The organism is Mycobacterium sp. E2327 (assembly GCF_001672675.1).
Taxonomy (GTDB): domain Bacteria; phylum Actinomycetota; class Actinomycetes; order Mycobacteriales; family Mycobacteriaceae; genus Mycobacterium.
This window is the reverse complement of sequence record NZ_LZKE01000124.1, coordinates 1-56325: the sequence shown is the minus strand read 5'-3', so window position 1 is coordinate 56325 and position 56325 is coordinate 1. Positions and strand designations below refer to the sequence as shown.

Sequence of the window (56325 nt, the reverse complement as noted above, 5' to 3'; positions counted from 1 at the left end):
TCCTCGCGGTGTGCCATGAGCCAGTCGTAGAGCAGCCAGTCCAGCGCACACGCCACCGCGAACGGGTCCGCCTCGTCCGACGCCGCGCCCGCGACGCAGGCCTCGATGGCCTCACGGTGTTCCCGCCTGGCGGCGTCCTTGTTGACTCCCGAGCTGTCGAACAACATCGTCGACAGCGTCAGCGGATAGCGTTGGCCGGTCTCGGATTTCAGGACCCACCGACCGCCCCTCCAGGGTTCCTGCGGGTTGACAAGAACCATCTCGCCGAAGCCGCTGATGACCCCCGGCGACGGCTCATCGAGCTCGCCGTCGAACGGGGCTGGGCCCAGCAGGCCCACCGGAAAACGGGCGCGAAGCGAAAACAGGGTGGCGGTACCGACGATCTTGCCCGCGCGCACGTCCGGGACGAGGCCGGTGATCTCCGCCGCCAGCGCGTAATCCCGCACCAACAGGTCCAGGCAGCGGTGCAGGACAACCAGGTCGGCGCGCTCGTCCGGATCGGGGCGCTTGCCCCCGCCGAGCAGTTCCCCGAACCGCGCCGCGGCGATGATCAACGCGTCGTCAAGAGCCTCGAGGTGCGTCGCAATCAAGCGGTCGGCCTCACCATCCCCGATGACCAGGTCGGGCAGCGTCGTGGCGGCGCCTTCCGGTGTGCACCAGTAGAAGCCGATCTGGCCCTCCGCCTGGGTGATTCGCGGTCTCATGGCGCCTGCGCCCGCAGCCTGCGGTTGGTGGCCGCCAGTTGCCGGTGCGTGCTGTCCTTGAGCCTCGCCATCTGTTCGGGGAGGAGGCGGTCGCACACCCAGCCCCAGTGCATCGCGACGAGATCGCCCCGCCGGACCGCGATCGGCGTTGCCTCGCCGGTGCGGACCCCGACCCGGCGCGTCCGCGGCCCGGACAGCGACAGCGAGGATCCCGTGAAGCACAGCTGCTGGGACACGACCAGCGCGGTATCTCCGTCCGTCGACAGGACGGTGCCCCAGGAGATCCGGCAGTTGTCCAGGACGGACAGGGGATGCTCGTCGACGCCCCTGCCGAGCAACCGCGACCAGGGGTAGACGCCGAACACGTGGAAGCCGTGATTCGCCGCAGCCTCCTCGGCGAGGTCCTCGGTCAGGTGCGCCCAGTAGTGCCCGGCCTGCGGGGCGATGATCGCCATCAGCTCGGCGGTGAAGGCGTGCGAATCCATCGCGGAGCCCGCGCCCCCGCCCAACCAATAGGATTCGACCAGGCGGAGGTCGAGGGGGTCGGGGATTCCGGTCATCCGCGACATCACCCGCAGATACGGCCACGCCCCCGTGAATCGCCTTGCCGCACGCTCGATCTCGGCCCGTCCACCGTTGAGGAGGGCCGATGAGTCGCGGGGCCCGCAGTAGCCGAGCTGGTTGGGTGCGTAGGCGTAACGCGCGAACATCTCCGCACCGCGGGTGTCGGTGATGTCGGCGATGGTCATGCTCGCGCGCCCTGCCCGATCAGCGTCGCGGCGTCGCGGTGCAGCCTGCCGAAGTTGTAGTACGCGGCGCACGCGCCCTCCGGGGAGACCATGCAGGTGCCTATCGGGGTCTCCGGGGTGCACGCCGTTCCGAACACCTTGCACTCCCAGGGCTTGAGCACGCCCTTGAGCACCTCGCCGCACTGGCAGGCCTTGGGGTCTGCCACGCGCACGCCTGGCAGCGCGAATCGGCGTTCGGAATCGAAGTCCGCGAGCTCGTCACGCAGGCGCAAGGCGCTTTGCGAGATGAATCCCAGTCCGCGCCATTCGAAGTGGGGGCGCAGCGCGAAGACGTCGGCCATCAGGGCGAGCGCCGCCGGATTGCCCTCCTCCGAGACGACCCGCGAGTACTGGTTTTCGACTTCGCAACGCCCCTCGCGGATCTGGCGCAGCAGCATGGCGATCGATGCGAGGATGTCCAGCGGTTCGAATCCGGCGACCACCAGCGGCCTGCCGTAGACGGCGGGAACGAACCGGTAGGGCCGGGTGCCGACGACGGTGGACACGTGGCCCGGACCGAGGAAACCGGACAGCCGGAGGTCGGGCGACTCGAGGATCGCCTTGATCGGCGGCACGATCGTGACGTGATTGCAGAATACGGTGAAGTTCTCGATCCCGAGCTCCCGCGCCCGCACCAGCGTGACCGCCGTTGACGGGGCGGTGGTTTCGAAGCCGATCGCGAAAAAAACGATGTGCTTGTCCGGGTTCTCGGTCGCGATCTTCAGCGCGTCCAGTGGCGAGTAGACGAACCGGACGTCGGCGCCGCCGGCCTTGGCATCCAGCAGGCTCCCGTCCGAGCCGGGCACCCGCATCATGTCGCCGAAGCACGTGAAGATTACGTCCGGTTGGCGCGCCAGCCAGATCGCGTCGTCGACGCGGCCCATCGGGATGACGCAAACCGGGCAGCCGGGACCGTGCACGAGTTCGACGTTGTCCGGCAGCAGGTGTTCGACGCCGTGGCGGTAGATCGTGTGGGTGTGGCCGCCGCACACCTCCATGAACTTGAAGTGCTCGTCTCCGGAGCCGGCCCCGGCCAGCGACTCGATGGCCGCCAACAGCTTTCGTGCCGAGGCGGGGTCTCGGAATTCGTCAACAAATCGCATCGCAGCCTCCCCGGTCAGATGATCGACGACGTGTCGAACGCGTCTATTTCGTCGGAATACGTTTGGCCCAGCTTCTGCACGGCGGCAAGGGTGAGCAGCGCCTCGGTTTCGTCGATCTTGGCCATCGCGAAGCCGACGTGGACCAGCACCCACTCGCCCGGCGTGGGCATGTCGTTCTCGAGGAGCCGCACGCTGATGATGCGGCGCACGCCGCTGACATCTACCCTGGCCAGACAGTTTTCGGCGTCGGTGATCTCGATGATCTGTCCGGGGATGCCCAGGCACATATCTCTCAAGTCCTCTCAGCAGATTCGGGGCAGCGGGTCGCCGACGAGCATGTCCACGATGCGGGTGCCGCCGAACGCGGTGCGCACCAGCACGGTGGCCGCCGGTTCGTCGGCGATGCGCCCGATTTCGGCCGCGTCGCGACCCGCGGGGTGCGAGCGCAAAGCTTCCAACGCGCCGTCGGCCTCCGCGGGGTCGACGACGGCCAGAAACTTGCCCTCGTTGGCCACGTAAAGCGGGTCTATGCCGAGCATTTCGCAGGCGCCCGCCACGTCGGATCGCACCGGTAACCGGTCCTCCTCCAGCACGACCGCCAGGCCGCACGCCTGCGCCAGCTCGTTGCACACCGTCCCGACGCCACCCCGGGTGGGGTCGCGCAGCCACCGCGTGGTGGGGGCCGCTCGCAGCAGACGCCCCACGAGGCCGGTGACCGCGGCGGTGTCGGAGTGGATGTCGGCTTCGATCGCCAGGTCACCGCGGGCCAGCATCACCGCCATGCCGTGGTCACCGATGGTCCCGGAGGCCAGCACCCTGTCGCCGGGCCGCACCTTTCGCGGGGACAGGTCCCGTTCCGATGGAACGACTCCCGCTCCGGCGGTCGTGATGAACATGCCGTCGGCCGCGCCCCGGGGGACCACCTTGGTATCGCCGGTGACGATCTGCACACCGGCCGCCCGCGCGGCGGCGGCCATGTCGGCGACGATTCCGCGCAGTTCGTCGATCGCAAAGCCCTCTTCGAGGACGAAGGCCGCCGTCATCCACGACGGCACCGCACCGGCCATGGCGAGGTCGTTCACCGTGCCGTTGACGGCCAGGTCGCCGATCGATCCGCCGGGGAATCGAAGTGGCTGCACGACAAAGGAATCAGTGGACATCGCCAGCCGCGGCCCGCCGGGCATCGCGATGACGGCGCCGTCGCCGAGCGATTCCAGGTGAGGATTGCGAAAAGCCTCCAGGAATACTGCGTCGACCAATGCGGCGGACGCCTTGCCGCCGGCACCGTGAGCGAGCGTCACGACGGTGTCGCGCAGCCGGGGCCGGCGCCTGCGGAACGCCTCGATGCGGTCGATGACCTCGCCCTCGCCGAACGAGGGGCCGGAGGTGAGGTATTCGGCAACATGTTCTCTCATCGGACTCCCATTTGCGCATGCACGGCGGACCACAACCGGTATCCCAACGCCGCCTGCGACTCCTGGATTCGGTGCACGCTCTGGGACCGGACGGCAAAACACACGTCGATGTCGGCGCTGTCGGCGAAGGCGCCTCCGCCGTACCCGGTGAACCCGATCGTGTAGACGCCTCGGCGATGAGCCTCGCGCATCGCATGCAGCAGGTCCGCCGAGTTGCCGCTGGTGGACATCGCGATGGCGATGTCGCCGGCCCGCGCCCGGGCGATCAGCTGCCGGGCGAACACCAAGTCGAAGCCGACGTCGTTGGCCAGGGCGGTCAGCACCGCCTCGTCCGATGTCAGCGACCACGCCGGCAGCGCCGGCGCCGCGGACGGCTGGGCGAACAGCATCGCCAAGGTGGCGGCGTCCGTGGCACTTCCGCCGTTGCCGAAGGCGAACAGCCTCCCGCCAGCCGCGAATCGCCGCGCCATCTCGGCGGCCGCGACGGTGATCGCCGCGTCGCACGATTCCAGCGTGGCCGCGCGCAGCGCGGAGCTTTCGGCGGACTTGGCCAGCGCGGAGCTCGCCAGGTCGGTCAGCAACGGGCCGGGGTCGCGTTCGTCGGCGTCGATGAACGGATAGAGGAAGTTGGTCGCCTCGCCGATGTGATGCTCGCTCATGGGTTTTCAGGCCTCACCCAGCTTGCTGATCGCCAGGCCGGCGTGCACTAGAACGAGGTCGCCGGGGGAGAGCGGGCCGATCAGATCGGTGGCGACCGTCTCGGTGCCCTTCGCTGTGCGCACCAGGGTCGACGAAGTCGCGGTGCCGTGGTTGCCGGACAGAACCTCGGCGGGCCGCCCCTCGTCGGCGCAGGTGATGCACACGTCCTCGGCGCAGTCCTGGGGCCGAGGCACCAGCAGTCCGGGATGCTCGAAGCACACGTGGGTCAACTCCCACAGCAAGTGGTAGAGCAGTACGAACTCGCCGGTCGCGCACAGCCCTGGATCCGGATCATCAAGCCACAGCACGTGATCGGCGGCGCCGGCCGTCGGACGTTCGCCGTTGCCGATCCAGATCGTCGTGACACCCCACGCGGCGCCGCGGCGCATGACCGCGCGCACGTCGGGGTCCGCGGCGCCGGCGACGGCGATCACCACGTCGCCGGCGCGGGCCGATACCCGCACCTGCCCTACCACGTCGTGCCCGGTGAGGGCGACCGCCGGCAGCGCGCGCTTCCCGACGATCACCGGGTGCACGAATTCGACGGCGACGTGCTGGGCGTGCGGGGCAAGGGCCGGGGCGACGCACCACATCGTCGCGCCGGCCGAGAAGCGCTGCGCCAGCGCGAAAGCGGCCTGGGCCAGGTCGGCCGCGAGATCGGGCGTCATCACGGCCGCGCCTCCAGGTCCGCCTCGAGGTCGCCGAACACCCCGTACTCGCGCATCGTCTCGAGGGTTACCCGCGCGGACTCCTCGTCGATGCGGGTGAGCGCGAAACCGGCGTGCACGATCGTGTAGTCGCCGACCGCCAAATCCGGAAGGTACGCCAGGCATGCGGTCTTGATCTCGTCGCCGTAGGCGACCGCGGCGAACCGCCCCCCCTCGGGGGCGTCCCAGACCTCGGTGATCCGGCCGGGAATCCCTAGACACATCGGGCGGTCCTTTCTTCCGACGCCGCGGTCAGTATCGAGATCGCGGCCTGGCCAAGCGCCAGCCCGCCGTCGTTGGGGGGAACGAGGCGGTGGGTGAGGACTGTGAAACCGGCATCCTCGAGCCGCCGGCGGCATTGGGTCAACAGCAACACATTTTGGAACACGCCGCCCGTCAGCCCCACCGTCGATGTACCGCCCGCGACCCGGCCGACCGCAACGGTGACGGCGATCGCGACGGCATGGTGGAACGCCGCCGCCAAATCGCGGGTGTCGGCGCCGCTTGCCAGCGCGTCGACCATCGCGGTGATCATCGGTGCGGGATCCATGATCCCGTCGGCGCTTACCGCCATGCGTAGCTGAATCGACGGCTCGCGGTTGCCGGCGGACGCGGCCAGCGCCTCCAGCTCGATCGCCGCCTGTCCCTCGTAGTCGATGCGCTGGCGCACCCCGAGGATCGATGCGACCGCGTCGAACAACCGGCCGACACTCGTGGTCGGCACGCAGCCGCGCCCCGTCGTGAACTGCGTTCGGAGCAAACGCAATTCGGCGGGGCTGGCTGCCTTGACCGGGGCCAGGTCGGCGTCCCACGGAGTGCGGGCGCTCCAGAGGTGGGCCAGCGCCATCCGCCACGGGTTGCGCACGGCCGCATCACCACCGGCCAGCGGCACGTCCGCGAGGTGCCCGACCCGAGTGAAGCGGTGACTGTCCCGGCCAAGCCGCAGGATCTCGCCACCCCAGGCGGCGCCGTCGAGCCCGTACCCGGTGCCGTCGAAGGCAACGCCGATGATGGGCTCGTTCAGCATTCCGTGCTCGGCGAGCAGCGACACCACGTGCGCGTGATGGTGCTGGACAAGATCCAGCGGCCGGTCACCGGCGTTGCGCTCGGCCCAGTTTCGCGTCAGGTAGCGCGGGTGCAGATCGGCGGCCAGCCGCACCGGCTGCGACCGCATGTCACAGAGCTGCCGCACCGAGTGGGTGAACGCCTTCAGCGTGGCGACGGTGCCCATGTCGCCGATGTGGGCCGAGCAGTACGCCCGCCGGCCGTCGGTCAGACAAAAGGTGTTTTTGAGCTCCCCGCCGAGCGCGAGCACCGGAGGGCTGTTGCGGCCGAGGTCGACGGGGAGCGGTGCGTAGCCACGGGATCGCCGGATAGGCAGCTGGCTGGCTTTCCGGCCGGCGGTGTCTTCCCGGATCACCCGCACCACGGAGTCATCGCACGGCACGTGGATCGGCCGGTCGTGGTCCAGGACGGCGTCCGCGAGCTCGGGCAGCCGCTTGGCGGCGTCTTCGTCGGTGTAGCAGATGGGTTCGTCGGATCGGTTGGCGCTGGTCAGCACCATCGCTTGGGGCGACGGCGTGTTCGAACCCGGGATGGGGGCCAACAACAGGTGATGGACCGGCGAGTACGGCAGCAGCAGCCCGATCAGCGGGTTGTCCGGTGCAACCGCCGCCGCGACGGGCGCGCCTCGCCTACGTCGCAGCAGCACCACCGGACGCGACGGGCTCAGGAGCGCCGCGGCTTCCGACTTGCTGATGTGCGCGTAGCGCCGCGCGATGTCAAGGTCTCGGACCATGACGGCGAAGGCCTTGCCGTGCCGGGCCTTTCGCCGCCTGATCGCCTCGATTGCGGCGGCGTCGTCAGGCGCACACGCGAGGTGATATCCACCGATGCCCTTGATGCCTACGACGCGGCCGTCGGCCAGCGCGCGCTGGGTGGCGGCCAGCGCGGCGTCGACCTGGGTGATGCGCACGCCGTCGTCTCCGGTGAACCACATGGAAGGGCCGCAGACCGGGCATGCGATGGGCTGGGCGTGGAACCGGCGGTCGGCGGGGTCGTGGTATTCGGTGGCGCAGTCGCCGCACATCGCGAATTCCGCCATGGTGGTGGCGGGCCGGTCGTAGGGCAGTGCGCGGATGATCGTGAACCGTGGACCGCAGTTCGTGCATGTGACGAACGGATGCCGGTATCGGCGATCGGACGGGTCGAACAGCTCGGCCACGCAGTCGTCGCAGACGGCGATATCGGCGGGTATCGCGCTCGCCGTGGCACCGGAGTTGCGGCTGGCGACGATGCGAAACCCGCGAGAACCGTTGGCTTCGTGCGGCTCTCCGTTGAGCTCGGCGCAGGCCACGTCGCTGATCAGCGCCAGCGGGGGAGCGTCGGTGATCAGCCGGTCGCCGAATTGCGCGAGCGCTTCGGGTCTGCCCTGGACCTCGATGAACACCGCCGACGCGTCGTTGCCGACAAAGCCGCTCAAGCCCAATTCGGTGGCCACCCGGTGGACGAACGGCCGAAAGCCCACGCCCTGAACCACCCCGGTCACCAGGTACCGTCGGCGCCGCGTGGTTGTGAGCGCCGTCATGTCAACCGCCACAGAATGATCCGGTTGTTACCTGAGTCCGCCACGGCCAGCCGGTCACCGCGCAGCCAGATTCCGTACGGCCAGCAAAGTGAATCGTGGGTCACGGCGCTCCAGCGGTTTTCGCCGTTGGCCTCGAACGTCGGCTGCGCCAGGACGTGATCGGCGCCGCGGCCGTCGTCCGGGACACCGTCCCAGAGCAGGACGCGGTTGTTGGCCGTGTCGGCGACCGCCACCCGGTCGACGGTGCCTTCCGTGCTGTCCAGGCTGACCGCGTAAGGGAAGCGGAACCGATCTGCGCACTGTGGTCCGTACGGCCATTCACGGGCGGTGCGGAAGTCTGGTTGGCCGAGGAGCCGGTCGGCCGGCCGGTCGCCGTCGGGCAGCGGTGTCCACCCGAGCACGCGATGATCACCTGCATCGGCGACCAGAAGCAGGTCGTCACGTCCCGTAATGGCATGCGGCCAACGGAAGCTGGCGGGACCAACCTGCGCCCCGCGGTTCTCTTCACGGCTAGCGGCGTCGGGCTGGCCGAGCACGATGTCGGCAGGCTGGCCGGGCTCGGGCAGGCCGCCCGTCCACCCCAACACCCGGCGGTTGCCGGTGTCGGCGACCCAAAACACCGAGCCGACCACCGCGACGCCGAACGGCCAATAGAACGACGCGGCGGAACACTCGCCGCCGGCGTTCGGCTCGACCGTGCAGCCATCAATCTGGCCAAGCACGAAATCCGGCGGTGTCGAACTTGTTTGGGGCACGGAGTTCCACACCAGAATGCGATGATGCCAGGCGTCGGCGACGATAAGCCGCCCGTCGTGTACCAGCACACCGGCGGGAAGGTTCATACCGTTCCGCGGACCGCGCCCGGCCGCCGCGCGTCCCTCGGTGGTGCCATCCGGCTGCCCGAGCACGACATCGGCGGGCTGTTCGTCGCGGGCGGGCAGGCCGTGCCAGATCAGCACCCGATGGTTGCCGGAATCGGCGACGACTAGATGCTTCTCATCGAAGAATACGCCGCGGGGCGAGTACATCCACGCCAAAGTGGGTGTCGCTGCTGGCAACGCCAGGCCGCCGGGTGCCGGCGCGCCCAGCCACACCTCGGGCACCCAGCCACCGGACAGGTCCGGCGCAGTCGGAGAGTCGGCGCGCGGTGGCCGTGGCAGCAGACTGGTCCGCACCGTCAGCCGTGTCATTGCCCCACCCGAACCCAGATCCGGCCGTTGTCGATGCGCAGCGGCAACTGCTCAAGTTGAGCCGCCGGCGCGGTGAGGCACTCGCCGGACGCGGCGTCGTAACAAAACCCGTGCCACGGGCATGTCAGCGTGCCGTTCTGAGCGTCGAGCACCGCGTTATCCAAAGGCAAAGCCTCGTGGGCGCATTCGTTGACGTAGGCCGCAAGTTGTCCATCGAGATTCACCACCAGCACCGAGACCTGCTGCCCGGAGTGGGGTGCGGTCAACTCGACCGCGACGAAATCGCCCACGGGCACATCGTCGGTCGCACCTGCCGGCGCCCAGCCCTCGTCGACGGGGTGGCGGGCGGCGAACAGGGATTCGGCTGAAATCAGCGTCGGCTCCGGCTCGTTCGGCAGCACCTCTACCGCGTTGATCGATGCGACGCCCTCGACGAGCGCCTTTTCCACCAGGTTGCGCAGCGTCACCGACGACATCGAGCATCCGTTGCATGCCCCCTGCAGGCGGACGAACGCCGTGCGCTCCTCGATGCGCACCAGGGCGACGTCGCCGCCGTGGCCCTGCAGTTGCGGCCGGACGGCGTTGAGGGCCTTGACGGCCTGGGTCATCGGGTCCGGACGCACGATCTCGTGCAGCGACAGCAGCAGATGGACAACGGGATCATCGACGAGGTCGAAAAGGACTGCGCGGGCGTCGTCGTCGGCGCGCATGCGGCGCACGATGGTCACCAATCCCGCTCGGTGAACCGCCTCGATGGCCCCCTTCAACTCCTCGGCCACGGCGCGCGCGGCCGGGTCCAGCCCCTGCAGCGCCGCGATCGCGTCGTCGACGCGTCTCGCCAGTTCCTCGAAGGTCGGCTCCGAGGCGGCACCATGGCCGTTTGACGGCGCCTGGGTGACGGCTGTCGACATCACACCCTCCCGCCTTCTTCGGTGCTGGAAAGTACGCGCTGGCGCGCGATTTCGTCGAGCACCCCGCGCACGGTGCGCACCGAGTCGTCGTCGCCCATCTCCTCGAAGAGGAACCGCGCCTCGTAGAGCTTGGCCTTCGCGTCGTCGAACATCCCCAGGTGCGCCAGGACGTTGCCCTGGTTGGCCAACACCCGGGCCCGGCCGAGGGGATGGGTTGCGCGGTCCCGTGTCTGCAGGACGGCCTCGTATATCTCGACGGCCTCGACCAGGTTTTCCCGGTTGTGGCGCGAGGGCGTATACACGAGCGAGTTGGCGAGGTTCAGCTGCACGCTGGCCCATTCGTCCGGGTGGTCCTCGCGGGTGTACACGGTCAGCGCCGACCGCAACGACTGGGCCGCCACGCCCAGCCGCAGCTGGCTGGACGCCTCGACCATCGGCATGGTCAGGTAGGCCGTGGCCAACCCGGCGTGCGCGGCGGCCCACACCAACGGCGCGTCCTCGCGTTTGATCAGCTGCAGCGCCGAGTGGTAGTGCGGGATGGCGGTCGCCAGCAGCTCCGGCCGCGTCGCCGCGTCCTCGTGCAGCAGGCCGGCCAGGCACAAATGGGTTTCGGCGCGGGCGACGCGCAGCCCGTCGGCGGCACCGAGCGCACCGAGCGCCTTTCGCAGCCGGGTCTCGCAATCCGGGTCGCGAGTGTCCCGGCCGATCGCACCGGCGGCGGCGAGCAGGGTCCCGGCCAGCGGCGCCGACACCGGCGCCGCGGCCTCCGCGGCCCGGTCGAGCAACTCGATGGCGGCGTGCGGATTTCCCTCGGCGAGGGCATGACCTGCCCGGACGGAAAACACGGTGGCGGCCAGCTCACCCTCCGTGATCTCGCAATCCGGCGGGGTGTCGATGCGACCCAGCGTGAACAGCACCACATCGACGAGGACCGCGAACCTGCCCAATTCAGTGCGCAGTTCGTCGGGGTCGGCGCCGTCGGGGTCCAGGACGAAGCGGTTGTAGCGGGCGACCGGGTCCGTGCGGTTGGCCAGCGCGGCTATCGCGGCGTCTCGCTGACCGGCGGCGGCAAGCTCGTGGGGTCGCAGGCTCTGCGGCCAGCTTTCGGGGGGCCGCCCGGCCAGCATCTCCATGCGTGCGGCTTCGGTATCGGCGCCGGCGGGAATCAGCATGTAGCCCAACGGAAGCGGGAAGAGGCCGAGCGGCTGCGGCGGCAGCGCCAGCTGTGTCCTTGCCTTCAGCGATTCAGCCATTGAGCGGCCCCCTGATGTCACGTTCGGCGCCCCGCTTGATCATCCGGGCCGACAATTCGGCGCGGGCCTTGGTCGCGTGCGTGTCGATGCGCTTGCGCACTACGCCGTCGGCGAACACCACCACGATGTCGACGGCCCAGCGTCCGCGCTCCTCCGACACGACGGTGTCGACGCTGAGCGCCTCGTCGGCGGAGCTGTCTTCGCGCCGCCGCGTGCGGCGGTTCGGGTCCGGGTCGACGTCGGGATGCTCGGCCACGAGTATCACTACTGCTGCTCCAGCGGAATCCGAAGCGCACCATGCTCGTCGTCCCAGAACGCACGGCGCACTCCGGCGGGGATCACATCGTCGAGCACCTCGCGGACCAGCACCGCGCGATCGCCGGCGGGGGTGCGCTGCTTGAGCAGCAGCCCGCCATTGCGCGGTCCCCGCAGCGGCAACAGCCAGAGCTGGTCGTCGTGGACGGCTCCGACGGCGACGTGCGCGGGAAAGTGAGCCGCGGACAGTGCAGCGGACAGCCGCAAGTAGCCGTCGGCGGTGAACTGCACCGTGAGGTCCGCCGGATCGCTCGGCTCGGGCGGCCGCAACGGCGAGATATATTCCGCCTCAATCATTTCCATCACCTCGTCCATCGCCGTGGCCACTTCGGGCGACAGTTCGGCACCCAGGGCGACGTTGGCCGCCTCGATGAGGAAGACGGTGACGTCGGAAGGGCACGCGTCGGCCAGCGCCCAGCGGGCGAACGCGATCGCATGGTCCCAGCGGAACGAGTGGGTGTGCAGCCCCTCCAGCGGAGGCAACTCGGCCAGTTCGGCGCCGGGGACGCGGTATATCGTCCCGGGCCGGGCGCCGGTGGCCGAGGCGTCGACGATCACCACTCGTTCCGCGCCGCGCATCTGAAAGGCCACGTCCATCCCGGCGGTGCCGCCGTCGACCAGCCGGAGCCCGTCGGGCATGCCCCGTTCCCACAAGTGGCGCACCAGGATTGGGCCCACTCCGTCGTCGCCGCGCAGCAGGTTGCCGCAGCCGATCACCAGCATGGCACAGCCCGGCGGTTCCAGGTCCAGCTGTGATCCGCCGGGTTGTGCCGTCGCGTCAGGGTTGGTTGCCGTGGGAATCACACCATTCCATTGACGACGAATTTCGAGAGTTCACGTCCGGTCTTGCCGTCGTAGGCGTGCACGGTACAGACCAGGCAGGAGTCGAAGCTGCGGGCCACGTGGCCCAACTCGACGGGGTCCTCGGGGTCGACGATCGGCGAGCCGACCAGCGCCTTCTCGATGGGGCCGAGGGTCTCGGCGCCGTCGCGCGGCCCGATGTTCCATGCCGTTGGGGTCACCACCTGATAGTTCTTGATCTTGTTGTCCTCGATGACGATCCAGTCCGACAACGATCCCCGGGCCGCCTCGGTGGACCCGAAGCCCATGCCCTCGGCGTGCTCGATGGGCTTGGTGTAGAAGCTTTCCTTGAGGTTGAGCTGGTTGAGCCATTCGCGGGTCCACTTGTAATACTTCGGGGCCTCGTGCATGCGGGCCAACTGACGCACGAACACGCTGGGGCCGATCGCGTTGTAGAGATCGACGAACAACGGGTCGTCGTCCTGATGAGCAGCGGCGTTGGGACCGCCCGCGGCCATCCGCCGCGCCAGCGGTCCGGCCTCCAGCGGGACGTGCCCGAGGGTCGGGACGTCGTAGCGCGGGGACTTGGCCCAGCTGTACTTGCCCTGCTTGCGGCCTTCCTCGGGGTCGATCGGGATGGTCTCCCCCTCAAAGGGATGCAGGGCCCCGGTACCCTTGTAGAAGGAGTGCGTGACGTCCTCGCGAACGCGGGCCTGGTCGAATTCCGACCACTTGCCGCCGGCGAAGATCCCGGATCGCCCGATCAGCGCCGCGTTGCGTCCGTCGATGGTCGGGTGCTCGTACAGCGAGGGCTCGAAATAGGTGCCGGTGGCGATGTAATTGCCGACGCCGCGGCCGTACTTGTCCAGGCCGACGTCGAGGCAGTAGCGGATGAAGAACCCGCAGTCGCTGTTGTGTTGCGCCTCGTTCTCGTCGACCCAGTCGAGCACGTCCTGCCAGGTCTTGTTGGCCAGCCACCGATCCACCGAGCAGCCGAGCCATTGCTTTTCGAGCCACTCGTCCTTCCAGTGCTCGAGGATCGAGATCGAACGCGTCACGTCGGAGAGGGTGGGAGCACACATCACCCCGCCGGGCACCATGAAGCTCGAGTGCGGCCACTGGCCGCCGAAAATGGCATACACCTCAACCGGTTTGGCCGACAGCACCACACCGGGCTGATAGCTGGCGCCGACGTAGGGCGCGAACCGGCGCACGGCTTCGGCGTACAGCTTGGACTTGGCGTAGTTCTTGTTGGTGAGATCGATCGCGAACAGTGCGTAGAAGTAGCGCGGAATCGACTGCAGCGTTTCGCAGGCCTGACAGATGTTGCGTATCAGCGTCGCGTTCTGCGGCACGTGGGTGCGCCACGCGGTGTCCAGGGCGTAGGCGGACTTGTACAGGTGGCTGCCGCCGCAGATGCCGCAGATTCGCGGCGTGACCACCAGGCCGGCCTGCGGATCCTTTCCGCGCAAGATGATTTCGAAGCCGCGGAACATCGCGGCCTCGGTCCACGCCGAGGTCACAACCCCGTCTTCGATGGTGACACGCACGTCGAGGTCACCCTCGACGCGCCCGAGCGGGCTGACAAACAAATCCAACGCGGTCATTCGGTAAGTCCTTTCAAGGGCTTTGGCTGAGCTTCGGGAGGGCAGCGCGGGCTGGGATCAGACGACGAACATGTCCTCCTTGGACCATTGCGGCGCCGCGATGCGAGCGGCCGCGGCGTGGGCCATGTACGTGAGGTGGTCGCTGCCCTCGGGGACTTCCTTGGGGATCATGCCGCTGACTTTCTGGGTCTTGAACACCGTGCCGGGAGCCAGGTCGAAGTGCGGGAATTCGGGTTCCGTGCAGCCCAGGCACGGCATGCCCGCGCGGGTCTTCGACGATTGGCGGTTCCACAGGATCCGGTTGCAGGGGGAGTGGGTCATCGGTCCGCGGCAACCGAATTCGTAGAACAGGCAGCCCGTCCGCGTGCCCTCGCCGAAGGAAAGCGTCGATTGCTTGTATTCGAAGAACTGCACTCGGGTGCAGCCGGTCTGGGTGAACGTCTTGAAAAACGTCTCCGGCCGGTGCAATTCGTCGAGGGTGATGTCGCCGGCACGGCCGGTGGCCAGTGCCACGATGATCTGGGTGATCCAGTCCGGGTGCGCGGGGCAGCCGGGGATGTTGATGACCGGCAGGCCCATCTTGGAACGGAAGTCGGGGCCGAGGAACCCGCCCTTGCGGCGCTTGTGGAACTGCAGGCCGGTCGAGGCCGACGGGTTGGGCTCGGTGGCGGGGATGCCGCCCCAGCAGGCGCAGTCGCCGATCGCGACGACGATCTGGGCCGCGGCGCACAGGTCGGTAACCCAGTCCTTCATCGGCCGGTCGGCGAACATGTCCATCCGGCCGGTGCCGTTGGGGGCCTCGATGACGGAGCCCTCGAAGACGAAGATGTCCAGCGGCCGCTCGCCTCGGGCGCAGTCCCAGAACACTTTTTGGGCGTTGTCACCGAGTTCGAGGCCCAGCGACGGATGCCACAGCAAGTCGAGGCCGAAGTCGACGATCAGGTCGACGACGTTGGGTTCCTCGGCGTTGAGGAACGACATCGTGTTGCCGCTGCACGCGCCTCCCTGGAACCAAAGCACGGACGCCATAAAAACTCCTCTCGATACCCCTTGGGGTGGGCTGGTTTGGTGCTGGACTAGGTGGCCGCGTGGCGGGCTGCCGGGGCCGTGTCTGCTTGTGCAAGCCTTCGACCGAAGGCCCGTGCGATCTGGATCATGAAGCCCAAACCGCGTGACACGTCAGGGTCTTTCGTCACCCGCATCAGCGCGAAGACGCCCTTCGGCCCACGCGGGTCGGCGGCGGCGGCGCGTTTACCTTCCAGCAACGCCTCGCCGACGTCGGCGATGATCTCGACGGTCTGCGGGTCGGCCAGGGCGGAGCGCAGTAGCCGATCGAGCCCGGGTGTGGCGTTGACGACGGCGGCGGAGAGCCGGCTGACGCTGTCGCTGAGGGCGGCGAAGTCCACGCTGGGCCACAGGGTCTGACCGCCACCCGACGCCGCAACCCCCCTGATCTCCGCGACGCCCGACGCCACGTTGTCACCGATCACCTCGGCGCGGCGCAGCAGCCCGTCGAGGCCGACGACGATCGTCGCCAGCAGATCGGCGTGCTCGAGGAGCACCGAAAGCGACGAAGCGATCCGGGGATCCTCCAGCGCGGCGATCACCTCGTCCCCGGGGGACTCGGCGACGAGCGCATCGGTGTCAAAGCCCTCGATGAGCGAAGCGTGTGCAGCCACCCAATCCCTCCTAGCCCGGTGTGTCGGTGGTCACACACGCTAGCCCCACGAAACCATCGGGCCTATCGCTTTCGCGCAATGACTGTCAGAATTGCGCAAACTTATGTGCGTAGATGCGCTCAATACGCCGAGGAGTCTTGAATGATCGCCGCGAACTGTTCACCGAATTGTCAATTCCGTGCCTGCCCAGGGGTGGGTTGGCGCTAGTGTCTCGCCTGGCCAGGCTCGGTTTCATCGACACCCGCCGCACCGGCGATCCGGTTCGGCGCAAGGTGCGTTCGCGCGGCGTGCCGCCCGCGCTGGCTGACAACGAGATCTTTTACACCGAAAGCGTCCGGGAGGCGGGCTCGCTGCTCAGCCGTGCGCTGGCGCCGGGCTGGATTACGTTGGGAGAGGACGCATCTGGCTTCGCCGCCACCATGCACGGGGTGCGGTTTCGCGATATCAGCATGCTCTATCTGGATCTGCACGTCCGTTCGACGCTTGAAATACCTGCTCTCGGCCGCTACTTCGCTGTGCACATGCCGATGAACGGGCGCGCCCGGTGCCACCACAACGGGCACGAGTTCGAGGCCAACACCATCAACGCCTTGGTCACCAGCCCGGGGGCCGCCCTGACCATGCATTTCGACGACGATTCGCCCCAGCTGCTGATCCGCATCGAGGAGCCGGCGTTGCTGGAATACCTGACGCGCCTCCGCGGCCGAAGGCTGTCCAGGCCGCTCGTGTTTCACCCCGAATTCAACCTGGCCAGCGACGTAGCGGTGCGCTGGCATGCCGCCGTCCAGCTGCTGCATACGGAGGTCTACCACGCCGGCTCGCTGGTGCAGCGCGGTCACGGAATCAGCGGGATCGAGGAGCTGCTGATGAACAGCTTGCTGTACATCCAGCCCTCGAACTACCACGAGGAGTTCATCCGGCCCGTGACCGATTCCGGCCGCAAGGTGGTGCAGGAGGCGATCAAGTACATCGAAGCGAACCTGGCCGAGCCGATCAACATGGAGTCGATCGCCCGCAACGTCCACATGAGCATCCGCTCGATACAGCAGGGGTTCCGCGAGGAACTGGGGATGTCGCCGATGACCTATGTCCGCGACCGCAGGCTCGAGCGCGTGCACGCCGAGCTGGCCGATGCCATGCCGGGGGATGGCGTCACGGTAACCGACGTCGCAACCCGTTGGGGCTTCAACCATCTCGGCAGCTTCGCCGTCGAATACCGGAAACGCTGGGGAATGAGTCCGTCAGAAACGTTGCGCCAGTAGACCGCCGACGGGTGTATGGTCTCGTCTGACTCGAGGAGGCCGGCCGTGCACGAACTGTCCATCTGCAATTCGATGGTCGGAATCGTGCGTAAGCACGCGGCCGGCCGCGGGATCCAAACCGTGCACGTGCGGATCGGGGCGCTGCGCCAGATCGTGCCCGAGACCCTCGTCTACTGCTGGTCCCTGGTCACCGAAAGCTCCGAATTAGCGGGCGTCGAGCTCCGGGTGGAGCGCATACCCGCCAAAATCCGGTGCGCCGGCTGCGGCCGGGAAACCGTGCTCGATGCGGTCGTCATGGCGTGTTCGTCCTGCGGCGGGGCCGCGGTCGAATTGGTTGAGGGGGACGAATTCCTCATCACTTCACTCGATTTGGCGGAGGTGTGACAGATGGGCAGATTCCATCGGCATGACGACGGCGGTCATCACCACGGCCACGCGCATGAGCACGACCATCCGCACGAGCACGACCATCCGCACGACCACGGTGATCACGCCGGCTACGCGACCGGCACCGAGCGGGTGATGGTGCTCGAGCGGATCTTTGACGAGAACGACAAGACCGCGGCGGCCAACCGCGCCGACTTCGACAACGCGGGCCTGACGGCGGTCAACCTGATGTCGTCCCCGGGCGCGGGCAAGACCACGCTGCTGGCCGAGACCCTCCGGCGGCTGCAGGACCGGCTGCGGATCGGCATTATCGAGGGTGACATCGAAACCAGCATCGACGCCGACCGGCTCGGCGGCTTCGGCGCGGCGGTGTCGCTCATCAACACCGCCAACGGATTCGGGGGCGAGTGCCATCTCGACGCGCCGATGGTGCGTTCGGCCCTGCCCCGCCTGCCCCTGGCCGAGCTCGACCTGGTCGTCATCGAGAACGTCGGAAACCTCGTGTGCCCGGCGGAATTCGACGTCGGCGCCCACGCGAGCGCGATGGTGTATTCGATCACCGAGGGCGAGGAGAAGCCGCTGAAGTACCCGGTGATGTTTCGCTCGGCCGACCTCGTCATCGTCAACAAATTGGACCTGATTCCGCACCTCGACTACGACCTGCCGACGTTCTACGCGAACCTGAACGCGGTCAACCCCGGTGTCGCCGTGGTCGAGACGAGCGCCCGGACCGGTTCGGGCATCGACGACTGGTGTGAATGGCTCGCCGAACTCCACCGGGCGGCGCACGCCGGCGCGGCCACCCGGCCGGCCACCTAGAAGGGGGATGGCCGGCCATGGCCGCTCGGGCATCCTGCGGGCATGCTTGCCGACCGCACCACCCTGGTCCAGTTTCTGATCGAGGAACGCCGCCGACACCCAGACGCGTCGGGAGACCTCAACGGCCTCATCCTCGACGTCGCCCTGGCCTGCAAGGCGATCTCGAAACGAGTGGCGGCCGGTGCGCTGGGCGGGGTGCTGGGCTCGGTCGAGCACACCAACGTGCAGGGCGAGGTCCAGCAGAGGCTCGACGTCCTGGCCAACGACTACTTCCTGCGCGCCACCGAATGGGGTGGCCACGTCGCCGGCATGGTGTCCGAGGAGCTCGAGGAGCCCTACCGGTTGCCGGCCGAGTATCCACGGGGAAAGTACCTGCTGTTGTTCGATCCCCTCGACGGCTCGTCGAACATCGATGTCAACGTCTCGGTCGGCAGCATCTTTTCGATACTTGCGGCCGCCGCGCCGGGCGCGGACCCCGAGCCGGGGGATTTCCTGCAGCCCGGCTCCCGGCAGGTCTGCGCGGGCTACGCGATCTACGGACCATCGACGATGCTGGTCCTGTCGGTGGGAACCGGCGTGCACGCGTTCACCCTCGACCCGAACCTCGGCGAGTTCGTGCTGACCCGTCAGTCGATCCGAATCCCGCCGGAAACAAAAGAATTCGCGATCAACGCGTCGAACCAGCGGTTCTGGGAACCGGCGGTGCAGCGCTACGTGCAGGAGTGTCTGGCCGGACGGACGGGCCCCCGGCACAAGGACTTCAACATGCGCTGGGTTGCCTCGCTGGTTGCCGAAACCCACCGGATCCTCACCCGCGGAGGCATTTTCCTCTACCCGCGCGACTCGCGCGAGCCCGCCAAGCCGGGTCGGTTGCGGCTGCTCTACGAGGTGAACCCGGTGGCGTTTTTGATCGAGCAGGCCGGCGGCGCGGCCAGCACCGGACGCGCGCGTGTGCTCGATGTGGTTCCCGGCGAGCTGCATCAGCGGGTCTCGTTCGTGTTCGGGGCCCGCGAGGAGGTCGCCCGCATCGAGGAGTACCACGGCGAGAGCTACGAATTGACCTCCACGCTGCCCCTGTACGGCACGCGCGGCCTGTTCCGCACCGCGGTGGGCTGAGCGTCATGTCACGCAGGCATCCCATCGTCTCGGTGACCGGCTCGTCGGGAGCGGGCACGACGTCGGTAATGCGCACCTTCCAGCAGATATTCCGTCGCGAAGGCGTCAACGTCGCCTATGTGGAGGGCGACAGTTTTCACCGTTTCGATCGCCTCGGCATGAAGGAGGCGATCGCCGACGCCCACGCCCGTGGTGACCACGCCTTCAGCCACTTCGGCCCGGAGGCAAACCTTTTCGAGGACCTCGAGGAATTGTTCCGGACGTACGGCGAAGCGGGGACCGGCAAGTTCCGCAAATACCTGCACGACGACGAGGAAGCCAAACCGTACGGCCAGCCACCCGGCACCTTCACGGCCTGGGAGGAGATCCCCGAGGGTACGGACATGCTCTTCTACGAAGGGCTGCACGGTGCGATCACTACGGAAACGGTGGACGTCGCCCGCCATGCGGACCTGCGCATCGGCGTGGTACCGGTGATCAACCTCGAGTGGATTCAAAAGCTTCACCGCGACAAGAACGTTCGCGGTTACACGTCAGAGGCGGTCACCGACACCATCCTGCGCCGGATGCCTGACTACGTGAACTACATCTGTTCGCAATTCTCCAATACCGACGTCAACTTTCAGCGCGTTCCGGTGGTCGACACGTCGAACCCGTTCATCGCCAGGACCATCCCGACGGCGGACGAATCGATGCTGATCATCCGGTTTCGCGATCCGCACGGCATCGACTTTCCCTATCTGCTGGCGATGCTGCACGACTCGTTCATGTCGCGCCCGAACACGATCGTGTGTCCGGGCGGCAAAATGGATTTGGCGATGCAGCTCATCTTCACCCCGATGATCCTGCGGCTGGTCGACCGGCGAAACGCGGAGCTCCGCAACGCGGATCTGGTGAGCCGCTGATCGACCGTGACTACACCATCCTGGCGAACGGCGTTGTCCCGGCGCGAGTGGGCGCACGTGGCGGCCATGGCCGGTGTTGTCATCGCGCTGCATCTCACCGGATGGTTGGTCCTGATCGCGTTTGTGGTGCCGCAGCACCTGAGCGTCGGCGGCCGGGCGCTGGGCGTCGGCGTGGGTCTCACCGCATACATGATCGGCCTGCGGCATGCCTTCGATGCGGATCACATCGCCGCGATAGACAACACCACCCGAAAGTTGATGAGCGACGGGCAGCGCCCGCTGACCACGGGATTCTTTTTCTCGCTGGGACATTCGACGGTGGTGTTCGTGGTGGCCCTGTTGCTGTCGATAGGCATCAGAACGCTGAGCGGGCCTGTCCTGAACGACGCCTCGACACTGCATAGGTACGCGGGCCTTTTCGGAACCACAGTGTCCGGCGTCTTCCTCTATCTGATCGCCGGCATCAACATCGCGGTGCTCGTGGGGATCGTTCGGATTTTCCGCCGGATGCGGCGGGGCATATACGACGAAGGCGAGTTGGAGCGGCAGTTGAACAACCGCGGGCTGGCGGCCCGGTTCCTGCGACGCTTCACAAAATCCATTCGCAGCCCATGGCAGTTGTACCCGCTCGGAGTGTTGTTCGGCCTGGGTTTCGATACCGCGACCGAGGTTGCGCTGCTGGTGCTGGCCGGCAGCAGCGCCGCGGCGGGCGTGCCGTGGTACGCCATTCTGTGCCTGCCGGTGTTGTTTGCGGCCGGCATGAGCCTGCTCGACACGATCGATGGTTCGTTCATGAACTTCGCCTATGGCTGGGCATTTTCCCGGCCCGCGCGCAAGGTCTACTACAACATCACCATCACCGCGCTGTCGGCGGGGGTGGCGCTCATCGTCGGCAGCGTCGAGCTGGTCGGGGTGCTTGCCGACCAGCTCGGGTTGACGGGCGACTTCTGGGAATGGTTGCGCGGCATCGATTTGAATACGGTCGGCTTCATCATCGTCGGGTTGTTCGCGTTGACATGGGCCGTCGCGCTGCTAGTTTGGCGCTTCGCCCGCATCGAGCAGCGGTGGAGCGGGCTGGCCGAAGATTAAGCGGACTCTGTTCAGCGGCACAGCGCGCGAACGACGATTTCGGCGGCGAGCTGGGCGGTGAAGTGGCGCGAATTCCGCGGGCCGGCGAGGTCCACCAGGCGAAACTCTCCGTGCACGTATCGCCGGCTCGCCCGGGCCACGGCGTCGGCCGTGCGGGAACTGACCAGGGCGGTGGTGTCGACTTCGACGGGGCCGCAGTCCTTTTCGCGGACCGAACCGTCGAGGTCCGGCACGCGCGGGTGGCCGCAGTCGATGACAACCAAGCCCGTGAACCGCCCCCGCTGGCTCGCGGCCAGGCTCCACGCCAACTCGCCCCCGCTGCGGTCGCCGACCAGCAGCGCGCTGTCCACCTCGAACTGGTCCAGGATGCGGATCACCGACTTCGGACTCAGGTCGGGGTGGGCGGGGATCGTCAGCGTCCGGAACGTCGCGACATGCAGCCGATCGCGGACGGCGTCATAGGCGTCCTGCCCGCCCGGCACCTCGTCCAGCATGATGACCACCCGGCCCCCGTCAGGACCGCTCAGCCTCACCGGCACCCGAAATCCGTCGAGTGTGTCGGCGGCGCAGACATATTCGTGATCCGCGGTCGACGACGGGTGGGCCATCAGTCCGCGTAGCGGTGACCCGGCGGCTGCCGGGTGGCGTAGGCGAAGGTGGTGTACCCGATGCGCCGGTCAGATCCCTCGGCGCGATCGAGCCGGAAACCCGGCTCGTCGGCGGGACGCTGCACGATGAACGAGAACGCGGTGGTCTGCCGGCCCAGGCGGGCGTCGTACGCGTTGAGGCGGACGTATGCGGTGGGATAGGCGCTTCGGCAGGCGTTGACTTCCAACAGAACACCCGCCGCGTCCTTGAGGTCGAACATCGGCAGGCCCCACATCTCCCAATACACGTTGCGCGGATGCGGGTCGTCCGTGAACTCGACCGAGAGCGGCCAATCGTTGTCCAACGCATAGTTGATCTGGGCCGTGATCTCGTCGTCGGTGAAGTCCGGTAGGTAGGAGAAGGTGCCTTGGGTGATACGCATTTCAGTTTCCGATCTGGTTCAGGAGAGTGTTGGCGTCGCGACAACGTCGGGCGTGTCGGTCGATTCGTAGTTGAACGAGATGTCACCCCAGGTGGCCAGCGCGGTGTCGAGGGCGCGGTTGCTGGAGGCGGCCTTCTTCAGGATCTCGGGCCCCTCCTTGTAGTAGTCGCGACCCTCGTTGCGCGCCTTGATCATTGCCTCCAGGGCGACGCGGTTGGCTTCGGCGCCCGCGGCGATGCCCATCGGATGACCGATGGTGCCGCCGCCGAATTGCAGGATGACGTCCTCGCCCAGGTAATGCAGCAGCTGGTGCATCTGGCCGGCATGGATGCCGCCGGAGGCGACAGGCATCACGCCGGGCATTGACGCCCAATCCTGGTCGAAATACAGGCCCTTGATTGGGTCGGCCGGGATGTGGTCGAGGCGCAGCGTGTCGTAGAAGCCGGCGATGGCGTGCGGGTCGCCCTCCAGCTTGCCCACCACGGTTCCCGCGTGGATGTGGTCGACGCCGGCCAGCCGCATCCACTTGGAGATCACCCGGAAGCTGACCCCATGGGTCTTCTGGCGGGTGTAGGTGCCGTGCCCGGCGCGGTGCAGATGCAGCAGCACACCGTTGGCGCGCGCCCAGTTGGCCATCGACTGGATCGCGGTGTATCCGATGGTCAGGTCGATCATCACGATCACCGAACCGAGTTCCTTGGCGAAATCGGCTCGTTCGTACATCTGCTCCATGGTGCCGGCGGTGACATTGAGGTAGTGGCCCTTGATCTCGCCGGTGGCCGCCTGCGCGCGATTGACGGCCTCCATGCAGAACAGGAATCGATCGCGCCAGCGCATGAAGGGCTGCGAGTTGATGTTCTCGTCGTCCTTGGTGAAGTCGAGCCCGCCGCGCAGGGCCTCGTAGACGACGCGGCCATAGTTGCGCGCCGAAAGCCCGAGCTTCGGCTTGGTGGTTGCGCCCAACAGCGGCCTCCCGAACTTGTTCAGGTGTTCGCGCTCCATCACCACTCCGTGCGCGGGGCCCTGGAAGGTCTTGACGTACTGGGTCGGAATACGCATGTCTTCCAGGCGAAGAGCTTTGAGCGGCTTGAAGCCGAACACATTGCCGATGATCGAACTGGTCAGGTTCGCGATCGACCCTTCCTCGAACAGATCCAGGTCGTAGGCGATCCACGCGATCCACTGCCCCGGCGTGTTCGGCACCGCGTCCACCCGGTAGCACTTGGCTTGATAGTGCTCGAATGTGGTCAGCCGGTCCGTCCAGACCACCGTCCACGTCGCGGTGCTCGACTCACCGGCGACCGCGGCGCCGGCCTCCTCCGGCGGAACACCCGGTTGCGGTGTAATCCTGAAGGCGCACAGGACATCCGAGTCCTTCGGGACGTAATCCGGTTGCCAATAACCCATTTCGGCGTAAGGAATGACGCCGGCGTTCCATCGATCTGTCATGTCCGGAATGCTGCCAGCCAATTCTCAACATGTCTATTGAGAATCCGCCATTGAAACTGAAGCTATCACTTGACTAACTCACCCGGTGCATCCACCAGGTTGGTGAGGTCCGGGCGCTTCGGCCCGGATAGCTTCCAACACACGACCACGTAGCAGAAGGGGCACCACCGAATGACGACCTGTCGACAGACCGCCGCGCGAATGATGGAGCTCGGCAAGGGGATTCTGGCTGCCGACGAAAGCATCGCCACCATGTCGAAGCGGCTCCAAGAGGCCGGCGTCGAACCGACCGCCGAAAACCGGCGCCTCTACCGCGAACTCCTCGCCACGGCGCCCGGTCTCTCCGAGAGCGTGTCGGGCATCATCGTCTGCGACGAAACCCTCCGCCAGAGCTTCAGCGACGGAACACCGTTCGCCGAGGCGGTGCGCGGGTTGGGCATCCTGCCCGGCATCAAGGTGGACACCGGCGCCAAACCGTGCCCGGGGCTGCCCGGGGAGACGGTCACCGAGGGGCTGGACGGGTTGCCTGCCCGGCTGGCCGAGTACGCGGAGATGGGCGCGGCATTCGCCAAGTGGCGGGCGGTGTTCACGATAACCGACGCCACGCCCAGCCGTGGCGCGATCCGGGCCAACGCCAACTCCCTTGCGCGCTACGCCGCAGCCTGCCAGGGGGCCGGACTGGTGCCGATCGTCGAGCCCGAGGTGCTCATGGACGGTAGCCACAACCGGGGCGTCTGCCGGGAAGTGACCGGTTGGGTGCACACCGCGGTGCGAACCGAACTCGCGCTGCTCAACGTCGATTTGGCCGGCATCGTCCTCAAGCCGAACATGGTCCTCGAAGGCGAGGGCTACGCCCGGCAATCGACCCCGGCCGAGGTGGCCGACTTCACCGTGGGCGTGCTGCGGGCGTGGCCGGGCGATCTCGCTGGTGTGGCCTTCCTGTCCGGCGGCCAGTCACCCGAGCGGGCGACCGCCAATCTCGCGGCGATGCAGCAACATCAGACGCCTTGGCCGTTGACGTTCTCCTTCGGCCGGGCTCTGGTGTCGCCGGCGCTTTCGGCCTGGCGCGGGGACCCGGACCGCGTCGCCGACGGGCAGGCCGCGCTGGTCGAGCGGGTCGCCGCCAACGGGGCCGCGGTGCGGCTGCGCGGCGAACTTCAGTCGGTGTGAATCACCGAGGCCACGGTCTTGGTGCCCTCACCATGCCACGCCGTCGACGACGTCAGCGGTCAGGGCGGCGGTGTAGTCTCCGGACGCCGCATATCCGGCCGATCCGTACACGAACGCGGCTTGTGGGGTACCGACAGCGCACTCGAACGCCCGTAGACACATGTCGGTGAGGTCCACTCGCGAGATATTCTGTGACTGAATCCATTTCACGCAGGCCGCGCGGACGAATGCCAACCAGCCCTCGACGGCGATCTCGACGGCATCGCGCAGATGTCCCTCCGCGACAAGCTCATTGACCAGGCGCCGGCCCACGATGTTGAGCTCCTCGGCGATGATCGCCTGGATCGCCGGGTCGTCCGACAATGCGCCGCGGTTGATCGTGACGGCTTCGAAGGGATGATCGACAAACGATTGGATGTGGGCGTCGAGCGCGATGGCAAGCTGTTCGGCCAGCGGCAAGTGCGGATCAGGACTCACGCGTGCCAGAAACCGGCCACTAGCGCGCTCGAATATCGCTACATAGATGTCCCGCTTGCTCGCAAAATAGTGATACAAAGTCGCTCTCGAGACACCGGCGCGTGCGGCGATGTCCTCCATCCAGACATCTTCGTATGGTTTTTCCGCGAACAATGCTGCGCCTTCATCGAGCAGGTGTTCGCGTCGCTGGTGCGGCTTCAACCGGCGTCGTGCCACGTGCCCACGATCGCCGAACCGACGCGCGGGCCGTGGCTCGATCACCTCAGGCACGGCCGACGACCCACAGCGCGCGCCGCGTCGGATCGACCACCTCACGGCCGCCCGCGTCGTATTCGACCAGCACATGGCCGGGCGAGGTTGAGCGGATTCGCCCCAGACGGCCGAACACACCGGACGCCACACGCACCCGATCGCCGGCCATCGGAGCGTGGTGTGCGCGTGCGGGACCGTGGATAGCCGCGGCGGTGCGGGACATTTCGGCTCCTTTCGACAACGTTGCGTCGATTGTTGTCGCGCGGCGCCCGCCGCGGACGCCCCCGATGGGGGGTTGTCGGGGTGGTCGGGTGTTCAGCCCTCAGAATTGCCCCCTGACTGGGGGATGCACTGGCGAAAGCGTCGGAAGACCATGGCATTCCGATGACGTGAACGATCGATGGAGGCACATGTGACGGTCCGAGTGGGTATTAACGGCTTCGGCCGTATCGGACGCAATTTCTACCGGGCGTTGCTGGCTCAGCAGGAGGCGGGGACGGCCGATGTCGAGGTGGTGGCGGTCAATGACATCACCGATAACGCCACGTTGGCGCATTTACTCAAGTTCGACTCGATTTTGGGTCGGTTGCCCGATGACGTGAGCCTGGAGGGCGAGGACACCATCGTGGTGGGCACGCGGCGGATCAAGGCGCTCGAGGTGCGCGAGGGTCCCGCGGCGATGCCGTGGAGCGATTTGGGTGTGGACGTGGTGGTGGAGTCCACCGGGCTGTTCACCAACGCGGCCAAGGCCAAGGGCCATTTGGACGCCGGGGCCAAGAAGGTGATCATCTCCGCGCCGGCCACCGATCCCGACATCACCATCGTGTTGGGGGTCAATGACGATAAGTACGACGGCAGCCAGAACATCATCTCCAACGCCTCGTGCACGACGAACTGCCTGGCGCCGGTGACCAAGGTCTTGCAGGACGAGTTCGGCATCGTCAAGGGGTTGATGACGACCATCCACGCCTACACCCAGGATCAGAACCTGCAGGACGGTCCGCACAAGGACTTGCGTCGGGCGCGGGCGGCGGCGCTGAACATCGTGCCGACCTCGACCGGGGCGGCCAAGGCGATCGGGCTGGTGATGCCCGAGCTCAAGGGCAAGCTGGACGGGTATGCGTTGCGGGTGCCGATCCCGACCGGCTCGGTGACCGATTTGACCGTGGAGCTGGCCAAGGCGGCCAGCGCCGAGGACATCAACGCCGCGTTCAAGGCCGCCGCGGAGGGCCGCCTCAAGGGCATCCTGAAGTACTACGACGCCCCGATCGTGTCGGCCGACATCGTCACCGACCCGCACAGCTCGATCTTTGACTCCGGGCTGACCAAGGTCATCGACAACCAGGCCAAGGTGGTGTCCTGGTATGACAACGAATGGGGCTACTCCAACCGCCTCATCGACCTCGTCGCACTGGTCGGCGCCCGCTTGTGACGCGCGCTCCTCAGGGCAGGAACTGGCTCGTCTGAGCCACCAGATCAAACAGCGGTTGCGGCACGACACCGAGCAGCACCGTCGCCGCCGCCGCCACGGCGACGGACACCGCCGTAATTGGCGCCGGCGAATGCAACTGCGGCGTATGCGAATTCGGTTCATGGAAGAACATCGTCATGATGACGCGGGCATACGCGAACGCGGCTATCGCACTGCTCACCGCGCCGACGACAACGAGCCCGACCGCGCCCTGGCTCGCGGCGGCCTGAAAGATCGCGAGCTTGCTGACGAACCCGCTGGTGAGCGGGATGCCGGCGATCGCCAGGAGGAAAAGCGACATTGCGCCGGCGACCGCCGGCGAGCGCCGCCCTAATCCCGCCCAGTGCAACGTTTCCGGCACTTCCTCGCCGTTCGGCTGCCGGATCATGGTGACCAACGAGAAGGCGCCCATCGTGCTGACCGAGTATGCGGCCAGATAGAACATCGTCGCGGCGAACCCGGCCTCGGTCCCGGAAAACCCGAGCAACAGGAACCCGACGTTGGCCACCGAGGAATAGGCGAGCAGGCGCTTGATGTCGGTCTGGGTCACGGTGAGCACCGCCGCGACGACCATGGTGAGCGCAGCCACTGCCCAGAGGACGGGCCGCCAGTCGAGCACCAGGTTGGGCAGGGCCACGTAGCAGACCCGCGCCAGGGCGGCGAACGCGGCGATTTTCGTCGCCGCCGCCATCAGCGCGGTGATCGGGGTCGGGGCACCCTGGTACACGTCGGGAACCCACGAATGAAACGGGACCGCGCCGACCTTGAACAGCAACCCGGCCATCAGCAACCCGACTCCGGTCAGCGCCAGCGATGTCTGGCCGCCGCGGGCCGCCACCGCGCCGCCGATACCCGAAAACGTCAGCGTCCCGGCGTATCCGTATAGGAGTGCGACGCCGTACAACAGCAGCGCCGACGAAAACGCTCCCAGGAGAAAATACTTCAGCGCCGCTTCCTGGGACAGCAACCGCCGGTGTCGCGCAAGGCCACACAGCAGATACAGCGGCAGCGAAAGCACTTCCAGCCCAACGAAGACCGTCAGCAGGTCCGCCGCCGAGCTGAACACCAGCATGCCGCCGACGGCGAGCATAAACAGCGGAAAGACCTCGGTCTGGATGATCCCGCGCCCCGCGAGCCGCCGCTCTTCCGGGCCGCCGGGCACGGCGGAGCCCTGGTGCGCGAAGGCGGCAAGGCGACCCTGCGCGATCGGCGCCAGGGCGGCCATGCCGAGGACCACGACGGCGCCCTGAAAGAACAACGCGGGCCCGTCGGCCATCACCGATCCCATGACGGCGCCGCCGGGCCGGCCGGCGACCAGAACCACCGCGGCGAAAGCCGCGACGAGGGCACCCGAGGCCAAGGCGAGGTGCGCGGCATACCGACGGCCGCGCGGCAGCGCGGCTTCGACGACGACGCCCACGACGGCGGCACCGAACACGATGAGCATGGGGGAAAGCCGCGCGTACTCGACGCTCGGCACGCCAACGGTCACTTCGCTGTCACTTCCGGGACGCTGGTCAGTGTGTGCGCGACGGCCGGATTGATCACGTCGAGAGCGACTTTCGGGTAGACGCCCAGCGTGAGCAGGAGCGCGATGAGCGGCGCCACGACCGTGACCTCACGCGGCACCAGGTCACGCAGGCGGTCGGCACCCGCCTTGACGGGACCGGTCATGGTTCGCTGATACATCCACAGTATGTAGACGGCCGACAGCACCAGGGCGACGACCGCGGCGACCGCTGCCAGCGGGTAGCGCGTGAAGGTGCCGATCAGGACCAGGAATTCGCTGACGAACGGGGCCAGGCCGGGTAGCGCCAGGGCCGAGAGCCCGGCCACCAGAAAGGTGCCCGCCAGCACCGGCGCGGCCTTCTGCACGCCGCCGTAGTCCGCGATCGCGCGGGTGCCCTTGCGCGACACCAGGAACCCGGCGATCAGGAACAGCGCGGCGGTCGAGACGCCGTGATTGACCATGTACAGAGCCGAGCCGGACTCGCCCTGGCTCGTCATCGCGAAGATCCCCAAAATGATGAACCCGTAGTGGCTTATCGACGCGTACGCGATGAGGCGCATCAGGTCGCTCTGGCCGATCGCCACAACGGCGCCGTAGCCGATGCCGATCACCGCCAGGGTGATGATCAGCGGCCGGAAATGTATTGCCGCGCCGGGGAAAAGCTGCAGGCAGTAGCGCAGCATCCCAAAGGTGCCGACCTTGTCCACGACCGCCATCATCAGCACGGCCGTCGCGGGGGTCGCCGACGTCGCCACTCCGGGCAGCCAGGTGTGGAACGGCCACAGCGGTGCCTTGATGGCGAACGCCATCATGAAACCGAGGAACAACAGCTGCTGGACCACCGGATCCGTGGCGTGCGCGGCGCTCAGCAGGTCGCGGATGTCCAAGGTCGCTATCCCGGCCGGCGTGGCGAGCCCGTAAAGGCCGACGACCGCGGCGAGCATGACCAGGCCGCCGAACAGGTTGTATAGCAGGAACTTCAGAGCGGCCGACGAACCCCGAGGCCCACCGAATCGACCGATCAGGACATACAACGGAACCAACGTCGCCTCGAGGGCGACGTAGAAGAGCACGACGTCGAGCGCGACGAACGAGAGGAGCGCCAAGGATTCGACGGCCAGCATCAGCGCGACGTAGGTGTGGGTCGCCATCGGGCGATCGCCGGCGTCGTTCCATCCCGCGATGATCAGCAATGGCACCAACGCGGCGGTCAGCCCCACCAGCACGAGCGCGATGCCGTCGAGCCCGACCGTGTAGCCGGCCCCCAAAGCCGGTATCCACCGGTGAGATTCGACGAACTGGTATTGCGCGCCGCCGCTGTCGAACCGGCCCACCAGCACGGCGGCCAAGGCCAGGACGATCAGCGCCACACCAAGGCCCGCCCACTTCACCGCGGTTGGTCGGGAACGCGGCACCAGCGGCACGGTGCAGGCACCGATGGCGGGGGCCAGCCACAGGGCGGTCAGCCACGGCAAGTCACTCACCACGCCCTCACCACCAACACGGCGGCGACCGCCAGGACCGCACCGGCCAGCATGGACAGGGCATAGGAACGCGCGAACCCGGTTTGCCACCGCCGCAAGCGAACCGACGCTCGGGTCGTCAGCGCCGCGGCGCTCCTACGGCCCCGTCGATGCCCCGGTCGTCGATCTCCGTCAACGCGCGGGCCAGCTGAGCGCCGGGGCGCATGAAGACCCGTTCGTTGAACGCGTCACCGTAGAGGTCGTTCCGGGCCGCGACGGTAAGAGCCGACCCGGTCGGCGCCGGTGCGGGCACGGGGTTAGTCGCATACCTGCGGCAGGCAACGGCGACGCCCGCGGCGACGACCGCCAAAATCACCGCGGTGACGATGCCGGCCGGGGGAGCGGCGTGAACAGCCTCGTCAAAGCCGGTGACCGGCTCCAGCCAGTGCCGCAGCGTCCCACCGATCGCCAACGCGGCGCCGGACACCACCGAGCCCACCGACAGCACGATCATCGGCCACGTCATCAGCGCGACGGGCTCGTGCGGCCGAACGCCCGCTGCCCAACGCTTTTCCCCGAAGAACGTCATCAGCATGACCCGGGTCATATAGAAGGCCGTGACGCCCGCGCCCAGGATCGCCGCGCCGCCGAGCGCGAAACCCTCTGCGCCGCCGACGCCGAGCGCCGCCTCGATGATCCCGTCCTTGGAGAAGAACCCGGCCAACGGCGGCACGCCCAAGATCGCCAGATATCCCAGCCCGAACGTCGTGAATGTGACCGGCAGGGCTGTGCGCAGCCCGCCGTAGCGGCGCATGTTCACCTCGTCGTTCATCGCGTGCATCATCGACCCTGCGCCGAGAAACAGCCCTGCCTTGAAAAAGCCGTGCGTCAGCAGGTGCATGATCGCGACGACGTAGCCGGCCGGCCCCAACCCGGCGGCCAGCACCATGTAGCCGATCTGCGACATGGTGCTGGCCGCAAGCGCCTTCTTGATGTCGTCCTTCGCGCAGCCGACGACCGCGCCGAAAATCAGCGTCACCGCGCCGACGACCGCCACGGCCGTTTGCGCCGTCGGGGCGAGGTTGAACACGGGGCCCGACCGCACGATCAGGTACACCCCGGCGGTCACCATCGTCGCGGCGTGAATGAGCGCCGACACCGGCGTGGGGCCCTCCATCGCGTCGCCCAGCCACGACTGCAACGGAACCTGAGCGGACTTCCCGCAGGCGGCCAACAGCATCAGCAGGCCGAGCGCCGTCAGCGCGCCCGTGCCGAGCCGCGGTGCACCGGCGAAGACGGCGGCGAACGAGACGGACCCGAGGTGGTCGAACATCATCATCACTGCGACGGCCAGGCCGAGGTCGCCGACCCGGTTGACCACGAAAGCCTTTTTGGCGGCGGTCGCCGCCGACGGCCTTTCCGACCAGAACCCGATCAACAGGTAAGAGGCCAGGCCCACGCCCTCCCAGCCGGCGTAGAGCCCCAGGTAATTGTCGGCAAGCACGAGCAGCAGCATCGCGGCCACGAACAGGTTGAGATACGCGAAAAACTGTCGGCGTCCGGGATCCTCGGCCAAATAGCCGATCGAGTAAACGTGGATCAGTGAACCGACGCCCGTGATCAGCAGCACGAAGCAGACGGACAGCTGGTCGAGCTGCAGACCGAAGTCCACCCGAAGCGCGGCCACCGGCACCCAGCAGAACAATGTCTCGTGGTCGACCCGGTGTTCGGCGTCGCGGCAGGCCATTTCGGCGAAAAGTGCCGTGCCCAATCCGAACGACGCGACCGCCGTCGCGCATGCCAGCAGATGGCCCCTCGCGTTCCAGCGACGGCCCGCGAGCAGAAGGATCGCGGCGCCCGCCAGCGGGAGCGCGATTACCGGCCACACCGGAGTCATGTTGTCGGCCTCAGTGTTTCAGCACACTGGCGTCGTCGACCGAGACCGAGCGACGGCTTCGGAAGATGGTGATGATGATGGCGAGGCCGATCACCACCTCGCTTGCGGCAACGACCATGGTGAAGAACGCCACCACCTGGCCGTCGAGGTTTCCATGCACGCGGGAAAACGCGACGAACGCCAGGTTGGTCGCGTTGAGCATGAGCTCGACGCACATGAACATCACGATCGCGTTGCGCCGCAACAGCACTCCCGCGGCGCCGATGGTGAACAACAGCGCGGACAGGTAGATGTAGTTTGCCGGGTTCATGATCGGCCGTTCTTTTCGGCGCCGTCCGCCCATGCGTCGATCCAGTCGGTGCCGACACTCGGTCCTGGTGTCAGCAGGCGCAGATGTGACTTTCCGGCGGTCCGCGGAGCCCGCGCGGGTACGCGTCGCGGCCGCAGTGTGGCGGACACCGACTGCGGCGCGGGGGAGCCGTCGGGAAGCAACGCCGGTGTGTCGACGGCGTTGTGGCGGGCGTAGACGCCGGGGCCGGGCAGGGTGGTGGGGTGCCCACCGGGCCCGAACCGTTCCCGGGCAAGCTCACGTTGCGTCTTGCGGGGCTCGACCCGTTCCCGGTGCGCCAGCACCATCGCGCCCAGCGCCGCGGTGATCAGCAGCGCGCTGGTCAGCTCGAACGCCCACAGGTAGCGCGCGAAGATCAGCGCGGCCAGGCCCTGCACGTTGCCGCGGGCGTTGGCCTGCGTCAGGCCGGTGAGCGGGGTCCCGGCGACGTTGCCCATCCCGGCGATCAACATGATTCCGAAGCCGAGACCGACACCGATGGCCGCAATCCGCTGCCCTCGCAGGGTTTCTCGCAGCGACTCGGCGGAGTCGACGCCGATGAGCATCAACACGAACAAGAACAGCATCATCACCGCGCCGGTGTAGACCACGACCTGAACGACGCCCAGAAACACGGCGTCCTGGGCGATGTAGAACAGGGCGAGAACGATCATCGTCATCGCCAGGGACATCGCGGAGTAGACCGCTTTCGCGGCCACGACCACGCCCAGCGCGCCGGCCACCGCGATGGCGGCGAGGACCCAGAACAGTACCGTGTTCATTGGCGTGCCTCGAGGAGCTGGTCCTTCCCCCAGATGAGGTCGGCGCGGGCGTCGCCCGCCATCTCGTACTCGTTGGTCATCGTCAGGGCCCGGGTCGGGCAGGCCTCGATGCACAGGCCGCAGCCGATGCAGCGCAGATAGTTGATCTGGTACACCCGGCCGTAACGTTCCCCCGGCGAGTACCTCAGTTCCTCGGTGTTGTCGGCGCCCTCGACGTAAATCGCGTCGGCCGGGCAGGCCCAGGCGCACAGCTCGCAGCCGATGCACTTTTCCAGGCCGTCGGGGTAGCGGTTGAGTCGATGGCGGCCGTGGTAGCGCGGGGCGACCGGCCCCGGCCGCTCCGGATACCGCTCGGTGACCGGTCGCTTGAACATCGCCGCGAAGGTGACGGCGAACCCGGCGATCCCCGCAAAGGTGTTAGGCATCGATTTCCTCCCGACGGATGACGAAAACCGGATCGAACGTGGGTCGGCCCGGCAACGGCGGCACCGGAAAGCCGGGGGCCGGCGGCGCAACGTCAGATCGCTTCGCCTGCCTGCCAATGACTTTCGCGGCAAGCGCAACACCGACGATCAGGCAGAGCTCACCGGCGCCGACGGCCCACTCCGACGTGCGCTCGCCGCCACCCAGGCCGCGTACGGTTGCGACGATCATCAGCCACACCAGCGAGATCGGGATCAGCGCCTTCCAGCCCAGCGCCATGAACTGGTCGTAGCGCATCCGCGGCAAGGTGCCGCGCAGCCAGATGAACAGGAAGAGAAAGCCCCATACCTTCGCGGCGAACCACAGCGGCGGCCACCACGCGGCATTGGCGGCCGCCCAGGCGCTGATCGGCCATGGGGCGCGCCAGCCGCCGAGGAATGCCGTCGTGGCCAGCGCGGAAACCGTTGTCATGTTGACGTATTCGGCGAGCATGAACATCGCGAACGTCAACGACGAATACTCCGTGTGGAACCCGCCGACCAATTCGCCCTCGGCTTCCGGCAGGTCGAACGGCGCCCGGTTGGTCTCGCCCACCATGGAGGTCACGTAGATCAGGAAGGACGGCAGCAGCAACAGCACATACCAGACGCGGCCCTGGGCCGCCACGATGCCCGCGGTCGACATGGTGCCCGTGAAGAGGAACACCGTCGTGAACGACAGCGCCATCGCGATCTCGTACGAAATCACCTGCGCGGTGGAACGCAGGCCGCCGAGCAACGGATAGGTGGAGCCGGACGCCCAGCCGCCGAGGACCAGCCCGTAGGCGCCGATGGAGGCGACGGCGAGCACGTAGAGAACACCCACCGGAAGGTCGGTCAATTGCAGTGCCGTGCGGTGGCCCGCGACCGAGACGTCCGGGCCGAACGGGATGACGGCGAACGCCACGATGGCCGGGATCACCGAGATGACCGGGGCAAGTAGGTACACGCCCCGGTCCGCGCTTCTCGGCGTGATGCCTTCCTTGAGCGCCAACTTGATGCCGTCGACCAGGCTTTGCAGCAGCCCAGCGGGTCCCACGCGATTCGGTCCGCACCGCATCTGCATCCAGGCCAGCACCCGCCGCTCGGCCAGGATCGCCACCAGGACGGTCACCAGCAGGAAGGCAAAGACGGTGACCGCCTTCGCGGTGACCAGCCACCAGGTATCGGTCATCTCGGCGCTCCGATCGTCACTACGTCTCCCGAGGTCACTCCGAGCCGGTCGTGCACGGCCGAGGCGCCCGAGTTCATCGGAAGCCACACCACCCCGTCGGGCAGGTCCGAAATCTCGAGCGGCAGCGTGATGGCGCCCCGATCCGTTTCCACCGTCACCGGGTCCCCCTCTGCCATACCGTTTTCCGACGCGGTCGCTGACGAGAGCCGGGCGACCGCCGTCCGCGCCGTTCCGGCCAGGTTCGGTTCGCCATCCTGCAGCCGGCCGTTGTCAAGCAGCATCCGCCACCCGGCCAGGATCGCCCGGCCGGCGCCGAAGCTCGGCGGCGAGGCCGGGGGCGTCTCGGGCATGTCTCGGCGCGGGCCCGCCCAGGTCCCGAGCCGGCGCATTTCGTCGTGCGCGGCGGCGGCATCGGGGAGGCCGAGTCCGACGCCCATCTCCGCGGCGATCGCGCCGAGCACCCGCAGGTCGGTCAGCGCCCCGGAGTCGCCCAGCGCCGCCGGGAAGAACCGTTGTCGCCCTTCCCAATTGAGAAATGTCCCGGACTTTTCGGTGACCGGCGCGACCGGAAGTACCACATCGGCGTGCTCGGTGACGTCGCTGCGGCGCAGCTCCAGGCTGACCAGAAAGTTCACCCGCGACAGCGCCTCGCGGGCGACATGCGGTTTGGGCAGGTCCGCGACCTCCACGCCGCCGACCAAAAGGGCATCCAGTGCGCCGTCGATCGCGGCGGCCAGGATTCGCGAGGTGTCGCGGCCGGGCTGACCGCCGGGGCGGCCGCCGGGCAACAGATTCGGCAGCGCGCCGGCCTCGAGTGCGCCGCGTTCGCCCGCGCGCCGCGGCACCCACGCCACCCGCGCGCCGGTGGCATCGGCCAGCCGGCACACCGCCGAAAACGCTCCGGGCACGGACGCCAGGCGTTCTCCGGCCATGATCACCGCGCCCGTTTGGCGCAGCTGGGCAGCCAGCCGCCCGCGATGCAGCTCGTCGAGGACGAGGGGTTCCGCACCGGGCGCGGCCCGCAAGAGCGTGCCCGCCATCTTGGTCAGGCCGCGGGTGGTGAACGGCGCGATCGAGTACACCGGCAGCCCCCGGGCGCGGGCGGCCTTGCGCAAGCGCAGGAAGACGATCGGTGATTCCTCCTCCGGCTCGAACGCCACGAGTAGGACGAGGGGCGCCGCCTCCAGGTCGTCGTATGTCACGGTCATCGGCTTGCCCGCGATGCGCGCCGCCAAGAAGTCGGCTTCCTCAGCGGAGTGCGGACGGGCGCGAAAGTCGATGTCGTTGGTTCCCAAGGCCAGTCGCGCGAATTTCGCGTACGCATAAGCGTCTTCCCACGTGACGCGGCCCCCGGTGAGAACGCCGGTTCGCGTGTAGGCGTCGCGAAACCCGGTGGCCGCGACCCGCAATGCCCGCGACCACGAAGCCGGCTCCAAGGTGCCGTCGGCCCCGCGGATCAACGGAGTCGTGATCCGGTCGGGTTGCCGCAGGTGGGTGAACGCCCAGCGTCCTTTGTCGCAATTCCACTCCTCGTTGACCTTCGGGTCGTCGCCGGCCAAGCGGCGCAAGACTTTTCCGCGCCGGTGGTCGGTTCGTTGAGCGCACCCCGACGCGCAGTGTTCGCAGACGGTGGGGCTGGACACCAGGTCGAATGGGCGCGCCCGAAACCGGTAGGAGCTGCCGGTGAGGGCGCCGACGGGGCAGATCTGTACGGCGTTGCCGGAAAAGTACGATTCGAAGGGCTCGGTCGCGTAAATGCCCACCTGTTGGTCCGCGCCGCGTTCCAACAGCTCGATGAACGGGTCGCCGGCGATCTGTTCGGCGAACCGGGTGCAGCGCGCGCACAGCACGCATCGTTCGCGGTCCAGCAGCACCTGCGACGAGATGCTGACCGGCTTGGGATACGTCCGCTTCACGCCGTGAAAGCGGGATTCCGCCCGGCCGTTGGACATTGCCTGGTTCTGCAGCGGGCATTCCCCGCCCTTGTCGCACACGGGGCAGTCCAGTGGATGGTTGATCAGCAACAATTCCATCACACTCTGCTGCGCGCTCGCCGCGGCCACGGACGTGTGCTGGGTTCGCACCACCATGCCGTCGGCCGCCGCGGTGGTGCACGACGCCATCGGCTTGCGCTGGCCCTCGACTTCGACCAAGCACTGCCGGCAGGCCCCGACCGGCTGCAGCAGGGGGTGGTCGCAGAAACGCGGGATCTGGATGCCCGCGCACTCGGCGGCCCGGATCACCAAGGTGCCCTTGGGCACCGTCACGCTGGTGCCGTCGACGGTGAGCGTTATCAAGGCCGCACCGCCAGTTCCGGCGACCGCAGCATCGACTCGCGCGGGTCGAACGGACATCCACCGTTGGTCAGGTGGGCGCGGTACTCGTCGGCGAAATGCTGCACCGACGACAGGATCGGGCTCGCGGCCCCATCTCCCAGCGCGCAGAACGACTTTCCGTTCAGATTGTCGGCGATGTTCAGCAGCAGATTCAGGTCGTCGGCGGTTGCCGAGCCGGTCTCCAGCTGCTCGTAGATCTGGGTGAGCCAGTACGTGCCCTCCCGGCAGGGGGTGCACTTGCCGCATGACTCGTGGGCGTAGAACTGGGTCCAGCGGCGCACCGCGCGCACCACGCACGTGGTCTCGTCGAAGATCTGAAGTGCCTTGGTACCCAACATCGACCCGGCCGAAGTCACACCCGCGTAGTCGAGCGGAACGTCGAGATGGTCGGCGGTCAGCATCGGGGTGGACGAGCCGCCGGGCGTCCAGAACTTCAGGCGATGCCCGTCGCGCACGCCGCCGGCGTGGTCGAGCAGCTCGCGCAGCGTGATGCCCAGCGGCGCCTCGTACTGGCCGGGCCGGTTGACGTGGCCCGAAAGGGAATACAGCGTGAATCCCGGGGCGTCCTCGGTTCCCATCGAGCGAAACCAGTCGACCCCGTTGAGGATGATCGGTGGGACCGATGCCAGCGACTCGACGTTGTTGACCACGGTCGGGCACCCGTACAGCCCGGCTTCGGCGGGGAACGGCGGCCGCAGCCGCGGCTGGCCGCGACGGCCCTCCAGCGAATCGAGCAACGCGGTTTCCTCACCGCAGATATAGGCGCCCGCCCCGGCGTGCACTACCAGGTCCAACCGGTAGCCGGAGCCCAGGATGTCCCCGCCGAGGAATCCCGCGGCGTAGGCCTCGGACACCGCCGCCTGCAGCCGGCGCAGCGCCGCAATCACTTCGCCGCGCAGATAGATAAATGCCTGCCGCGCCCGGATCGCGTAGGCGGCGATGATGGTGCCCTCGATCAGGACATGTGGCGTGGCCATCATCAGCGGAACGTCCTTGCACGTGCCCGGTTCGGACTCGTCGGCGTTGACGACGAGATAGTGGGGCTTGGCGCCCGGGCCGTCGTCTTGCGGAATGAACGACCATTTCACGCCGGTCGGGAAACCGGCGCCGCCGCGGCCGCGCAGGCCGGAGCGCTGCACCGTGTCGATGACCTCGTCGGGCTCCATGGCCAGCGCCTTCTGCAGCGCCCGGTAGCCGTCGTGCGCGCGATAAACATCGAGCGCCCACGACTGCGGGTGATCCCAGTAGCGGCTCAGCACAGGGGTGAGCGCCATCTCAGTCCTCACCTTCCAAACCGTGTGCGGCCATTCCCTTTTGCCGCGCGGCCTGTAGCCCGGCCACCGTCGCCGCACCCGCGGTCGTGCAGTCGGCGTGCTCGGGCGTGCAGCCCGCGAGGACCCGCTGGGCTTGGCGAAATGTGCAGAGCGGCGCGCCGCGACTCGGCGCGGGGGGGCGGCCGGCGCGCAGCGCGTCGACGAGTCGGCGCGCCGACGACGGGCTCTGGTTGTCGAAGAACTCCCAATTCACCATGACGACGGGGGCGTAGTCGCAGGCGGCGTTGCACTCGACGTGCTCCAGGGTGACTTGGCCGTCTTCTGTCGTCTGCCCGGGCTCAACGCCCAGATGCTCCTGCAGCGCAGCAAGTATCGCGTCGCCGCCCATGACAGCGCACAGCGTGTTGGTGCAGACGCCGACGAGGTAGTCGCCGGTCGGGGTGCGCCGGTACATCGAATAGAACGTGGCCACCGAGGTGACCTCCGCGCCGGTCAAACCCAGTTGGGCGGCGCAGAATTCGATACCGGCGGCCGTGAGGTAGCCGTCCTCGGCCTGGACCAAATGCAGCAAAGGCAGCAACGCGGAGCGGCTGTGCGGGTATCGCTTGATGATCTCGGACGCGTCGGCCGCCAGCCGGGCACGCGTTTCCGACGCATATGACCTTGGGCCGCCGAGGCCTCGCGGCTCGTCGGGTTTCGCGCCCAGCGGCAAAAACACCGTCACCGGTCGACCCCGCCCATCACCGGGTCGATGGAGGCGACGGCGGCGATGGCGTCGGCGATCATGCCGCCCTCGCACATGGCCCCCACGGCCTGCAGGTTGGTGAATGACGGATCGCGGTAGTGCACGCGGTAGGGGCGGGTGCCGCCGTCGGAGACCATGTGCACACCGAGCTCGCCACGGGGCGATTCCACGGCGGTGTAAACCTGGCCGGCCGGGACGCGGATGCCCTCGGTGACGAGTTTGAAGTGGTGGATCAGCCCCTCCATCGAGCGCCTCATGATCTTGGTGACGTGGCCGTGCGAGTTGCCCAGGCCGTCGGGCCCAAGCGCCAGATCCGCGGGCCAGGCCAACTTCTTGTCCTGCAACGTCACCGGGCCGGGGGAGAGCCGGTCCGCGCATTGTTCGACGATCCGCAGCGACTCGTGCATCTCCTTGACCCGGATCAGGTAGCGGCCGTAGGAGTCGCAGCGGTCGTCGGTGACGACGTCGAAATCGTAGGTTTCGTAACCGCAATAGGGCTGCGCCCGGCGCAGATCGTGCGGCAGACCGGTGGCCCGCAGCACCGGACCGGTGATGCCCAGCGCGATGCAGCCGGTCAGGTCCAGATACCCGATGCCCGCGGTGCGCGCCTTCCATATCTGGTTCTCGTTGAGTAGGTTCTCGATGTCGCGCAGCCGCCCGGGCAGCACCGCCAACAGGTCGCGCAGCTGCGGCATGGCCTCGTCGGGCAGGTCGGCGGCCAGGCCCCCGGGGCGGATGTAGGCATGGTTCATCCGCAGGCCGGTGATGGTCTCGAAGAGCGACAGGATGAGCTCGCGTTCGCGGAAGCCGAGAAACATCGCGGTCATGGCGCCCAGTTCCATCCCGCCGGTGGCCAGCGCCACCAGGTGGCTGGCGATGCGGTTGAGCTCCATCAGCATCACGCGGATCACGTTGGCCCGCTCGGGGATCTCGTCGCTGATGCCGAGCAGCTTCTCCACGCCGAGGCAGTACGCGGTTTCGTTGAAAAACGGTGACAGATAGTCCATTCGAGTCACAAACGTCACACCCTGGGTCCAGCTGCGGAACTCGAGGTTCTTCTCGATGCCGGTGTGCAGGTACCCGATGCCGCAGCGCGCCGCCGTGACCGTCTCGCCCTCGATCTCCAGGATCAGCCGCAACACCCCATGGGTGGACGGATGCTGAGGCCCCATGTTGACCACGAGCCGCTGGCTCGCGTGCTCCTGGGCCGCCGCCACCACGCGGTCCCAGTCGTTGCCGCCGACGGCGACGAGCGTGTCGGCGGTCATCAGGTGTATGCCCTGCGCTCATCCGGCGGGGGAATGCTGGCCCCGTGGTATTTCACTGGGATGCCGCCCAGCGGGTAGTCCTTGCGCTGCGGATGGCCCAACCAGTCGTCGGGCATCTGGATCCGGGTGAGCGACGGGCGACCGTCGAAGATGATCCCGAAGAAGTCGTAGGCCTCGCGCTCGTGCCAGTCGACGGTCGGATAAACGGAGAACAGGGAAGGGATGCGCGCATCCGCGTCCGGCGCGGCGACCTCCAACCGGATGCGCCGGTTGTGGGTTATCGACAGCAGCGGATAGACGGCATGCAATTCGCGGCCGGCGTCGTGCGGGTAGTGCACGCCGTTCACCCCCAGGCACAGCTCGAACCGCAGCCGGGGATCGTCGCGCAGCACCCTGGCGACGGCCGGTAGCTCCTGGCGGTGCACGTGCAGCGTGAGCTCGCCTCGATGGATCTCCACCCGCTGGATCGCGCAGGCGTAGCCGCGCTCGCCCAGCGCGGCGGCAAGCGCATCGACCACCGCGTCGAAGTAGCCGCCATATGGACGGGAGACGCCGCCCGGAACGACGACCGGGTGGAGCAACCGGCCGTAGCCGGACGTGTCGCCGGTCCCGGTGACACCGAACATTCCGCGGCGCTGGCCGCCGGTCGTCATCGCAGCAGCCCTTCGAGCTGGACGGTCGGTTTCGCGGTCAGCGCGGCCTGTTCGGCTTCGGCGATGGCCTCTTCGCGGTTGACGCCCAGCGGCATCTGCTGAATCTTCTCGTGCAGCTTCAGGATTGCGTGCAGCAGCATCTCCGGGCGGGGCGGGCAGCCGGGCAGGTAGATGTCGACCGGGACGACGTGGTCGACGCCTTGGACGATCGAGTAGTTGTTGAACATTCCGCCCGACGAGGCGCACACGCCCATGGCCAGCACCCATTTCGGCTCGCCCATCTGGTCGTAGATCTGGCGCAGCACCGGGGCCATCTTCTGGCTGACGCGCCCGGCCACGATCATCAGGTCGGCCTGCCGCGGGGTGGCCGAGAACCGTTCCATGCCGAAGCGCGCGATGTCGAACCTCGGTCCGGCGGTTGCCATCATCTCGATCGCGCAGCACGCCAGCCCGAACGTCGCCGGCCACAGCGAGTTCTTGCGGACGTAGCCGGCCACCTTCTCGACGGTGGACAGCAGGATGCCACCGGGAACGCGTTCCTCTAATCCCAATTGAGGCCTCCCCGCCGCCACACGTACGCGTAGGCCACGAACACCGTCAGCATGAAGAGCATCATCTCGGTCAGTGCGAACACGCCCAGGTTGTCGAACGCGACCGCCCACGGGTACAGGAACACGATCTCGATGTCGAACACGATGAACAACATCGCGGTCAGGTAATAGCGAATCGGAAACCGCTGTGTGGCATCGGTTCTTTGGGTATGCGGCTCGATACCGCATTCGTAGGCTTCCAACTTTGCGCGGTTGTAGCGCTTGGGCCCGACGAACACCGCGATGCCGAGTGAACCCACGGCGAACGCGGCCGCGATTCCACCGAGAACCAGGATCGGCAGATACGCGTTCAAGGGTCCGGCCTTTCATGTGAGTAGGTGGTCCTACGCTGACGAATGGCATGCCCGGACCAGCACCCCGATTCGGGGGACGAACAAGGGGATTCACGCCGGCGCGTCGGATCACCTATATTTGCCGCGTGATTCGCGTCCTGGTTTACAGTAGCGACTCCGAGGTCCGCGCCAGGGTCCGGCGGGCGCTCGGTCAACTGCCCGAAAGTGGCTCGCCACCAGTGGATTTTGTCGAGGTGGCGACCCAACCCGCCGTCACCCGCGAGACCGCGGAGGGCAAGGTCGACTTGGTCATCCTCGACGGCGAGGCGTCGCCGTCGGGCGGGATCGGGGTGGCCAGGCAGCTCAAAGACGAACTGCACCAGTGTCCGCCGATCGTCCTGATAATCGGGCGGCCGGACGACGCCTGGTTGGCCGTCTGGTCGGGGGCGGACGCGGTGGTGCCGCGAGGGCTTGACCCGATTGCCTTGAAGGAGGCGGCCGTTCCGCTACTGCCCGGCCGGCTGGCGGTTTAGGACGGGCGGGGATGCTCTGCGTGCCAGAGGTGTTCGATTTCCATCACTCGGTGGTGCTCCACGACGAGCCACGCGATGCCGCCGGCGATGGCCATCGCCCCGACGATGCCCGTGGTGAGCAACCACTCGAAGTGGTGGTAGGCCGCCGACGCCACGCATCCCATCAATGACATCACCCCCAGCGCGATTGACAGCAGGCCGGGCCAGCAATAGATGTCGATGAACGATTCGCCGGCGTGTTGGTTGGTGGTGCGGAAGTGGTCGATGGGATCGTGCGTGGTGGTCATGCTTCCTCCTCGGTAGACCTACCTGGAGGGCTAGTCCGGCAACGACGTTGGCCCATCCCCCCACCGGGTGAGCCACTGGGTGGGGTTCAGTCGGGCGAACTCCACCCGAGTTCGCGATGGGCAAGCAGATGGTTGATGAGCAGCTCCGTCGAACCCGTGCAGGGTGACTGCGTCACGATGTGCCATGGCCGGTCCAGGGGCGTGCCGGACACCGCCAGCTCGACCAGCGCGCCCGAATCCAGCTCGCGGCGCACCGCCTGGCGCGACGCCAGCGTCACGCCCAGCCCCGCCACCGCGGCGGCGATCACCGCGCCGTGCGAGCCCAGCACCATCTGCGGGGGAGTGACCTCGAGTTCCTCGAGCAGCGCGGCGGTCGTCGCCCGGGTACCCGAACCCGATTCGCGCAGTAGCCATGTCGCGTGCGCGGGGTCGAAGCGCCGCGCGGCCTCGGGTGGGCCGACGACGACGAGTGTGTTCGGGCTGACGGCGCGCACCTGAACCTGATCGAGGTCCGACGGGGGGCGTCCGGCCACTACGACGTCGGCTTCGTGGCTGGCCAGCATGGGCCAGATCGCGGCTCTCGAGGCCACTTCGAGTTTGCAGTCCACGCCGGGATATTTGCCGGTGAACGAGGCGAGCAGCGCCGGCAGCAGCAGTTCACCGGCGGTGGTCACGGCGGCGAGACGAATCGATCCGCGCTCGGGGTCGGCCTCTCCGCGCGCGGCCAGCATGGCCTCCTGATGCAAACCCAAAATCTTGCGCGCGTACTCCGAATAGCGTTGCCCGGCCGGTGTGAGCCGCACGCCCCGGCCGTGTCGGTCGACGAGCGGGACGCCAACCTCGTTGCTGAGGCTGCCCAGCGCCGACGAGATCGCCGACTCGGTGACCACCAGCCGCTCGGCCGCCCCGCGAACCGACCCGGTGTCGGCGAGTTCGACGAGGGCGCGTAACCGGGCGTTGGTCGTCACGGCCCGTCCGCCTTGGCGGTGTCTTCGTCGAACACGCGGCTGGCCAGCAGGTCCTCGGCTTCGATCGTGGTCAGCGCCGCCAGATCCACACGCGGGTCCGCGTTTTCGAGCAGCCGCCGGGCGTGCCGAAGCCTCGCGCGTTCGATCGCGTTGCGCACGCTGCGGGCGTTGGCGAACCAGGGCTGACCGACACGACGAACTAGATACTGGCGCAACGCCTCTCGCCCGCCGGCGGAGAAGGTGTACTCCAGCCCTCCGGTCATGAGGACCGCGATCTGCTCGAGTTCGTCGACGGTGTAGTCGGGAAAGGTGATGTGGTGGGCGATGCGGCTTTGCATCCCGGGATTGGCCGAAAAGAACTGATCCATCTTGTCGGCGTAGCCCGCCAGGATGACGACGAGATCTTCGCGGTTGTTCTCCATCACCTGAAGCAGGATTTCGATCGCCTCGGCCCCGTAGTCTCGTTCGTTCTCGGCCTTGAACAAGTAATAGGCCTCGTCGATGAACAGGACCCCGCCCATCGCGCGCTTGATCACTTCCTTGGTCTTGGGCGCGGTGTGCCCGATGTATTCACCGACGAGGTCGTCCCGGGTCACGCTGACCAGATGTCCTCGGCGCAGATAACCGAGCCTGTGCAAAAGGTCGGCCATCCGCAGCGCGACGGTCGTCTTGCCGGTCCCCGGGTTACCCGTGAAGCACATGTGCAGCGTGGGCTGCGGCGCGCTGAGCCCGTAGCGGGCACGCGTCCGGTCGACGAGCAGCAGCGCCGCGATCTCGGCGATGCGGGTCTTGACCGGCGCCAGCCCGACCAGATCGGTGTCGAGCCCGGCGAGCACGTCGTCGACGCCGGCGTCACGGCGCGCCGCCGCGAGGTCCACCAACGCATCCGGCGCCAGCACGGTCGCTTTCGGCTCCTCCGGGGTGACGAAACCGAAAGAACGACGGACTGTTTCGGTCGCCTGCATGGCATGAATCGTGCCAGCAAAAGATCAACATGTCTATTGAGAATCGATCACACAAGATGAAGTAAATGGTTGATCAATTCACCCGGCGCATCCACCCCCTGGGTGAGGCCGCGGTGTCGCCGCGGAGGATAGGGTCGGCCGTGGCCAACTGGAAGTCCGGCCGGAAGCTGTTGGGACAGCTCGAACGCCGCGTCATGGAACAGTTGTGGAGCGATCCCGGCCCGCAGACCGTGCGGGAGGTGCACGCAGCGCTCTCGGTGAGCCGGGACCTGGCGTACACCACCGTCATGACGGTCCTGCACCGGCTGGCCGACAAGGGACTCGTGGTCGCGCACCGCGCCGGCCGTGCCCACCGCTACGCGCCGGCGCGCGGCCGCGACGAGTTGGTCGCCGAGCTGATGCTGGACGCGCTGGACCAGGTGGCCGATTCGCGCGACCGGCGGGCCGCCCTGGTCCACTTCGTCGAAAGCGTCCGGGCCGAGGACGCGCACGCGCTGCAACGCGCGCTCGACGAGTTGGAGGTCAAGCACGCGTGGACGGCAGCGGAATCGTCGCCGTGACCGACGTGCCCGAGCCCGGCCGCGACCGGATGTGCAGCCGCCCGCCGACGAGCTCGGCGCGCTCCGACATCGACAGCAGGCCATAACCGCGCGTTTCGTCGTTGCCCAGCGGGTGCTCAAGAGTGTCGAAACCCACTCCGTCGTCGATGATTTCGAGTCGGGCGGTGTCGTCGTCGACGGCGAAGACCAGCCGCGCCAGCGACGCGTCGGCGTGCTTGACGACGTTCTGCAGGCACTCCTGCGCGATCCGGTAGAGGGCGAGCTCGATGTGTTCGGGCAGCCGGGTATCGGCCAGGTCTACCTCGAGTTGGATCTGGGGGATCGAGCGGGCCAGGCTGGCCAGCCCGCCGGCCAGGCCGAGGTCGTCGAGGACGGGCGGCCGCAGACCGCCGATGGCCGCGCGTGCCTCCTGAAGCGTCAAGTCCACCAATTCGCGGGCAGCCTCCAGCTGCACGGAAGCTTCGTCCGGGTCGTCGCCGACGGCGCGCGCCGCCGCGTCCAGCCGATAGGACAGGGTGATGAGCCGTTGCGATATCCCGTCGTGGATGTCGCCGGCCAGGCGTCGGCGCTCGATCTCCTGCGCCTCGATGACCTGCTCGACGAAGTTCTCGTGCGCGCGTTCCCGGACCACCAGCTGGCGGTGCAGCCTCGCCTGGTGCAGCGCGCCCGCGATCAGGCGTCCGATCACCAGCAGCAGCTCGACGTCGCCCGAGGTGAACGCGCGCCGCTCGACCGTATGCACGGTCAGCTCACCGACGAGGCCGCCGGGATCGGTTTCCATGGGCACCGAAACCATGGACGTGAAACTTGAATCGTCCAAACCCTCGATGGGCAGGTACCGAGGATCGGACTCCTTGCGTTCGGTGATTACGACCGGTTGGCGGTGGCTGGCCACCCAGCCCGAGATGCCGGACCCCAACGGCAGCCTGACCTGCCCGACCTGGCGGTCGAACGGAGGGGTCGCGCCGGCCAGCGTCAAAGACCGGTCGGTGTCGTCGAGCACGTGCACGAAACAGACGTCGGTTCCGGTGGCGTCGGTGATCATTCGCGCCGCGGCGGCCGCCAGCGGCTCGACACCGGGTCCGCTGGACGCCGCTTGAATCAGCTCGCGCAGCAGCGCCAGCTCGCGGTCGGCCTCGACCAGGTCGCGCACCGTATTGCTCACTGGTAGATGCCTTCTCGCAGGGCGGTGGCGACGGCGGCGGTGCGGTCGCTCACGCCGAGCTTGCGGTAGATGGACCGCAGGTGACTCTTGACCGTCTCGTCGCCGATCACCAGTTTGTTGGCGATGCCGCGGTTCGACAGGCCGGTCACCATGAAGGACAGGATCTCGCTCTCTCGCTGGGTCAGGCCCTGCCGGGCGCCGGGCCAGAACTCGTCGCGTTGCAACCGTGAAGCCGTGTCCACCGCGCGCGCGGCCAGGCCCGGGTCGATTGCGGTCTCGCCGTTGCGCACCAGCTCCAGCTGGCGGACCAGATCGTCGCTGCTGATGCTCTTCAACAGGTAGCCCGACGCGCCGACCCGAAGCGATTGGAACAGATACTGCTCGTCGTCGTATACGGATAGCATCACGACCCTGCGGTTCGGATCGCGTTGGCGCAGAGCCAAACATAGATCGAGCCCGCTGGAGCCCTGCATCCGCACGTCGCACAGCACGACGTCGGGATCGAGGCTGTCGACGACGCTGAGTGCCTGCTCGACGCCGACAGCCTGGCCCACAACGCGAACCCGGCTGCTGAAGCCGGCGAGCATCGCCTTGAGACCCTCGATCACCATCTCGTGGTCGTCCACCAACACAAGCCGCACCGGGCCTGTGACCGCCGTCACCATGGCTACACCATAGAGGCCGACCTGCGCGCAGTCATGGGACTTTGGTACTCACACCGGCAGATAACCCGCTCAATCCCCCGCGCAGGGGGAACGTGCGCCCAGATCGCCGCCCTAGCATCGCTGCGAACCAAGAGGAGGTTGGATGGACACGCGCGTGCCGACTCTCGTCGCGTCAGTTCTGCCCGCGGACTTTTCGGAACTGGGCCAGGAAGTCCGGCAGCTGGAGAAGGTGGGGGTCGACCGAATTCAATGGGACGTGATGGACGGTCGTTTCGTCCCCAATCTCACCTTCGGGCCGGACGTCATCGCCGCCAATCGGCCCCACGTATCGATGGGGTTCGAGGCGCATCTGATGGTGGACGACCCGGATCCGATGCTCCCCCGATGGGTGGAAGCCGGCTGCGAGATCGTCATCGTCCATGCCGAGGCCACGCGTCACTTACACCGGACGCTTTCCGCCATAGCGGATCTGGGCGCGCGGGCCGGCGTCGCGCTGAACCCGGCCACCCCGCTGGAAGCGGTGACTAACGTCCTTGACCTTGTTGACCTCTTGCTGGTGATGACGGTTAACCCGGGATTCGGTGGCCAGCAGTATCTTTCGGCGATGGAACGCAAGATCGCCGCCGCCCGAGCGGAGATCGACGGGCGCGGGCTGGACATCGAATTGGAGGTCGACGGCGGCATTGGCGACGCGACAATCGGCGCCGCTGCGCGCGCCGGGGCCGACGTCTTCTGCGCCGGCTCGGCCCTGCTGAAAGGGCAGGGCGCGCTTGCGGATCGCGTGGCGGCACTGCGCGACGCGGCCGGGGCCGGAATCAAGGCCGAAGTCGGGGCGCGATGACCCTGGCACCCAGCACTGCCGGCAGCCGCCAGGCGCTGACCGACGAAGTAGACCGGCTCGCGATCACCACGTTGCGGTTCCTTGCGGCCGACGCCGTGCAGTCGGCGAACAGCGGCCACCCGGGCCTGCCGCTCGGCGCCGCGCCCGCCGCCTGGGTGCTGTGGTCGCGGCACCTGCGCCACGACCCGGCGGATCCGCACTGGCCCGACCGGGACCGGTTCGTGCTGTCAGCCGGGCACGGGTCCGCGCTGCTGTACGCGCTGCTGCACGTGTTCGGCTACGACCTGGCGCTGTCGGAGCTCGAGCAGTTCCGGCAGCTCGGCTCCCGCACACCCGGGCATCCCGAGTTCGGGCTGACCCCGGGAGTGGAAACCACGACCGGGCCCCTGGGACAGGGGCTGGCGAACGCCGTCGGAATGGCCTTGGCCGAACGGATGCTGGCAGCGCGCTGCAACGACGGCGAGCATCGGGTTGTCGACCACCGCACGTGGGTGCTGGCCGGCGATGGCGACCTGATGGAGGGCATCAGTCACGAGGCGGCCTCGCTGGCCGGACGGCTCGGGCTGGGGCGCCTGACCGTCATCTTCGACGACAACAACGTCACGATCGACGGCCCCGCCGAGCTCAGCTGCGCCGACGACGCGATGGCACGGTTCGCCGCCTACGGGTGGCACACGCTGTCGGTTGAGGACGGCAACGACGTCGCCGGCATCGACCGGGCCCTGGCCGAGGCCCGCGCCGTCGACTCGGCCCCCACGTTCATCAAGTTGCGGACCACGATCGGCTACGGGGCACCCGGCCTCGAGGGGACCTCGAAGGTGCACGGCAGCCCGTTGGGCGACGAAACCATCACGGCCATGCGAGAGAACGTCGATTGGCCGCCGACCGCGTTCTATGTGCCGGGAAACCTGCGCTCGGCGACGGCCGCCCTGGCGGCCGACGGCGCCGCGGCCCGGGCCGAATGGGTTCGCGCCTATGCCAGCTGGAGTGCCGACCATCCGCAGTTGGCCGTCGACTTTCCGCTCAACCGGGTGCCCGGCCCGCCAGGCGCCGAAGTCTTTGCGCGGCTGACGGACTCGGTGCCGCCGGGCCGGCTGGCCACCCGCCAAGCGTCCGGCGCCGCGTTGAAAGCCCTCGCCGCGGATTACCCGGCCCTGGTGGGTGGTTCAGCCGACTTGGCCGGGTCCACCAACACCGCCATTCCCGGCGGGGACGTAAGCGCCGGCGACTATGCGGGTCGCACCATTCATTTCGGCATCCGCGAGCACGCGATGGCCGCGGTCATGAACGGTATCTCGGTGCACGGCGGCTTGCGCCCATTCGGCAGTACCTTTCTCGTCTTCTCCGACTACCTGCGGCCGGCGCTGCGGTTGTCGGCGCTCATGGGCCAGCCCGTCATCTACGTGTTCACCCACGATTCGGTGTACGTCGGCGAGGACGGGCCGACGCATCAGCCGATCGAGCACGTCGAATCGCTGCGCCTGATTCCCGGGCTCACGGTGCTGCGCCCCGCCGACGCCGCCGAGACGGTGCTGGCCTGGGACATCGCCTCGCGGAACCTCTCCGGCCCGACGGTGTTGGTGCTCACCCGGCAAAACCTCCCGCCGCTCGGCGGCGCCCTGTCAACCGTGCGTGAACTGGGGTTCAGGGTGGTGCGCCAAACCAAGGGCGACGCCGACGTCCTTATCGCGGCCAGCGGGTCGGAGGTGTCGCTCGCCCTGGACGCCGCGGACCTGTTGGCCGATCGGGGCGTATACGCCGCCGTCATTTCGGTCATGTGGCGAGAACGGTTGCAGGAGGCGCTATCCGGTGATCCGCACCTGTGGGCCGACGCCCCGGTGGTGTGGGCCGAAGCGGGGGTCCGCACCGGATGGCGGGCCATCGCGCGGGATCGCGACGAGGTCGTGGGCCTGGACCGGTTCGGCGAAAGCGGGCCCGGGCCCCAGGTGGCCGCGCACCTGGGGCTGACCCCGACGGCGATCGCCAACGCCGCGCTCAAAGCCCTCGGTCGATCGCCGAGTTGGGAGTGAGTGGACGGGTTGCCCGAGAAGAGCGTCCGAATCGGTCGCGCCGCCCGCGAGCGTCGCCGGCCCGTCATGCTGGCGGTCGCCGGTGGTAGCGGTGCGGGCAAGACCACGGTCACTTCCGGCGTGGTCGAGGCCCTCGGGCCGGACCGATGCGTCTCGGTGTCCACCGACGATTATCAACGATTCGATCGCGCGGAGCGTCAAGGCAAACCGTTCACATCGCTGCACCCGGACTGCAGCTATATCGCGATCCTCGAACAGCACCTGCAACTGCTGGCCATCGGCCAGCCGGTGCTCAAACCGGTCTACGACCACGCCACCGGGTGCCGCGTGCCCCCTGAGCTGGTCGAGCCCAACGATGTCATCATCGTGCACGGGGTGCTGCCGTTGTACAGCAAGCTTGCGCGCGCCTGCTTTGACGTCACGGTGTTTCTCGACACGCCGGAGGAGGTGAGGCGCGATTGGAAGACGAAGCGGGACACGGCTCTTCGGGGGTACGGTCCCGATCAGGTGGCCGCCGAAATTGAAGCCGGCACGCTCGAATACTCGAGATTCGTTCAGCCACAACGAGCGCACGCCGATATCGTCGTCAGCTTCGCTCCGATCCCGTCGCGTGCGGATCCGCCGGGCACTCCGCTTTCCGTCGAGGTGCTGTTGCGCCCGACCATCCGCCAGCCCGACCTGACCGACATCTTGCGCCCCGCCTTGACCCATACGGCACATCTCCGGCTTGCCCGCGACACCGATGGCCGGCCCGTCGACAGCCTGCACATCCACGGGTACACCGCACCGGAAGAAAACGCGGCGGCCGAAAAGATCTTCTGGCATGCGCTGGGCGATGCGCGCAACGACGTGCCCTCGTGCCTGGGCAGGATCGGTCCCGACGCTCGCAGCACCCCTCTGGCCATCACACAAATGATCTTGCTGCACCACCTGCTTCATGGCCCGCGATAGCGCGGCCCTGTCGGCGGTGATCTTCGACGTCGATGGGACCCTCTCCGACACGGAGCGCGACGGCCACCGGCCGGCGTTCAACGAGGCGTTCGCCGTTCATGGACTCGAAATATCCTGGAGTGTCGAAGAATACGGACGGTTGCTGAAGATCACCGGCGGACGACGGCGAATCGCGGCCGATTTGCGGGAGCGTGGCTTCGGCGACCGGGCCGACGGCCTCGCCGCCGACATCCACCTCACGAAGACGGAGCTGTTCCGGCAGAGAGTGCTGTCCGGCGATCTCGTGGCGCGGCCGGGGCTTCGGGCGCTGGTCGACAGCTTGTCGGAGGAGGGCATCCGCATCGCGGTTGCGACCACCGGGCGGCGCGCTTGGGTCGAGCCGTTGGTGAGTCGGCTCCTCGGCGGCGAGGCGGTGGATGCGCTGGTGACCGGAGACGACGTCAGCCGGTTGAAGCCCGATCCGGAGGTTTATCACATCGCGCTGCGAAGGCTCGCGATTCGCCCGGAAAATGCTCTGGCGATTGAGGATTCGGAGATCGGCTTGCGGGCTGCGACCGCCGCGGGACTGGCCACGATCGTCGTCAGCACCGACTATACGGCGAACCAGGATTTCTCCGGGGCGTCGATGGTGCGAGCGGCCTTCGACGGGGTCGAACCTCTCCTCGCCGCGAGTTGCCGGCGGGTTCTGTCGCTTGCCCGCGGATAAGGTCGCGGTAGTACGACCACGGCTGGCGCTGCTCGGCGGGAATGCCCACCATCTGGTCCAAGAGGTTCGTGGCGTGCAGAGCCAGGTCGACATTCTGCTGAATACGTCCCAGGTCGCTGAACGCCCTGAAAATGTCGTCGCGGCCGATGCGAGGCACTCTCGTGCCCGAGAGCAGCTCTAGCGCCCCCAACAGGGCGGCGCGGACATCCCCGCACGCGCGGTGGATTTGGCGCTCGGGATCGGGTCGAGTGCCCCCGTGCGCGCGTGCGGTGGAGTTGGCGGCAGCTGGCATAGCCTTCTCCTGGTAATTGATTGGCCGACTTGAGGTTCGGGGCTCTTGGTACGGCAAACAGTAGCGGCGGCGGCGGCGCAGATGCAATTGATTTGCAAAAGCAAACAGCGCGGTATTCGCAGCGGAAAATGAAGCGAATCGTTGATCGAATCCCCTCAGCGGTGACCCAGCGACGCGTTCGTCGCGTTGCCGCTGGCGATCAACTGGTTGGCGACGCGCTTGGCCTGGTCGACGGGGATGGCGAAACCCACGCCGATCCAGCCGGCCGGGCCGCCGGGGTAAACGGCTCCCATCGTCGCGATGGCGGAATTGAGCCCGATCATTTCCCCGGCCGTGTTGACCAGTGCGCCGCCGGAGCTGCCGGGGCTCATCGTGGCGTCCGTCTGGATGGCGTCGAACACCGCGCTGCTGCCGGCGGGGCCGGTGACGCCCGACACCGGGCGGTGCAGCGCGCTGATCACCCCGGTGGTGACCGTGCCGTCCAGCCCGAGCGGCGCGCCGATGGCAACCACGTTTTGGCCAACCTGTAGGCCGGTCGACGAGCCCATGGTGATCGGGGCCAGGCCCGAAATCCCTTGAACGCGAACGACGGCGATGTCGGCGGCCGGATCGGCGCCCACGACGGTGAACGGCGCGGCGCGACCGTCGGCCAGCGTCGCCATGGTCGCCGCCGGGCCGGGGCCCGGCATCGATACGACATGATTGTTGGTGAGGATCAGCCCGTCGGCGCTCAGCACGACTCCCGAGCCCTCGTCGGTCCGCGCGGGGGTCGCCGTCTCGAGTTTGACCACACTGGGTCTCGCCTTGGCCGCCGCCTGCTCGATGGTGGCGGCGGGCGGCTGGGCAGGGGCGGAGGGACCCGTCGCGGCCGGGGCAATCGGGCGAAGTTCGACCACGAAGAGGGCGCCCGCGGCGCCGGAAAGCAGCGCAAGCGCGGCGGCGCCTACGATGATCCCCAACCGGGATCGCAAGCGCAGCAAGACCTTTGACGTGCGCGACGGCCGCGCGAAGCTTCGCCGGCCCTGGCGCAGTTCGTGACGGCCGCCAGGCAATTCGTGGCGTCCGTGCCCGTGGAAGGGCCGCGTGGCGGTGGTCATCGGCAGGCCACCTTCTCCCTATCGCTACCGGCTCGCGTGTGCCCCGATGCACCTCATGTCACATCTCGGATTCCCACTAACCATGCGGGGAAACCTCCTCGCGCCTCGCGAACCGCTGCGTTAGCGCAGGATCTTGGCGTAGAGCAGGCTGTCCTGCGGCTCGGGTCCCATGGTGGGGAAGACGGCGTAGCGGCCGAGTCGGCCCTCGAGGACGAAACCGGCGCGTTCCAATAGCCGCGCCGAGCGCTCGTTTTCGACGCTGCACGACGCCCAGACGCGGTACACCCCGCGATCGGCCTGCAGCGCCGACATCAGCAGGTCGAGCACCTCGGACATGTAACCCTTGCCCCACCAACGTCGTCCCATGCAGTAGCCGATCTCGACCGAGTGCGGCACGGCGCGCCGGCAGCTGGTCAGCCCGATGAGTTCGCCGCTGTTCTTCAGCGCGATCGCCCAGGTCCGCTCTTCGTCGCTGACGTTGAGCTTTTCGGTGATGACCCGCCTCGTCGCGGCCACGTCGGGGTGCGGCGCCCAGAGCAGGTACTTGGTGACCTCGGGGTCGCGCGCGATCCGCTGGAAGAGCGCGCCCGCGTCGTCGAGCATCGGTGGGCGCAGCACCAGCCGTTGCCCGGTGATGCGGACGGGCGGGTAGTCGACCATGGCGTTAGAGCCCGAGCGCCTGATAGGTGCGGCGGACGAACTTCGGTTGCGCCGATTGGAGTTTCGCCAGCGACGTGTTGCCCGCGACGGCCGCGGCCACATCCGCAGACATGTCGGGCAGGTTCTGCACCAGGTACATCAGCACGAGATCGGCGGACGGGTCGGCCTGCCACCACGTCCCGTAGGCGCCCGGCCAGCTGAACGTTCCCACACCGCCGGGCCCGAACAGCGGTGCGCTCTTGGCCGGATCGGTCACGACCGACAGGTTCAGCCCAAATCCTCGGCCCACCCAATACGGCGCCCCGAGGAAGTTGTGCCGCTTCTGCTCGTCGGTGAGCCGGTCGGTCCGCATCAGCCGGGCGGACTCGGGGGAGAGCACCCGCATGCCGTCGATCGTCCCGTCGCCCAGCAACATCCGCACGAACCGGAGGTAGTCGTCGGCGGTCGACCACAGCCCCCCGCCGGCGTTGCAGAAGGACGGTGGCTTGATGTGCGGCGGCCCCATCGCGTCGTGGTGCAGCCGGCCCTCGCCGTCGAGCCGGTACATGGTCGCCGCGCGGCGGCGCCCCGCGGGAGAGACGAAGAACCCGGTGTCGGGCATGCCGACCGGACCCAGGACCCGTTCCTCGAGAACCTCGTTGAACGGCTTGCCCTCGATACGCGACGCGATGACCCCCAGCAGGTCGATGGAATGGCTGTAGGTCAATCGGTCACCGGGCTGATGCACCAGCGGCAGCTTGGCCAGCTCGCTCAGCCAGGCGTCCGGGCCCTGATTGAACGGCAGCCGCACGTAGGCCTTGGCGATCGGCCCGGATACGGAGAAGCCGTACGCCAGGCCGCTGGTGTGGGTGAGCAGGTCCTCGATCAGGATGGCGCGGCGCACCGGGTGCGTCCGGTCCAGCGGACCGTGCGGGTCGTCGAGCACCCGCACGTCGGCCAGTTCCGGCGCCCAGTGCACCACCGGGTCCTTCAGCGTCAGCTTGCCCTCGTCGACCAGGCTCATCACCGCCGCGACCGTGACCGGCTTGGTCATCGATGCGATGCGGAACAGCGTGTCGCGCCGCATCGGCACGCTCGCGTCGATGTCGCGGTAGCCGATCTCGTTGACCTGCAGCACTTCTCCGCGCTGCCACACCATCGTCAACGCGCCCGCGAGCAGGCCTGCGTCGCACACTTCGCGGATAGAGGCCTGATTGACGTCGAGATTCACCGGTTCAGGGTAACTAGCGCTGTACATCCAGCTCGGACGGGTCGAGAATGGCTGTCATGGCGACTCGAACCGCCATGAGGATTGCCGCAGCGTGCGGCGGTGGTGCCGCCGCGCTGGCCCTGGCGTTCGGAAGCGTCGAGGTCGACGGTGTTGGTGCGCCACGCATCAACGCGGACCCCCCGACGACCGTAGAGCCGACGCCCTCATCTCCGGACGACCAATGCTGCGACCCGGACCAACCCCAAGCGTCGGCCGCCTGGGAGTGCAAAATCGGCCTGAACTGCGGGCCGATCCGTCCGCGCCGCACCTGGCCCCCGCCCGCGCCGCCGCCGCCGAGCCCTCCTCCGCCGCCGTAGCAGCTAGCGTCGCCGCGCCCGGACGTGCCAGAACGCCATTTCGACCTGGTTGCCGTCCAGCTCGCGGCGCACCGTCGCGGGCTCGAGGGATTCGATGTCCCAGCCGTCTCCGCCGAGGACGTCGCGCAGCGTCTCCTCGGACACCACGGGGCGGGGCCACTCGTCGTCGCTCTGATTCGCGTCGGAGAAGCAGCTGATCAGCAACGTGGCTCCGGGCCTGGTCGCCCGGTGCGCCGCGGCGGCGTAGCGGCGCTTTCCCTCGTCGTCGAGGCAGTGGAACATGCCGCTGTCGACAATCGTGTCGAACGCCTCGGTGTAACCCTCGAGCCGCGTGGAGTCGGCCACCGCGAACGTTACGTCGACCCCGGCGTCTTGGGCGCGCCGCTCGGCGGTGACCAGCGCGGTCGGTGAGATGTCCAGCCCGGTCACGTGATAGCCGTTGCGTGCCAGATAGATTGCGTTGTCGCCGAGCCCGCAGCCGATGTCGAGGACGTCGCCGTGGACGAAGCCGCCGGCGTGCCAGGCGATGACGTTCTCCTTGGGCGCCTTGGTATCCCATGGTGGTGTGGCCATCGCCGGCAGGCCTTCGCCGGGACTCTCACCGCGATAGAGCGCGTCGAAATCAAGACCTGTCATACCCGCCAGCTTAGGCGGCGTGCAGATCGGGCAGCGCGATCGCGATCCGGAGCTCGATCTCACTGACTTCGATCGGGAATTGCCCGGGCGGTGGCGGCGCGCCGGATTGGTAGCGCATCCCGGTCGGTGTCTCGAATTCGGCTCGGTGGCCGCCTGTTTCGTCCACGGCGGCCGTGACGCGCCAGCCGGGCGCCTCCTTGGCGTAGTTACAGCGTTCGCACATCCCCAGCCCGTTCGCCGCGCTGGTGGCACCGCCTTGATGATGGGGTCGGGCGTGATCGCGGTGCCGGACGGGCGCGTCACAGTAAGGCGTGCGGCAGCCCTGATCTCGCAGCCCGATGAACGTTGCCAGCCCCTTCGGGAAGCGACGCGCCCGCGACTCCATGGCCACCAGCGCCCCCGAGCCCGGATGCCGGTACAGCCGCCGCAACGTCGCGCGGGAC

General features: G+C 67.8%; 59 protein-coding genes and 2 pseudogenes (1 of these 61 only partly in view). 15 read left to right on the top strand and 46 right to left on the bottom strand.

Annotated features, from left to right (window positions below):
- The 17 genes in view from A5712_RS15050 to A5712_RS14970 are tightly spaced (at most 57 nt apart) and all read right to left on the bottom strand, a layout consistent with a single transcriptional unit that may run on beyond the window.
- Positions 1 to 704: the 5' portion of a hypothetical protein gene (locus tag A5712_RS15050; protein ID WP_068106526.1), read on the bottom strand. It extends 127 nt beyond the left edge of the window; 704 of the gene's 831 nt are visible here — the first part of the coding sequence; its start codon is at positions 702 to 704; its stop codon lies beyond the left edge, outside the window.
- Positions 701 to 1453 (bottom strand): DUF6390 family protein, encoded by a 753-nt coding sequence (locus tag A5712_RS15045; protein WP_068106524.1) that lies wholly within the window; start codon positions 1451 to 1453, stop codon positions 701 to 703. The genes A5712_RS15050 and A5712_RS15045 overlap by 4 nt, the downstream gene beginning before the upstream one ends.
- Positions 1450 to 2595: a hydrogenase formation protein HypD gene (gene hypD, locus A5712_RS15040; protein ID WP_068106521.1), complete on the bottom strand. Its 1146-nt coding sequence runs from the start codon at positions 2593 to 2595 to the stop codon at positions 1450 to 1452. The genes A5712_RS15045 and hypD overlap by 4 nt, the downstream gene beginning before the upstream one ends.
- Before the next feature lie 14 nt (positions 2596 to 2609).
- On the bottom strand, positions 2610 to 2882 hold the full coding sequence (locus A5712_RS15035; RefSeq protein WP_068106518.1) for a HypC/HybG/HupF family hydrogenase formation chaperone: 273 nt from the start codon (positions 2880 to 2882) through the stop codon (positions 2610 to 2612).
- Between the two features lie 15 nt (positions 2883 to 2897).
- Positions 2898 to 4010 (bottom strand): hydrogenase expression/formation protein HypE, encoded by a 1113-nt coding sequence (gene hypE, locus A5712_RS15030; RefSeq protein ID WP_082973451.1) that lies wholly within the window; start codon positions 4008 to 4010, stop codon positions 2898 to 2900.
- Positions 4007 to 4669 (bottom strand): SIS domain-containing protein, encoded by a 663-nt coding sequence (locus A5712_RS15025; protein WP_068106515.1) that lies wholly within the window; start codon positions 4667 to 4669, stop codon positions 4007 to 4009. Before A5712_RS15025 ends, hypE begins: the two co-directional genes overlap by 4 nt.
- A 6-nt stretch (positions 4670 to 4675) precedes the next feature.
- Positions 4676 to 5377, bottom strand: a complete 702-nt coding sequence (locus tag A5712_RS15020; protein WP_068106514.1) for a HypC/HybG/HupF family hydrogenase formation chaperone — start codon at positions 5375 to 5377, stop codon at positions 4676 to 4678.
- The gene (locus A5712_RS15015; protein ID WP_068106509.1) at positions 5377 to 5640 is read right to left on the bottom strand and encodes a HypC/HybG/HupF family hydrogenase formation chaperone; all 264 of its coding nucleotides are present in this window, start codon (positions 5638 to 5640) and stop codon (positions 5377 to 5379) included. Before A5712_RS15015 ends, A5712_RS15020 begins: the two co-directional genes overlap by 1 nt.
- Positions 5631 to 8003, bottom strand: a complete 2373-nt coding sequence (gene hypF / locus A5712_RS15010; RefSeq protein WP_068106506.1) for a carbamoyltransferase HypF — start codon at positions 8001 to 8003, stop codon at positions 5631 to 5633. The genes A5712_RS15015 and hypF overlap by 10 nt, the downstream gene beginning before the upstream one ends.
- Positions 8000 to 9193, bottom strand: a complete 1194-nt coding sequence (locus A5712_RS15005; protein ID WP_068106504.1) for an NHL repeat-containing protein — start codon at positions 9191 to 9193, stop codon at positions 8000 to 8002. The genes hypF and A5712_RS15005 overlap by 4 nt, the downstream gene beginning before the upstream one ends.
- The gene (locus A5712_RS15000; protein WP_068106501.1) at positions 9190 to 10104 is read right to left on the bottom strand and encodes a NifU family protein; all 915 of its coding nucleotides are present in this window, start codon (positions 10102 to 10104) and stop codon (positions 9190 to 9192) included. Before A5712_RS15000 ends, A5712_RS15005 begins: the two co-directional genes overlap by 4 nt.
- Positions 10104 to 11357: a hypothetical protein gene (locus A5712_RS14995; protein ID WP_068106497.1), complete on the bottom strand. Its 1254-nt coding sequence runs from the start codon at positions 11355 to 11357 to the stop codon at positions 10104 to 10106. The genes A5712_RS15000 and A5712_RS14995 overlap by 1 nt, the downstream gene beginning before the upstream one ends.
- Positions 11350 to 11622, bottom strand: a complete 273-nt coding sequence (locus tag A5712_RS14990; protein WP_369830395.1) for a hypothetical protein — start codon at positions 11620 to 11622, stop codon at positions 11350 to 11352. Before A5712_RS14990 ends, A5712_RS14995 begins: the two co-directional genes overlap by 8 nt.
- Positions 11622 to 12476 carry a hydrogenase maturation protease gene (locus A5712_RS14985; RefSeq protein WP_068106494.1) on the bottom strand — a complete coding sequence of 285 codons (855 nt, stop codon included), beginning with the start codon at positions 12474 to 12476 and terminating at the stop codon, positions 11622 to 11624. Before A5712_RS14985 ends, A5712_RS14990 begins: the two co-directional genes overlap by 1 nt.
- Entirely contained in the window at positions 12473 to 14080 is a 1608-nt protein-coding gene (locus tag A5712_RS14980) for a nickel-dependent hydrogenase large subunit (RefSeq protein WP_068106491.1), read from the bottom strand. Before A5712_RS14980 ends, A5712_RS14985 begins: the two co-directional genes overlap by 4 nt.
- 57 nt (positions 14081 to 14137) lie before the next feature.
- Positions 14138 to 15109, bottom strand: a complete 972-nt coding sequence (locus A5712_RS14975; RefSeq protein WP_068106488.1) for a hydrogenase — start codon at positions 15107 to 15109, stop codon at positions 14138 to 14140.
- A 47-nt stretch (positions 15110 to 15156) separates the two neighbouring features.
- Positions 15157 to 15759: a DUF1641 domain-containing protein gene (locus A5712_RS14970; RefSeq protein ID WP_068106485.1), complete on the bottom strand. Its 603-nt coding sequence runs from the start codon at positions 15757 to 15759 to the stop codon at positions 15157 to 15159.
- Between the two features lie 206 nt (positions 15760 to 15965).
- On the opposite strand from A5712_RS14970, the gene A5712_RS14965 reads away from it, so the two are divergent.
- The 6 genes from A5712_RS14965 to A5712_RS14940 are packed head-to-tail and all read left to right on the top strand — an operon-like array spanning position 15966 to position 21337.
- Positions 15966 to 17021 carry an AraC family transcriptional regulator gene (locus A5712_RS14965; protein ID WP_068106483.1) on the top strand — a complete coding sequence of 352 codons (1056 nt, stop codon included), beginning with the start codon at positions 15966 to 15968 and terminating at the stop codon, positions 17019 to 17021.
- 45 nt (positions 17022 to 17066) lie between these two features.
- On the top strand, positions 17067 to 17405 hold the full coding sequence (locus A5712_RS14960) for a hydrogenase maturation nickel metallochaperone HypA (protein WP_068106481.1): 339 nt from the start codon (positions 17067 to 17069) through the stop codon (positions 17403 to 17405).
- 3 nt (positions 17406 to 17408) lie between these two features.
- Positions 17409 to 18227: a hydrogenase nickel incorporation protein HypB gene (gene hypB / locus A5712_RS14955; protein ID WP_068106478.1), complete on the top strand. Its 819-nt coding sequence runs from the start codon at positions 17409 to 17411 to the stop codon at positions 18225 to 18227.
- 42 nt (positions 18228 to 18269) lie between these two features.
- Positions 18270 to 19343 carry a class 1 fructose-bisphosphatase gene (locus tag A5712_RS14950; protein WP_068106475.1) on the top strand — a complete coding sequence of 358 codons (1074 nt, stop codon included), beginning with the start codon at positions 18270 to 18272 and terminating at the stop codon, positions 19341 to 19343.
- Positions 19344 to 19348: 5 nt separating this feature from the next.
- The gene (locus A5712_RS14945) at positions 19349 to 20248 is read left to right on the top strand and encodes a phosphoribulokinase (RefSeq protein WP_068106472.1); all 900 of its coding nucleotides are present in this window, start codon (positions 19349 to 19351) and stop codon (positions 20246 to 20248) included.
- A gap of 6 nt (positions 20249 to 20254) precedes the next feature.
- A complete protein-coding gene (locus A5712_RS14940; RefSeq protein WP_369830394.1) occupies positions 20255 to 21337 on the top strand; it encodes a HoxN/HupN/NixA family nickel/cobalt transporter in 1083 nt (360 codons plus the stop codon).
- Positions 21338 to 21348: 11 nt separating this feature from the next.
- Here A5712_RS14940 and A5712_RS14935 read toward each other — a convergent pair whose 3' ends face one another.
- Genes A5712_RS14935 through A5712_RS14925 form a run of 3 tightly spaced genes read right to left on the bottom strand, consistent with a single transcriptional unit; the run spans position 21349 to position 23816 of the window.
- Entirely contained in the window at positions 21349 to 21945 is a 597-nt protein-coding gene (locus A5712_RS14935) for an alpha/beta fold hydrolase (protein WP_068106466.1), read from the bottom strand.
- On the bottom strand, positions 21945 to 22367 hold the full coding sequence (locus tag A5712_RS14930; protein WP_068106463.1) for a ribulose bisphosphate carboxylase small subunit: 423 nt from the start codon (positions 22365 to 22367) through the stop codon (positions 21945 to 21947). Before A5712_RS14930 ends, A5712_RS14935 begins: the two co-directional genes overlap by 1 nt.
- 18 nt (positions 22368 to 22385) lie before the next feature.
- Entirely contained in the window at positions 22386 to 23816 is a 1431-nt protein-coding gene (locus A5712_RS14925) for a form I ribulose bisphosphate carboxylase large subunit (RefSeq protein ID WP_068106460.1), read from the bottom strand.
- 171 nt (positions 23817 to 23987) lie between these two features.
- Here A5712_RS14925 and A5712_RS14920 point away from each other — a divergent pair, with 171 nt between their 5' ends.
- Complete coding sequence (locus A5712_RS14920; protein ID WP_068106457.1) at positions 23988 to 24986, top strand: class I fructose-bisphosphate aldolase; 999 nt, start codon at positions 23988 to 23990, stop codon at positions 24984 to 24986.
- A 27-nt stretch (positions 24987 to 25013) separates the two neighbouring features.
- On the opposite strand, the gene A5712_RS14915 is transcribed toward A5712_RS14920, so the two are convergent.
- Both A5712_RS14915 and A5712_RS31360 read right to left on the bottom strand, forming a co-directional pair.
- On the bottom strand, positions 25014 to 25733 hold the full coding sequence (locus tag A5712_RS14915) for a TetR/AcrR family transcriptional regulator (RefSeq protein ID WP_197519394.1): 720 nt from the start codon (positions 25731 to 25733) through the stop codon (positions 25014 to 25016).
- The gene (locus A5712_RS31360; RefSeq protein ID WP_068106450.1) at positions 25726 to 25938 is read right to left on the bottom strand and encodes a hypothetical protein; all 213 of its coding nucleotides are present in this window, start codon (positions 25936 to 25938) and stop codon (positions 25726 to 25728) included. Before A5712_RS31360 ends, A5712_RS14915 begins: the two co-directional genes overlap by 8 nt.
- Before the next feature lie 189 nt (positions 25939 to 26127).
- Between A5712_RS31360 and gap the strand changes: the two genes are divergently transcribed.
- Positions 26128 to 27147, top strand: a complete 1020-nt coding sequence (gap, locus tag A5712_RS14905; protein WP_068106447.1) for a type I glyceraldehyde-3-phosphate dehydrogenase — start codon at positions 26128 to 26130, stop codon at positions 27145 to 27147.
- 10 nt (positions 27148 to 27157) lie between these two features.
- Here gap and nuoN read toward each other — a convergent pair whose 3' ends face one another.
- From nuoN to A5712_RS14835, 14 genes and pseudogenes are all read right to left on the bottom strand, one after another.
- On the bottom strand, positions 27158 to 28678 hold the full coding sequence (nuoN, locus tag A5712_RS14900) for an NADH-quinone oxidoreductase subunit NuoN (RefSeq protein ID WP_068106445.1): 1521 nt from the start codon (positions 28676 to 28678) through the stop codon (positions 27158 to 27160).
- Complete coding sequence (locus tag A5712_RS14895; RefSeq protein ID WP_068106444.1) at positions 28675 to 30183, bottom strand: NADH-quinone oxidoreductase subunit M; 1509 nt, start codon at positions 30181 to 30183, stop codon at positions 28675 to 28677. Before A5712_RS14895 ends, nuoN begins: the two co-directional genes overlap by 4 nt.
- Positions 30177 to 32056, bottom strand: a pseudogene (nuoL, locus tag A5712_RS14890) (NADH-quinone oxidoreductase subunit L). The gene A5712_RS14895 and the pseudogene nuoL overlap by 7 nt, the downstream one beginning before the upstream one ends.
- Before the next feature lie 10 nt (positions 32057 to 32066).
- Entirely contained in the window at positions 32067 to 32366 is a 300-nt protein-coding gene (gene nuoK / locus A5712_RS14885; RefSeq protein WP_068106540.1) for an NADH-quinone oxidoreductase subunit NuoK, read from the bottom strand.
- Positions 32363 to 33166 (bottom strand): NADH-quinone oxidoreductase subunit J, encoded by an 804-nt coding sequence (locus tag A5712_RS14880; protein ID WP_082973448.1) that lies wholly within the window; start codon positions 33164 to 33166, stop codon positions 32363 to 32365. The genes nuoK and A5712_RS14880 overlap by 4 nt, the downstream gene beginning before the upstream one ends.
- A gap of 11 nt (positions 33167 to 33177) precedes the next feature.
- A pseudogene (nuoI, locus tag A5712_RS14875) lies at positions 33178 to 33591 on the bottom strand (NADH-quinone oxidoreductase subunit NuoI); the annotation flags it as partial.
- Positions 33584 to 34801, bottom strand: a complete 1218-nt coding sequence (nuoH, locus tag A5712_RS14870; protein ID WP_068106442.1) for an NADH-quinone oxidoreductase subunit NuoH — start codon at positions 34799 to 34801, stop codon at positions 33584 to 33586. The gene nuoH and the pseudogene nuoI, both read right to left, overlap by 8 nt.
- The gene (locus tag A5712_RS14865; RefSeq protein WP_068106440.1) at positions 34798 to 37155 is read right to left on the bottom strand and encodes an NADH-quinone oxidoreductase subunit G; all 2358 of its coding nucleotides are present in this window, start codon (positions 37153 to 37155) and stop codon (positions 34798 to 34800) included. Before A5712_RS14865 ends, nuoH begins: the two co-directional genes overlap by 4 nt.
- Complete coding sequence (gene nuoF / locus A5712_RS14860; RefSeq protein ID WP_068106438.1) at positions 37095 to 38411, bottom strand: NADH-quinone oxidoreductase subunit NuoF; 1317 nt, start codon at positions 38409 to 38411, stop codon at positions 37095 to 37097. Before nuoF ends, A5712_RS14865 begins: the two co-directional genes overlap by 61 nt.
- Position 38412: 1 nt before the next feature.
- On the bottom strand, positions 38413 to 39135 hold the full coding sequence (gene nuoE, locus A5712_RS14855) for an NADH-quinone oxidoreductase subunit NuoE (RefSeq protein ID WP_068106434.1): 723 nt from the start codon (positions 39133 to 39135) through the stop codon (positions 38413 to 38415).
- On the bottom strand, positions 39132 to 40424 hold the full coding sequence (gene nuoD / locus A5712_RS14850) for an NADH dehydrogenase (quinone) subunit D (RefSeq protein ID WP_068106430.1): 1293 nt from the start codon (positions 40422 to 40424) through the stop codon (positions 39132 to 39134). Before nuoD ends, nuoE begins: the two co-directional genes overlap by 4 nt.
- On the bottom strand, positions 40424 to 41077 hold the full coding sequence (locus tag A5712_RS14845; RefSeq protein ID WP_068106426.1) for an NADH-quinone oxidoreductase subunit C: 654 nt from the start codon (positions 41075 to 41077) through the stop codon (positions 40424 to 40426). Before A5712_RS14845 ends, nuoD begins: the two co-directional genes overlap by 1 nt.
- A complete protein-coding gene (locus A5712_RS14840; protein ID WP_068106424.1) occupies positions 41074 to 41628 on the bottom strand; it encodes an NADH-quinone oxidoreductase subunit B family protein in 555 nt (184 codons plus the stop codon). Before A5712_RS14840 ends, A5712_RS14845 begins: the two co-directional genes overlap by 4 nt.
- Positions 41619 to 41981 (bottom strand): NADH-quinone oxidoreductase subunit A, encoded by a 363-nt coding sequence (locus A5712_RS14835; protein ID WP_068106422.1) that lies wholly within the window; start codon positions 41979 to 41981, stop codon positions 41619 to 41621. The genes A5712_RS14840 and A5712_RS14835 overlap by 10 nt, the downstream gene beginning before the upstream one ends.
- A gap of 125 nt (positions 41982 to 42106) precedes the next feature.
- Between A5712_RS14835 and A5712_RS14830 the strand changes: the two genes are divergently transcribed.
- On the top strand, positions 42107 to 42493 hold the full coding sequence (locus A5712_RS14830; protein WP_369830393.1) for a hypothetical protein: 387 nt from the start codon (positions 42107 to 42109) through the stop codon (positions 42491 to 42493).
- On the opposite strand, the gene usfY is transcribed toward A5712_RS14830, so the two are convergent.
- From usfY to cbbX, 3 genes are all read right to left on the bottom strand, one after another.
- The gene (gene usfY, locus A5712_RS14825; RefSeq protein ID WP_068106419.1) at positions 42490 to 42780 is read right to left on the bottom strand and encodes a protein UsfY; all 291 of its coding nucleotides are present in this window, start codon (positions 42778 to 42780) and stop codon (positions 42490 to 42492) included. The two genes, A5712_RS14830 and usfY, sit on opposite strands and share 4 nt — an antisense overlap.
- 86 nt (positions 42781 to 42866) lie before the next feature.
- Positions 42867 to 43748: a LysR family transcriptional regulator gene (locus A5712_RS14820; RefSeq protein WP_068106416.1), complete on the bottom strand. Its 882-nt coding sequence runs from the start codon at positions 43746 to 43748 to the stop codon at positions 42867 to 42869.
- Entirely contained in the window at positions 43745 to 44713 is a 969-nt protein-coding gene (gene cbbX / locus A5712_RS14815; protein WP_068106414.1) for a CbbX protein, read from the bottom strand. The genes A5712_RS14820 and cbbX overlap by 4 nt, the downstream gene beginning before the upstream one ends.
- Positions 44714 to 44778: 65 nt before the next feature.
- On the opposite strand from cbbX, the gene A5712_RS14810 reads away from it, so the two are divergent.
- Positions 44779 to 45273, top strand: a complete 495-nt coding sequence (locus A5712_RS14810; RefSeq protein WP_082973446.1) for a BlaI/MecI/CopY family transcriptional regulator — start codon at positions 44779 to 44781, stop codon at positions 45271 to 45273.
- On the opposite strand, the gene A5712_RS14805 is transcribed toward A5712_RS14810, so the two are convergent.
- On the bottom strand, positions 45236 to 46438 hold the full coding sequence (locus A5712_RS14805; protein ID WP_068106411.1) for a GAF domain-containing sensor histidine kinase: 1203 nt from the start codon (positions 46436 to 46438) through the stop codon (positions 45236 to 45238). The genes A5712_RS14810 and A5712_RS14805 overlap by 38 nt on opposite strands.
- Positions 46435 to 47103, bottom strand: a complete 669-nt coding sequence (locus tag A5712_RS14800) for a response regulator transcription factor (protein WP_068106406.1) — start codon at positions 47101 to 47103, stop codon at positions 46435 to 46437. The genes A5712_RS14805 and A5712_RS14800 overlap by 4 nt, the downstream gene beginning before the upstream one ends.
- A gap of 142 nt (positions 47104 to 47245) precedes the next feature.
- On the opposite strand from A5712_RS14800, the gene rpe reads away from it, so the two are divergent.
- The 4 genes from rpe to A5712_RS14780 are packed head-to-tail and all read left to right on the top strand — an operon-like array spanning position 47246 to position 51631.
- On the top strand, positions 47246 to 47944 hold the full coding sequence (gene rpe / locus A5712_RS14795) for a ribulose-phosphate 3-epimerase (protein WP_068106402.1): 699 nt from the start codon (positions 47246 to 47248) through the stop codon (positions 47942 to 47944).
- Entirely contained in the window at positions 47941 to 49974 is a 2034-nt protein-coding gene (gene tkt / locus A5712_RS14790) for a transketolase (RefSeq protein WP_068106399.1), read from the top strand. Before rpe ends, tkt begins: the two co-directional genes overlap by 4 nt.
- On the top strand, positions 49975 to 50925 hold the full coding sequence (locus A5712_RS14785) for a phosphoribulokinase (RefSeq protein WP_197519392.1): 951 nt from the start codon (positions 49975 to 49977) through the stop codon (positions 50923 to 50925). It abuts the gene before it with no gap.
- A gap of 16 nt (positions 50926 to 50941) precedes the next feature.
- Positions 50942 to 51631 carry an HAD-IA family hydrolase gene (locus tag A5712_RS14780; RefSeq protein WP_231982129.1) on the top strand — a complete coding sequence of 230 codons (690 nt, stop codon included), beginning with the start codon at positions 50942 to 50944 and terminating at the stop codon, positions 51629 to 51631.
- Positions 51632 to 52078: 447 nt separating this feature from the next.
- On the opposite strand, the gene A5712_RS14775 is transcribed toward A5712_RS14780, so the two are convergent.
- The 3 genes from A5712_RS14775 to A5712_RS14765 all read right to left on the bottom strand — a co-directional run bounded on the left by A5712_RS14775 (position 52079) and on the right by A5712_RS14765 (position 54890).
- Complete coding sequence (locus A5712_RS14775; protein ID WP_068106392.1) at positions 52079 to 53020, bottom strand: S1C family serine protease; 942 nt, start codon at positions 53018 to 53020, stop codon at positions 52079 to 52081.
- 120 nt (positions 53021 to 53140) lie between these two features.
- Positions 53141 to 53680 carry a GNAT family N-acetyltransferase gene (locus A5712_RS14770; RefSeq protein WP_068106389.1) on the bottom strand — a complete coding sequence of 180 codons (540 nt, stop codon included), beginning with the start codon at positions 53678 to 53680 and terminating at the stop codon, positions 53141 to 53143.
- Positions 53681 to 53684: 4 nt separating this feature from the next.
- Entirely contained in the window at positions 53685 to 54890 is a 1206-nt protein-coding gene (locus tag A5712_RS14765) for a serine hydrolase (RefSeq protein WP_068106386.1), read from the bottom strand.
- 56 nt (positions 54891 to 54946) lie between these two features.
- Here A5712_RS14765 and A5712_RS30850 point away from each other — a divergent pair, with 56 nt between their 5' ends.
- Positions 54947 to 55246 carry a hypothetical protein gene (locus A5712_RS30850; RefSeq protein WP_156766576.1) on the top strand — a complete coding sequence of 100 codons (300 nt, stop codon included), beginning with the start codon at positions 54947 to 54949 and terminating at the stop codon, positions 55244 to 55246.
- 3 nt (positions 55247 to 55249) lie between these two features.
- On the opposite strand, the gene A5712_RS14760 is transcribed toward A5712_RS30850, so the two are convergent.
- Together A5712_RS14760 and A5712_RS14755 are read right to left on the bottom strand one after the other, a co-directional pair.
- Entirely contained in the window at positions 55250 to 55882 is a 633-nt protein-coding gene (locus tag A5712_RS14760; RefSeq protein ID WP_068106383.1) for a class I SAM-dependent methyltransferase, read from the bottom strand.
- 10 nt (positions 55883 to 55892) lie between these two features.
- The coding region (locus A5712_RS14755) for an HNH endonuclease (RefSeq protein ID WP_197519391.1) at positions 55893 to 56325 on the bottom strand (433 nt) is incomplete at its 5' end.

Coding starts and splice junctions, on each gene's coding strand:
- A5712_RS15045 (WP_068106524.1), bottom strand. CDS start 1,453: ATGACCATCGCCGACATCACCGACACCCGCGGTGCGGAGATGTTCGCG.
- hypD (WP_068106521.1), bottom strand. CDS start 2,595: ATGCGATTTGTTGACGAATTCCGAGACCCCGCCTCGGCACGAAAGCTG.
- A5712_RS15035 (WP_068106518.1), bottom strand. CDS start 2,882: ATGTGCCTGGGCATCCCCGGACAGATCATCGAGATCACCGACGCCGAA.
- hypE (WP_082973451.1), bottom strand. CDS start 4,010: ATGAGAGAACATGTTGCCGAATACCTCACCTCCGGCCCCTCGTTCGGC.
- A5712_RS15025 (WP_068106515.1), bottom strand. CDS start 4,669: ATGAGCGAGCATCACATCGGCGAGGCGACCAACTTCCTCTATCCGTTC.
- A5712_RS15020 (WP_068106514.1), bottom strand. CDS start 5,377: ATGACGCCCGATCTCGCGGCCGACCTGGCCCAGGCCGCTTTCGCGCTG.
- A5712_RS15015 (WP_068106509.1), bottom strand. CDS start 5,640: ATGTGTCTAGGGATTCCCGGCCGGATCACCGAGGTCTGGGACGCCCCC.
- hypF (WP_068106506.1), bottom strand. CDS start 8,003: ATGACGGCGCTCACAACCACGCGGCGCCGACGGTACCTGGTGACCGGG.
- A5712_RS15005 (WP_068106504.1), bottom strand. CDS start 9,193: ATGACACGGCTGACGGTGCGGACCAGTCTGCTGCCACGGCCACCGCGC.
- A5712_RS15000 (WP_068106501.1), bottom strand. CDS start 10,104: ATGTCGACAGCCGTCACCCAGGCGCCGTCAAACGGCCATGGTGCCGCC.
- A5712_RS14995 (WP_068106497.1), bottom strand. CDS start 11,357: ATGGCTGAATCGCTGAAGGCAAGGACACAGCTGGCGCTGCCGCCGCAG.
- A5712_RS14980 (WP_068106491.1), bottom strand. CDS start 14,080: ATGACCGCGTTGGATTTGTTTGTCAGCCCGCTCGGGCGCGTCGAGGGT.
- A5712_RS14975 (WP_068106488.1), bottom strand. CDS start 15,109: ATGGCGTCCGTGCTTTGGTTCCAGGGAGGCGCGTGCAGCGGCAACACG.
- hypB (WP_068106478.1), top strand. CDS start 17,409: ATGGGCAGATTCCATCGGCATGACGACGGCGGTCATCACCACGGCCAC.
- A5712_RS14950 (WP_068106475.1), top strand. CDS start 18,270: ATGCTTGCCGACCGCACCACCCTGGTCCAGTTTCTGATCGAGGAACGC.
- A5712_RS14945 (WP_068106472.1), top strand. CDS start 19,349: ATGTCACGCAGGCATCCCATCGTCTCGGTGACCGGCTCGTCGGGAGCG.
- A5712_RS14935 (WP_068106466.1), bottom strand. CDS start 21,945: ATGGCCCACCCGTCGTCGACCGCGGATCACGAATATGTCTGCGCCGCC.
- A5712_RS14930 (WP_068106463.1), bottom strand. CDS start 22,367: ATGCGTATCACCCAAGGCACCTTCTCCTACCTACCGGACTTCACCGAC.
- A5712_RS14925 (WP_068106460.1), bottom strand. CDS start 23,816: ATGACAGATCGATGGAACGCCGGCGTCATTCCTTACGCCGAAATGGGT.
- A5712_RS14920 (WP_068106457.1), top strand. CDS start 23,988: ATGACGACCTGTCGACAGACCGCCGCGCGAATGATGGAGCTCGGCAAG.
- A5712_RS31360 (WP_068106450.1), bottom strand. CDS start 25,938: ATGTCCCGCACCGCCGCGGCTATCCACGGTCCCGCACGCGCACACCAC.
- nuoK (WP_068106540.1), bottom strand. CDS start 32,366: ATGAACCCGGCAAACTACATCTACCTGTCCGCGCTGTTGTTCACCATC.
- A5712_RS14880 (WP_082973448.1), bottom strand. CDS start 33,166: ATGAACACGGTACTGTTCTGGGTCCTCGCCGCCATCGCGGTGGCCGGC.
- nuoH (WP_068106442.1), bottom strand. CDS start 34,801: ATGACCGATACCTGGTGGCTGGTCACCGCGAAGGCGGTCACCGTCTTT.
- A5712_RS14865 (WP_068106440.1), bottom strand. CDS start 37,155: ATGTCCGTTCGACCCGCGCGAGTCGATGCTGCGGTCGCCGGAACTGGC.
- nuoF (WP_068106438.1), bottom strand. CDS start 38,411: ATGGCGCTCACCCCTGTGCTGAGCCGCTACTGGGATCACCCGCAGTCG.
- nuoD (WP_068106430.1), bottom strand. CDS start 40,424: ATGACCGCCGACACGCTCGTCGCCGTCGGCGGCAACGACTGGGACCGC.
- A5712_RS14845 (WP_068106426.1), bottom strand. CDS start 41,077: ATGACGACCGGCGGCCAGCGCCGCGGAATGTTCGGTGTCACCGGGACC.
- usfY (WP_068106419.1), bottom strand. CDS start 42,780: ATGACCACCACGCACGATCCCATCGACCACTTCCGCACCACCAACCAA.
- cbbX (WP_068106414.1), bottom strand. CDS start 44,713: ATGCAGGCGACCGAAACAGTCCGTCGTTCTTTCGGTTTCGTCACCCCG.
- A5712_RS14810 (WP_082973446.1), top strand. CDS start 44,779: ATGGTTGATCAATTCACCCGGCGCATCCACCCCCTGGGTGAGGCCGCG.
- A5712_RS14800 (WP_068106406.1), bottom strand. CDS start 47,103: ATGGTGACGGCGGTCACAGGCCCGGTGCGGCTTGTGTTGGTGGACGAC.
- rpe (WP_068106402.1), top strand. CDS start 47,246: ATGGACACGCGCGTGCCGACTCTCGTCGCGTCAGTTCTGCCCGCGGAC.
- tkt (WP_068106399.1), top strand. CDS start 47,941: ATGACCCTGGCACCCAGCACTGCCGGCAGCCGCCAGGCGCTGACCGAC.
- A5712_RS14775 (WP_068106392.1), bottom strand. CDS start 53,020: ATGACCACCGCCACGCGGCCCTTCCACGGGCACGGACGCCACGAATTG.
- A5712_RS14770 (WP_068106389.1), bottom strand. CDS start 53,680: ATGGTCGACTACCCGCCCGTCCGCATCACCGGGCAACGGCTGGTGCTG.
- A5712_RS30850 (WP_156766576.1), top strand. CDS start 54,947: ATGGCGACTCGAACCGCCATGAGGATTGCCGCAGCGTGCGGCGGTGGT.
- A5712_RS14760 (WP_068106383.1), bottom strand. CDS start 55,882: ATGACAGGTCTTGATTTCGACGCGCTCTATCGCGGTGAGAGTCCCGGC.